Here is a 57001-nt window from a genome sequence, read left to right on the forward strand (position 1 = left end):
CAACCGCTCAAATCGAAGAAGCCGTGCGCAAGGTCGGTGCGGCCGCGAGCAAATTGATGGCCGAAGCGGTCGACTGACCTTTCCTGGGAAATAGCCGTCATATACCGACAACCGCCCTGATCTGGAAGCAACTCCCTTGATGATTCAACGGCTATTTCCGTTTTTCCTGTTGGGAGCCCTGGCCCTGGGCGGCTGCGCCACAGTGCACGCACCGCGAATCCCCAGCGACGCCCTGCCCGCCGGGCAATCGTCGTTCGGCCGCTCGATCCAGGCCCAGGCTGCGCCGTACCAGGGCCGCTCGGGTTTTCGCCTGCTGCCCAACAGCAGCGAGGCGTTCATGGCCCGCGCCGAGTTGATCCGCAACGCCCAGACCAGCCTCGACCTGCAGTATTACATCGTGCATGACGGTATCAGCACCCGCATGCTGGTGGACGAACTGCTCAAGGCTGCCGACCGTGGCGTGCGCGTGCGCATCCTGCTGGACGACACCACCAGCGACGGCCTCGACCAGGTCATCGCCACCCTCGCTACCCATCCCAGCATCGAGATCCGCCTGTTCAACCCCTTGCACCTGGGGCGCAGCACCGGCGTGACGCGGGCCATGGGCCGTCTGTTCAACCTGTCGCTGCAACATCGGCGCATGCACAATAAGTTGTGGCTGGCGGACAACAGCGTGGCCATCGTCGGCGGACGCAACCTGGGGGACGAATATTTCGATGCAGAGCCCAACCTGAACTTCACTGATATCGACATGCTCAGCGTGGGGCCGGTGGCCGAGCAACTGGGACACAGTTTCGACCAGTACTGGAACAGCGCGCTGAGCAAGCCGATTGATGACTTCGTCTCCATTACGCCGTCCAGAGGCGACCTGGCCGCTGCGCGCGTGCGCCTGGAAGCCTCCCTGGCCGAGTCGCGCCAGCAGAACCACGCGCTGTACAACCGCTTGCGCACCTACCAGACCCAACCGCGCATGGACACTTGGCGCCGGGAGCTGATCTGGGCCTGGAACCAGGCGCTGTGGGACGCACCGAGCAAAGTGCTGGCCAAGGCCGACCCGGATCCTCGGTTGTTACTCACCACGCAACTGGCGCCGGAACTGGACGGGGTCACGCATGAATTGATGATGATCTCGGCGTATTTCGTGCCGGGTCAACCGGGGCTGGTGTACCTGACCGGGCGCGCCGATGCCGGCGTGTCGGTCAGCCTGCTGACCAACTCCCTGGAAGCCACTGACGTACCGGCCGTGCACGGTGGTTATGCGCCCTATCGCAAGGCACTGCTGGAACACGGGGTCAAACTCTATGAACTGCGCCGCCAGCCGGGCGACCCCAGCGCGGGCAGCGGGCCGCACCTGTTTCGACGCGGCTCGTTTCGTGGCTCGGATTCCAGCCTGCACAGCAAGGCGATAATCTTCGATCGCACGAAGTCGTTTATCGGGTCGTTCAACTTCGATCCACGTTCAGTGCTGTGGAACACCGAAGTCGGCGTGCTGGTGGACAGTCCCGAGTTGGCGGAACACGTGCGCAACCTGGCGCTGCAAGGCATGGCGCCGGCGTTGAGCTATGAAGCGAAATTGCAGGATGGGCAAGTGGTGTGGGTGACCGAAGATAACGGCCAATTGCATACCCTGACCGATGAGCCAGGCAGTTGGTGGCGCAGGTTTAATGCCTGGTTCGCTACCTCTGTCGGGCTGGAACGCATGCTCTAAAGCCAAAAAAGGTCACTGTGGGAGCCGGGCTTGCCCGCGATAGCGCAGTGTCAGGCAACGGATGAGCTGGCTGAGCCACCGCTATCGCAGGCAAGCCCGCTCCCACATTCGGCCGCATTTCAAGTTGAGGCAGGCTGTGTTGCGCCAAATGCACCCTGACGCAATAACAGCAGCACCAACCCCAACGCACCGGCCGCCATCAACAGCGCCAGCGCATGCCCGTTGATCCACTGGCTGCCAGCACCGGCCACCAGCGGGCCGATCAGGCACCCGATCCCCCACAACTGCGCAATGTGGGCATTGGCGCGCACCAGTGCATCGTCGCGGTAACGCTCGCCAATCAGGATCAACGACAGGGTGAACAGCCCGCCGGCGCTGGCGCCGAACACCACCCATACCGGCCAGATCAGCGGTGTATGCATCAACAACGGGACGGCCAGGCTCGACACCAGCAACAGCACCGCACAACTGAGGAACAGCGTGCGCCGTGGCAGGTAGTCGGCCAGCGCGCCAATCGGCAGCTGCAGCAGCGCATCGCCGACCACCACGGTGCTGACCATCGCCAAGGCGACCTCGGCAGTGAAACCTTGTTGCAGGCAATACACCGGCAGCAACGTCAGAATCATCGCCTCAAATGCAGCGAACAAAGCTACCGCCCAGGCGATGGCCGGCAGGCTCAGACAGAAGCGCCACAAGTCGGCGAAGGTCACGCTGAAGGCCTCGGCGGTCGGCGCGCCGGAACGGCCCAGCAGCAGCAGGGGCGCCACCATCAACAGGCCGACGCCGACCCAGAACCCGTAGTCATGGTCGGTGCCGATCAGTCCCAGCAACAAGGGGCCCGACAGTTGGCTCAAGGCATAACTGCAGCCATACAGCGCCACCAGCCGGCCACGCCACTGCTCCACCACCAACTGGTTGATCCAGCTTTCGCCGAGGATAAACACGATGGTCAGGATCACCCCGATCATCAACCGCAGCACCAGCCACACCGGGTAGTTGGGCAGGATGGCCAGCAAGCCGATGGACATCGCCCCAGCCCACAGGCACAGGCGCATTAGGTTGGCGGTACCGAGCCATGACGCCATGCGACTGGACACCTTCGCGCCGAGCAGCACACCAAAGGCCGGCATCGCCGCCATCACCCCGATGGCGAAACTGCCGTAGCCCCAGCTTTCAAGGCGCAGGGACACCAGCGGCATGCTGACGCCCAGGGCCAGGCCAACGCTGAGTACCGAGGCCAGCACGGCGAAATAAGTCGCCCAACGCATTCCATGCTCCTGTCGGCAATGTTCAAGTTCACACAAAACAGTGTGGGAGCGGGCTTATGTGGGAGCCGGGCTTGCCCGCGATGGAGACACCTTGGTTTTCAGTTGCACCGAGGTAATGCTATCGCAGGCAAGCCAGCTCCCACACAAGCCCGCTCCCACATTTTTGAACTGCGGTGCTGCTTACAGCTTGATCCAGGTCGCCTTGAGTTCGGTGTACTTGTCGAACGCATGCAGCGACTTGTCGCGACCGTTGCCCGACTGCTTGAAGCCACCAAACGGCGCGGTCATGTCACCGCCATCGTATTGGTTGACCCATACGCTGCCGGCACGCAGCGCCTTGGCGGTGAGGTGCGCCTTAGAGATATCGGCGGTCCACACCGCTGCGGCCAGGCCATAGACCGTGTCGTTGGCGATCTTGATCGCCTCTTCGGCGCTGTCGAAGGTGATCACCGACAGGACCGGGCCAAAAATCTCTTCCTGGGCGATTTTCATCGCGTTGGTCACACCGTCGAAAATCGTCGGTTCCACATAGGTGCCACCGGTTTCTTCCAGGGTGCGCTTGCCACCGGCGACCAACTTGGCGCCATCGGCATGCCCGGCTTCAATGTACGAGAGCACGGTATTCATCTGCTGGGTGTCCACCAGCGCGCCCACGTTGGTGGCCGGATCAAGCGGGTTGCCGGGTTTCCAGCCCTTGAGGGCCTCGATCACCAGCGGCAGGAAGGTGTCCTTGATGGAGCGTTCCACCAGCAGGCGCGAACCGGCGGTGCAGACTTCGCCCTGGTTGAAGGCGATGGCACCGGCGGCGGATTCGGCGGCGGCTTGCAGGTCCGGCGCATCGGCAAACACGATGTTCGGGCTCTTGCCACCCGCTTCCAGCCACACGCGCTTCATGTTCGACTCGCCGGAGCGGATCAACAGTTGCTTGGCGATCTTGGTCGAACCGGTGAACACCAGGGTATCGACGTCCATGTGCAGCGCCAGCGCATTGCCCACGGTGTGACCGTAGCCCGGCAGCACGTTGAACACGCCTTTGGGAATACCGGCTTCAACCGCCAGGGCCGCGATGCGGATGGCCGTCAGCGGGGATTTCTCGGACGGCTTGAGGATCACCGAGTTACCGGTCGACAACGCAGGCCCCAGTTTCCAGCAGGCCATCATCAGCGGGAAGTTCCACGGCACGATAGCGCCGACAACACCGACAGGCTCGCGCGTCACCAGACCAAGCTGGTCATGCGGGGTCGCGGCGACTTCGTCGTAGATCTTGTCGATGGCCTCGCCGCTCCAGCTCAGGGCATTCGCCGCGCCGGGTACGTCGATGTTCAGGGAGTCACTGATCGGCTTGCCCATGTCCAGGGTTTCGAGCAGCGCCAGCTCTTCGGCATTGGCCTTGAGCAACGCGGCGAAACGGAGCATGGCGGATTTACGCTTGGCCGGCGCCAGGCGCGACCAGACGCCGGAATTGAAGGTGGCGCGGGCGTTTTCCACGGCGCGCTGGGCGTCGTCGGCGTCACAGCTGGCAATAGTGGCCAGCAGGCGGCCATCGACCGGGCTGATGCATTCGAACGTGTCACCGGAAACGGCGGCGGTGTACTCGCCATTGATGTAGGCGCGGCCTTCGATCTTCAGGTCCTTGGCGCGTTGTTCCCAGTCGGCACGGGTCAGGGTGGTCATGCGAGTGTCCTCCTCTTATTGAATGCGAGGGCCAGGCGATGTGCCCCGGCAGCCTCAAGAATGCTTTGCCCCGCCAGCCAGCTGTTAGGCTCAAGGCAGCTGCCACCCTAAACCAGCGGCTGGGGATGTTTCAATATATTTGACACAGCGCCGGCAAACGCTCTTGCGGTGTGCATTTTAATAAACATAGACTTTGGGCTCTCCAATCGCAGGCCAGACGGGACACGCACATGAGCATCCAGGATATCGTCGACTTCAGCCAAGCCAACACCGCCCCCGAACGCTACCGCCCTGATGCCGGAAAAATCCTCAAGGGCGATCCCGAGCAAACCGTCTACAACCACTACAACAGTCCGTGCGGTCAGATGAATGCCGGCGTCTGGGAAGGTGAGGTCGGGCAATGGACGGTCAACTACACCGAGCATGAGTACTGCGAGATTGTCCAAGGCGTGTCCGTGCTACGCGATGCCGACGGCAATGCCAAGACCTTGCGCGCCGGCGACCGCTTCGTGATCCCCGCCGGCTTCAGCGGCACCTGGGAAGTGCTGGAGCCCTGCCGCAAGATCTACGTAGTGTTCGAACAGAAAGGCTGAGGTTACAGCGGGACGCAGAGCGTCCGGGGCGGGGTTACCGCGCAGAGCGTGGGAACCATCAGACAAAAAAAAGCCCGGATCGTGAGAACCGGGCTTTTTTTCACAAGGAAGAAAATCAATTACTTGATTTTGCCTTCTTTGTAGATCACGTGCTTGCGAACGCGCGGGTCGAACATTTTCTTTTCGAGCTTGTCCGGGGTAGTACGCTTGTTCTTGTCGGTAGTGTAGAAGTGACCAGTACCGGCGCTAGAGATCATTCGAATCAATTCACGCATGATAGAGCTCCTTAGATCTTGCCAGCGGCACGAATTTCGGCCAGCACGACAGTGATGCCACGCTTGTCGATAATACGCATGCCTTTGGCAGATACACGCAGGCGAACAAAACGTTTCTCTTCTTCAACCCAGAAGCGGTGATGCTGCAGGTTCGGCAGGAAACGACGACGGGTTTTGTTATTTGCGTGGGAAATGTTATTCCCAGTCACCGGACCCTTACCGGTAACTTGACAGACTCTCGACATGCCTCAGCCCTCTAAAACCACATGCCCAACCCGGCATGGGTTGGCCGCTTAATCTCTCAGTCATTTGGCGCCAGGCGCCGCGTTTCTTTAGGGTCTTACCGGCTACACCTACAAGCGAAGGAACCGGGCCCCTAGAAAAGAGCGCTGCTTTATACCAGAAAGACCCAGGTGCAACAACAGCCCGTGTGTTTTTACTGGCGTAAATCTTGGCGATAGACGCCTGAGCCGTTGCCAGGAGGGGCCGCTGTCGCAGCCGACCGCTCGTCGCACAGAATGATTTACAGCGCCCGCGTGCACGGTGAAGTGCTCGACGAAACGCGCTGAGGCGCCATCAAAACAGCATTTGAGGCAAAAGCACAGGCAAAAATGGGCTAGTCATTTAGCAATCAGACCACTACGGTAGGACTTTTCCAGACTGCACTCGCAGATGGGCCTTCGATCTGCAAAGGAAACCGAATATGCGCCTCGCTGCCCTACCGCTCTTGCTTGCCCCTCTATTTATCGCTCCGGCGGCGTTTGCGGCCACCAACCTGAGCGTTTGCACCGAGGCCAGCCCGGAAGGGTTCGATGTGGTGCAATACAACTCGCTGACCACCACCAACGCCTCCGCCGATGTGCTGATGAATCGCCTGGTGGACTATGACGCAGCCAGCGGCAAGCTGGTGCCAAGCCTGGCCGACAGCTGGGAAGTCTCGCCGGATGGCCTGACCTATACCTTCAAGCTGCACGCGGATGTGAAATTCCACCGCACCGACTACTTCACGCCAAGCCGTACCCTCACCGCCGAAGACGTGCGCTTCAGCTTCGAACGCATGCTCGACCCCGCCAACCCGTGGCACAAAATCGCCCAGAGCGGTTTCCCTCACGCCCAGTCCCTGCAGCTGCCCACCCTGGTCAAGAAAATAGACGCCCTTGACCCGCTGACCGTGCGCTTCACCCTGGACCACGCCGACTCTACCTTCCTCGCGGCCCTGAGCATGGGCTTTGCCTCGATCTATCCCGCGGAATACGCCGACAAACTGCTCAAGGCCGACACACCGGAGAAGCTCAACAGCCAGCCGATCGGCACCGGGCCGTTCATTTTCAGTCGCTTTCAGAAAGATGCCGTGGTGCGCTACAAAGCCAACCCGGACTATTTCGCCGGCAAACCGGCTGTGGATAACTTAATCTTCGCCATCACTCCGGATGCCAACGTGCGCCTGCAGAAGTTGCACCGCAACGAATGCCAGATCGCCCTGTCGCCCAAGCCGCTGGATGTGGGCGCGGCCGAAAAGGACCCGGCGCTCAAGGTGGAAGAAACCGCCGCGTTCATGACGGCCTTCGTGGCCATCAACAGCCAGCACCCGCCCCTGGACAAGCCCGAAGTGCGCCAGGCGATCAACCTGGCCTTCGACAAAGGCAGCTACCTCAAGGCCGTATTCGAAGGGACTGCCGAAGCGGCCAACGGGCCGTTCCCGCCCAACACCTGGAGCTACGCCAAGGACCTGCCGGGTTACCCACAGGACATCGCCAAGGCCAAGGCACTGCTCGACCGTGCCGGCTTCAAGGAGGGATTCAAGACCACTATCTGGACCCGCCCCACCGGCAGCCTGCTGAACCCCAACCCGAACCTGGGCGCACAACTGCTGCAGGCTGACCTGGCCAAGGTCGGCATCCAGGCCGAGATTCGCGTGATCGAATGGGGCGAGCTGATCCGCCGCGCCAAGGCCGGCGAACACGACCTGCTGTTCATGGGCTGGGCCGGCGATAACGGCGACCCGGATAACTTCCTCACCCCGCAATTCTCGTGCGCGGCGGTGAAGTCCGGCACCAACTTTGCCCGTTACTGCGACCCGGCCCTGGACAAGCTGATCAGCGCCGGCAAGACCACTAGCGAGCAAGGGGTACGCAGCAAGCTGTATCAACAGGCCCAGGCACAGATCCAGCAGCAGGCGCTGTGGCTGCCGTTGGCGCACCCAACGGCGTTTGCCCTGGCGCGCAAGAGTGTCCAGGGCTATCAGGTGAGCCCGTTCGGGCGCCAGGACTTTTCGAAAGTCAGCGTCAAGCCCTGAGCACCAGGCCCGCCTTCGGGGCGGGCCTACATCCAGCCATATTCCGCCATCGACAACGGGTCGCCATCCCCTACGATAATGTGATCCAGCACCCGCACATCCACCACTTCCAAGGCCTTCTGCAGCACCTTGGTCAATTTTCGATCCGCTGCACTGGGCTCGGCGCTGCCGGAAGGATGGTTGTGGCACAGGATCAACGCCGCCGCGTTATACGCCAGGGCACGCTTGACCACCTGCCGGGGATAGACCACGGCGGCGTCGATGGTGCCTTGGGACAACGCCTCGAAACCCAGCACCCGATGCTTTGAATCAAGAAACAGGCAACCGAAGATCTCATGGGGCTCATGGCGCAGCAGTGCCTTGAGGTAATCGCGCACGGCCACCGGGCTTTCCAACACCGAATCGGTGCGCAGGCGTTCGGCCATATGGCGCCGGGACATTTCCAGCACCGCCTGCAACTGGGCAAACTTCGCCGGCCCCAGCCCCAATTGCTGGCTGAACAGCGTCTGGCTGGCCTCCAGCAGCGGGCGTAAACCGCCAAATTGCGCCAACAGGTGACGCGCCAGGTCCACCGCGCTCCTGCCAGAAACCCCCGTGCGCAGGAAAATCGCCAGCAACTCGGCATCCGACAGACTTGCCGCTCCCCACTCCAAAAGTTTCTCTCGCGGCCGCTCTGCCACCGGCCAATCGCGAATACTCATCCTGACTCCCTCTCCCTATGCGCCACGTGCAGCGCTGTTGCCTCACGGACGCTGTGTTATCGTAGGCCCTCTTTTTTGCATGTGATTTCCCCTGGGGAGGGGGCATCGCAGGCGTCACTGAACCGGCATCACTGAACTGGAAAGGCAAACCAATGCAGCGTCTGTATCGGAAACGCATCGTTCTCGGCGTTGGCGGCGGCATTGCCGCCTACAAGAGCGCAGAGCTGGTCCGCAGGCTCCTCGACCACGGCGCCGAGGTGCGCGTGGTCATGACTCGCGGCGGCAGTGAGTTCATCACGCCACTGACCATGCAGGCCTTGTCCGGGCACCCGGTTCACCTGGACCTGCTGGACCCGGCAGCCGAAGCCGCGATGGGCCATATCGAACTGGCCAAATGGGCCGACCTGGTGCTGATCGCACCGGCCACCGCCGACCTGATCGCGCGTCTGGCACAGGGCATCGCCGACGACCTGCTGACCACCCTGGTACTTGCCACCGACGCCACCGTCGCCATTGCCCCGGCCATGAACCAGGCCATGTGGCGCGATCCGGCCACCCAGGCCAACACGCAACTGCTGCAAAGTCGTGGCCTGAAGGTGTTCGGCCCGGCGTCCGGCAGCCAGGCCTGCGGCGATGTCGGCATGGGCCGCATGCTCGAAGCCACCGACCTGGCGCTGTGCGCCGCCGAATGCTTCCAGCACCTGGCCCTGACCGGCAAGCACGTGCTGATCACGGCGGGCCCGACCCAGGAGAACATCGACCCGGTGCGCTACATCACCAACCATAGCTCAGGGAAAATGGGCTTCGCCCTGGCCGAAGCGGCGGTCGAGGCAGGCGCACGCGTGACCCTGATCACCGGCCCGGTGCATTTGCCGACCCCGGACCGGGTCACGCGAATCGACGTAGTCAGCGCCCGCGACATGCTGGCGGCCTGTGAGGCGGCCATTCCGTGCGACCTCTTTATCGCCTCGGCAGCGGTTGCGGACTACCGACCTGAAGTTGTCGCCCCGCACAAACTCAAGAAAGACCCTACAAGCGGTGACGGCCTGCTCCTGCAAATGGTGCGCAACCCGGACATCCTGGCCACCATCGCCACGCGTCCGGACCGTCCGTTCAGTGTCGGTTTCGCTGCCGAGACCGAGCATTTGCTGGACTACGCGGCACGCAAATTGAAAGACAAAAACCTCGACCTGATCGTTGCCAATGATGTCGCCAACCCGAGCATCGGCTTCAACAGCGAGGAAAACGCCTGCAGCGTGATCGACCGCGAGCTGCACGCCACCCTTTTCGCCCAGACCAGCAAAGGCAAGATTGCCCGCCAACTGATCTCTTTTATCGCCCAACGGCTGAACCAGGTTTAATCTCCATGCACGCTTTGCAAGCCAAGATCCTCGACCCCCGCATCGGTACCGAATTCCCGCTGCCCGCCTACGCCACTCCAGGCTCCGCCGGCCTCGACCTGCGCGCCATGCTCAAGGCAGACACCGTCCTTGAACCGGGCCAGACCCTGCTGATTCCGACCGGCCTGTCGATCTACGTGGGCGACCCTGGCCTCGCGGCGCTGATTTTGCCGCGCTCCGGCCTGGGCCATAAGCATGGCATCGTGCTGGGCAACCTGGTGGGCCTGATCGACTCGGACTACCAGGGCGAGCTGATGGTGTCGTGCTGGAACCGTGGCCAGACCGCGTTCAACATCGCCGTGGGTGAACGTATCGCCCAGTTGGTGCTGGTGCCGGTGGTGCAGGCGCGCTTCGAATTGGTGCAGGAATTCGATGAAACCCAACGCGGCACCGGCGGCTTCGGGCATTCCGGCAGCCACTGACTAAGCTGAGTCAGGCCGGGCGACGTCGCCCGGCCTGACGCCACCTCCAGGCGTTTCAGGACGAAGAATGCGTGGATTTTATCAGTGATGTTTTCCGATAAAAATCAAAGCGTTACGCAATCAACAAGAAGAAGCCCGTGCTCCGATGGCATTTTTGCACCACGAACTCTCTGCCGAAAACACCGTCATACCCTTCAGTTTGAGCCTGCCGGTCAGTCATTAAGGCCAGCCTTGCCCCCTTCAGATGGAGTTTCCCCCCGCGATGAGTACCGCAGCCCGAGTAGCCCCGACATTCCCCGACAGCATCTTTCGCGCCTATGACATTCGTGGCGTGGTGCCCAAGACGCTGACCGCCGAAACCGCCTACTGGATTGGCCGCGCCATCGGCTCCCAGAGCCTGGCCCAGGGCGAGCCCAACGTCTCGGTCGGCCGTGACGGTCGCCTTTCCGGCCCCGAGCTGGTGGAACAACTGATCCAGGGCCTGGCCGACAGCGGCTGCCATGTCAGCGACGTGGGCCTGGTGCCTACCCCGGCGCTGTACTACGCCGCCAACGTACTGGCCGGCAAATCCGGGGTGATGCTCACCGGCAGCCATAACCCGTCGGACTACAACGGTTTCAAGATCGTCATCGCGGGCGACACCCTGGCCAATGAACAGATCCAGGCCCTGCACACGCGCCTCAAAACCAACGACCTGACCAGCGGCCAGGGCACCGTCACGAAAGTTGACATCCTGCAGCGTTACTCTGACGAAATCACCCGCGACGTCAAACTCGCGCGCCGCCTCAAGGTGGTGGTCGATTGCGGCAACGGGGCGGCCGGCGTAATCGCCCCGCAGTTGCTTGAGGCCCTGAACTGCGAAGTGATCCCCTTGTTCTGCGACGTCGACGGCAATTTCCCCAACCACCACCCGGACCCGGGCAAGCCTGAAAACCTGGTGGACCTGATCGCCAAGGTCAAGGAAACCGGGGCTGACGTCGGCCTGGCCTTCGACGGCGACGGCGACCGCGTGGGCGTGGTGACCGAGACCGGCGAGATCGTGTTCCCGGACCGCCTGCTGATGCTGTTCGCCCGTGACGTGGTGGCGCGCAATCCCAACGCCGAGATCATCTTCGACGTGAAATGCACCCGCCGCCTGACGCCTCTGATCAAGGAGTATGGCGGTCGTCCGCTGATGTGGAAGACCGGTCACTCGTTGATCAAAAAGAAAATGAAGGAAACCGGCGCCCTGTTGGCCGGCGAAATGAGCGGCCACGTGTTCTTCAAGGAGCGCTGGTTCGGCTTTGATGACGGTATTTACAGCGCCGCGCGCCTGCTGGAGATCCTCAGCAAGGAAAAGTCGACGTGCGAGGAGCTGTTCCAGACCTTCCCGAACGATATTTCCACGCCAGAGATCAATATCCATGTGACCGAAGAGAGCAAATTCAGCATCATTGACGCACTGCACGATGCGCAATGGGGCGAAGGCGCCGAGCTGACTTCCATTGATGGTGTGCGAGTCGATTACGCCAAAGGCTGGGGCCTGGTTCGCGCGTCCAACACCACACCGGTGCTGGTCCTGCGTTTCGAGGCGGATACCGAGGCCGAGTTGCAGCGCATCAAGGACGTGTTCCACGCCCAGTTGAAACGTGTTGCCCCTGATCTCCAATTACCGTTCTGATTTTCTACCGGAGCCCTGAATGACCCTCGAACGCGAAGCCGCTGCCAACACCGCCAAGGTCCTGTCCGAAGCGTTGCCTTACATTCGACGCTACGTCGGCAAGACGCTGGTGATCAAGTACGGCGGCAATGCCATGGAAAGCGAGGAGCTGAAAACCGGCTTCGCACGCGACATCGTGATGATGAAAGCCGTGGGCATCAACCCGGTCGTCGTGCATGGCGGCGGCCCGCAGATCGGCGACTTGCTCAAGCGATTGTCGATCGAGAGTCATTTCATCGATGGCATGCGCGTCACCGACGCGCAGACCATGGACGTGGTGGAGATGGTCCTCGGCGGCCAAGTCAACAAGGACATCGTCAACCTGATCAACCGCCACGGCGGCAGCGCCATCGGCCTGACCGGTAAAGACGCCGAGCTGATTCGCGCGAAAAAAATGACTGTGACCCGCCAGACGCCGGAGATGACACAGCCGGAAATCATTGACATCGGCCAAGTGGGTGAAGTGATCGGCATCAACACCGACCTGCTGAACCTGCTGGTCAAGGGCGACTTCATCCCGGTGATCGCGCCGATCGGCGTGGGCGCCAACGGCGAGTCCTATAACATCAACGCCGACCTGGTGGCGGGCAAAGTGGCCGAGGCACTGAAAGCTGAAAAGCTGATGCTGCTGACCAACATCGCCGGCCTGATGGACAAGGAAGGCAAGGTACTGACGGGCTTGACCACTCAACAGGTGGACGATCTGATCGCCGACGGCACCATCTACGGCGGCATGCTGCCGAAGATCCGTTGCGCGCTCGAAGCGGTGCAAGGCGGCGTCGGCAGCTCGCTGATCATCGACGGCCGGGTACCGAACGCGGTACTGCTGGAAATCTTCACGGATACCGGCATGGGCACGCTGATCAGTAACCGCAAGCGTCCTTAACCGCTGCAATCGAAAAGCCCCGCTCAATCAGATTGAGCGGGGCTTTTTTTTGCGTACGCTGATTTTTTCAGAAAAGTGGAGATCCCCTGTGGGAGCGGGCTTGCTCGCGAAAGCGAGTGTCAGTTAGCGCATATATCACTGAATGGAAGCCTTCGCGAGCAAGCCCGCTCCCACACAAGCCCACTCCTGCAAAAGTTGTTGTATCAGACGCCGAATTGCTCGCGGTACGCACGCACAGCCGGCAGATGCTGCTTGAGCTGTGGATCATCTTCCAGGAACTGCAGCACCTGGTTCAGCGAGACGATGCTCACCACCGGAATGCCGAAATCGCGCTCCACTTCCTGGATGGCCGACAACTCACCATTGCCGCGCTCCTGGCGGTTCAGGGCGATCAGCACACCGGCGGCCTTGGCACCGTCCTGGGAGGCGATGATCTGCATCACTTCGCGAATGGCGGTGCCGGCGGTGATCACGTCGTCGATGATCAGCACGTCGCCAGTGAGCGGCGCGCCCACCAGGCTGCCGCCTTCGCCATGGGCCTTGGCTTCCTTGCGGTTGAAGCACCACGGCAGGTCCTTCCCGTGGTGCTCGGCCAGGGCCACGGCAGTCGCGGCGGCCAGGGGAATGCCCTTGTAGGCCGGGCCGAACAGAACGTCGAAGGAAATACCGCTTTCAACAATGGCGGCCGCGTAGAAACGACCCAGCTGAGCCAGGGCCGAACCCGAGTTGAACAAGCCTGCATTGAAGAAGTACGGGCTGGTGCGCCCGGACTTGAGGGTGAACTCACCGAAGCGCAAAACCCCGCGATCGATGGCGAAACGAATGAAATCGCGTTGATACGCCTGCATGAAAAAAGCCTCAGATACCACGGATTTAGCTAATTAGGTGGACGGCGTGTATCATACACGCACGCGATTTTTGGGGCCATTTATGCGGATCATCAGTGTGAACGTTAATGGTATTCAGGCTGCAGTCGAGCGTGGTTTGCTCAGTTGGCTGCAAGCCCAGAATGCCGACGTCATCTGCCTGCAGGATACCCGCGCCTCCGCCTTTGAACTGGACGACCCAGCCTTCCAACTGGATGGCTACTTCCTTTATGCCTGCGATGCCGAAGTACCCGCCCAAGGTGGCGTGGCTTTGTATTCGCGGTTGCAACCCAAGGCGGTCATCAGCGGCCTCGGCTTCGAGACAGCCGACCGCTACGGGCGCTACCTGCAAGCCGATTTCGACAAGGTCAGCATCGCGACCTTGCTGCTTCCTTCGGGGCAGAACGGCGATGAAGACTTGAACCAGAAGTTCAAGCTAATGGACGATTTCGCCCGTTACCTGGATAAACAGCGACGCAAACGTCGCGAGTACATTTATTGTGGCTCGCTGTACGTGGCGCAACAGAAGCTGGATATCAAGAACTGGCGCGACAGCCAACAATCCCCGGGCTTCCTGGCGCCTGAACGGGCCTGGATGGACGAGATTGTCGGCAACATGGGTTATGTGGATGCCCTGCGCGAAGTCAGCCGCGAAGGCGACCAGTACAGCTGGTGGCCGGACAACGAACAGGCGGAGATGCTCAACCTGGGCTGGCGTTTCGACTACCAGTTGCTGACCCCCGGGCTGCGCCGGTTCGTTCGCAGCGCACGCCTGCCGCGCCAGCCGCGCTTCTCGCAGCACGCGCCGCTGATCGTGGACTACGACTGGACACTGACCATCTGAGGTCTTTTTCCAGGCACAAAAAAACCGACATCGCTGTCGGTTTTTTTGTGGGTGCTCTTTACTTGATCACTCGCCAGGTCAAGGGATAGCGATAGGCGATTCCCTTGTTGGCCTTGATGCTGCCAATGATGGTCAGCACCACCGTGGCGATCGCCAGGGCAAACATCAGGAAAAACCCGACCACCGCAAACGCCAGCACGATGCAAACGATCCAGGCGATGGCCACGGTGATCTGGAAATTCACCGCCTCCTTGCCCTGATCATCAATGAACGCATCCTTTTCCTTCTTCATCTGCCACAGGATCAACGGCCCTACGACGCTGCCGAAGGGAAATACAAAGCCCAGGAACGCCGCGAGATGGCACAACATCGCCCCCTGGCGCACTTCGTAGGAAGGCGTAGGCACCGGCATCTGGCTGTCATTCATGGCGTTTCTCCTTGGGTGGGGCTCAGTCAGCCAGAGCGGCGTTCTGCAGTGCGAAGATTTCGGTCATGCCCTTCTGGGCCAGGGCGAGCATGGCGTTGAGCTCGGCCGGCTGGAACGGCGCACCTTCGGCGGTGCCCTGCACTTCGATGAAGCCGCCGGTGCTGGTCATGACCACGTTCAGGTCGGTCTCGGCGGCAGAGTCTTCCAGATAGTCCAGGTCCAGCACGGGCTCGCCCTGGTACATGCCGACCGAGACGGCGGCGATCATTTGCTTGAGCGGGTCACCACCCTTGAGGCCGCCGCGTTTCTTGATCACCTTGAGCGCGTCAACCAGGGCCACCATGGCGCCAGTGATGGACGCGGTGCGGGTGCCGCCGTCGGCCTGGATCACGTCGCAGTCGACATACAGGGTTACGTCGCCCAGCTTGGACATGTCCAGCGCCGCGCGCAGGGAGCGGCCGATCAGGCGCTGGATTTCCAGGGTGCGGCCGCCTTGCTTGCCACGGCTGGCTTCACGCTGGTTACGCTCGCCGGTGGCGCGCGGCAGCATGCCGTACTCGGCGGTCAGCCAACCCTGGCCCTGGCCCTTGAGGAAGCGCGGTACGCCGTTTTCGACGCTGACGGTGCAGATCACCTTGGTATCGCCAAACTCGACCAGTACAGACCCCTCGGCGTGTTTGGTGTAGTTGCGGGTGATGCGGATCGAGCGGAGCTGATCGGCAGCGCGACCACTTGGACGTTTCATAGGGAGACACCTGTACTGAGGACGAAAAACTGCCGAGCATTATAGAGCCGTGGACCGATTCGGGGCACTGCTAAAAAATTCGGTTACGAATGCTCCCGTTTGGGCGTGCTCGCCCCACTGCGCTACAATCGCGCGCCTTCTTAACCATCAGCCCGTGATTGACGGGCTGCAACGCGAGGTACCTCCATGGTGCACAGCATGACCGCCTTCGCCCGCGTCGAAAAAGCCGGCGTACAAGGCACCCTGAGCTGGGAATTGCGCTCGGTCAACAGCCGCTACCTGGAGCCGCATCTGCGCCTGCCGGAGTCGTTCCGCGACCTTGAAGGCGCCGTGCGTGAAGCGCTGCGCCAGGGCATCTCCCGGGGCAAACTGGAGTGCACCCTGCGCTTTACCGAAGAAACCACCGGCAAACCGCTGCAGGTCGATCGCGACCGTGCGGCGCAACTGGTCGCCGCCGCCGAGACCATCGCCGGGCTCATCAAACAGCCTGCCGCGCTCAACCCGTTGGAAGTGCTGGCCTGGCCTGGCGTGCTGGTGGCCGACGCCACCGACCCGCAGGCCCTCAACGCGCAAGCCCTCGCCTTGTTCAACCAGGGCTTGAAGGAACTCAAGGCCGGCCGCGAGCGCGAAGGCGCCGAACTGGCGCGCCTTATCAGCGAGCGCCTGACCTCCATTGAAGAAGACGTGGTCACCCTGCGCGAGCTGGTGCCGCAGATGCTCGCCACCCAGCGCCAGAAGGTGCTCGACCGCTTCACCGACATGAAAGCCGACCTCGACCCCACGCGCCTGGAACAGGAAATGGTGTTGCTGGCGCAGAAGAGCGACGTTGCCGAAGAGCTCGACCGCCTGAGCACGCACATCCTTGAAGTACGCCGCGTGCTCAAGTCGGGCGGTGCCGCCGGTCGGCGCCTGGACTTCCTGATGCAGGAACTCAACCGCGAAGCCAATACACTCGGCTCCAAAGCGTTCGATCCGCGCAGCACCACGGCGGCGGTCAACCTCAAAGTGTTGATCGAGCAGATGCGCGAACAAGTACAGAATATTGAGTAAGGCAACCTCCATGACCCATAGCACCGGCACCCTTTACATCATTTCCGCCCCTTCGGGCGCGGGCAAGAGCAGCCTGGTCAAGGCCCTCACCGACGCTGACGAGCACATCCGCATCTCGGTCTCCCACACCACCCGTGCCATGCGTCCGGGTGAGGTGGACGGCGTGCACTACCACTTCGTCGAGCGCACCGAGTTCGTCAAGATGATCGAGCACGGTGACTTCCTCGAACGCGCCGAAGTGTTCGGCAACCTCTATGGCACCTCGCAAAGCCACCTGCAGCAGACCCTGGATGAAGGCCACGACCTGATCCTGGAAATCGACTGGCAGGGCGCCGAGCAAGTGCGCCAATTGATGCCCAAGGCGCGCTCGATCTTCATCCTGCCGCCCTCCCTGGAAGCCTTGCACCAGCGCCTGACCAACCGTGGCCAGGACAGTGACGAGATCATCGAAGGCCGTATGCGCGAAGCCGTCAGCGAAATGAGCCACTACGTCGACTACGACTACCTGATCATCAATGACGACTTTGCCCACGCACTGGATGATTTGAAGGCGATTTTCCGCGCCAACCAGCTTCAGCAGAAGCGCCAGCAGCAGCGTTTCGGCAAATTATTGGCCGAACTGCTCGGCTGATTGGCTCTTCCCAAAACCGCTGCAAGCGCTTTACATTGGCACTTGCAGCGCTTTTGCCAGGGCCCGCGCAAAATCAGCGCTTCCCTTAACGCTGGTGTTTTTTTAAACTGCTCAGTCCGCTCGCCCAACCGGGCAGCGCGCATCTTGCATTCGCTCCGAGGAATACCATGGCCCGCGTAACCGTTGAAGACTGCCTAGAACACGTGGATAACCGCTTTGAGCTGGTCATGCTCTCTACCAAGCGTGCCCGTCAACTGGCCACTGGCGGCAAAGAGCCCCTGGTCCAGTGGGAAAACGACAAGCCTACCGTTGTGGCCCTGCGTGAAATCGCCGAAGGCCTGATGAGCTACGAGTTCATCGCCAACGCTGAAATCGTTGAAGACGAACCGCTGTTTGCAGCGTTCGAGGACGAGTCCAACGAGGCCGTCTAAGCCTATGCCTGGTCGACGTAGCACGGCGCGGGGTCACAGCCAACGGCAGGAGTTCATCCTTTGCCGAGCATAGACGCCCTCGCCGATCGCTTATCGGCCTACCTCGGCCCAGACCAGGTCAACCTGGTCCGCCGAGCGTATTTCTACGCCGAACAAGCCCACGACGGCCAACGCCGCCGCAGTGGCGAGGCGTATGTCACCCATCCTCTTGCGGTGGCAAACATTCTTGCCGACATGCACATGGACCATCAGAGCCTGATGGCCGCGATGCTGCATGACGTGATCGAAGACACCGGCATCGCCAAGGAAGCGCTCAGCGCGCAATTTGGCGAAACCGTGGCCGAGCTGGTCGACGGGGTCAGCAAACTGACCCAGATGAATTTCGAGACCAAGGCCGAGGCCCAGGCGGAAAATTTCCAGAAAATGGCCATGGCCATGGCGCGCGATATTCGCGTGATCCTGGTCAAGCTCGCCGACCGGCTGCACAACATGCGTACGCTGGAAGTGCTCTCCGGCGAAAAGCGCCGGCGCATCGCCAAGGAAACCCTGGAAATCTACGCGCCCATCGCCAACCGGCTGGGCATGCACGCCATTCGTATCGAATTCGAAGACCTCGGCTTCAAGGCCATGCACCCGATGCGTTCGGCGCGCATCTACCAGGCGGTCAAGCGCGCCCGGGGCAATCGCAAGGAAATCGTCAACAAGATTGAAGAGTCGCTGAGCCATTGCCTGGCGATCGACGAGATCGAGGGCGAAGTCAGCGGCCGGCAAAAGCACATCTACGGCATCTACAAGAAGATGCGCGGCAAGCGTCGGGCCTTCAACGAAATCATGGACGTGTACGCGTTCCGGATCATCGTCGACAAGGTCGATACCTGCTACCGCGTGCTAGGCGCTGTACATAATTTGTACAAACCCTTGCCTGGGCGCTTCAAGGATTACATTGCCATTCCCAAGGCCAACGGCTATCAGTCGCTGCATACCACGCTGTTCGGTATGCATGGCGTGCCGATCGAGATCCAGATCCGTACCCAGGAAATGGAAGAGATGGCCAACAATGGCATCGCCGCCCATTGGCTGTACAAATCCAGCGGCGACGAGCAGCCCAAGGGCACCCATGCCCGCGCCCGCCAGTGGGTCAAGGGCGTGCTGGAAATGCAGCAACGTGCGGGTAACTCCCTCGAATTCATCGAAAGCGTAAAGATCGACCTGTTCCCCGACGAGGTCTACGTGTTCACGCCCAAGGGCCGGATCATGGAGCTGCCCAAGGGCTCCACGGCCGTCGACTTTGCCTACGCGGTGCATACCGACGTGGGCAACAGCTGCATTGCCTGTCGGATCAATCGTCGTCTCGCGCCGCTGTCCGAACCGCTGCAGAGCGGCTCCACGGTCGAGATCGTCAGCGCTCCGGGCGCGCGCCCCAACCCGGCCTGGCTCAACTTCGTGGTCACTGGCAAGGCGCGCACGCACATCCGTCACGCCCTGAAATTGCAGCGCCGCTCCGAGTCCATCAGCCTCGGCGAACGCTTGCTCAATAAAGTGCTCAATGGTTTCGACAGTGCCCTGGACAAGGTTCCCACAGAGCGCGTGCAGGCGATGCTCCACGAGTATCGCCAGGAAACCATCGAAGATCTGCTGGAAGACATCGGCCTGGGCAACCGCATGGCCTACGTGGTCGCCCGCCGCCTGTTGGGCGAAGGCGAACAGCTGCCAAGCCCGGAAGGCCCCCTGGCGATTCGCGGTACCGAGGGCTTGGTGCTGAGCTACGCCAAATGTTGCACGCCAATCCCGGGCGATCCGATTGTCGGCCACCTGTCCGCCGGCAAGGGCATGGTCGTGCACTTGGACAACTGCCGCAACATCACCGAAATCCGTCACAACCCGGAAAAATGCATCCAGCTTTCATGGGCCAAGGATGTCACCGGCGAATTCAACGTCGAGCTGCGGGTGGAGCTCGAGCACCAGCGAGGCCTGATCGCCCTGCTCGCCAGCAGCGTCAACGCGGCCGACGGCAATATCGAGAAAATCAGCATGGACGAGCGCGATGGTCGCATCAGCGTGGTCCAACTGGTAGTCAGTGTGCACGACCGCGTGCACCTGGCCCGTGTGATCAAGAAGCTACGCGCCTTGACCGGTGTGATCCGCATCACCCGCATGCGGGCATAGCCCTTCAAATACGTCATCACCTCTTACAAGGAGTCATAAATGACCAAGACCGTTATCACCAGCGACAAAGCCCCGGCCGCCATCGGCACTTACTCCCAGGCGATCAAGGCGGGCAACACCGTCTACATGTCCGGCCAGATCCCGCTGGACCCAAAGACCATGGAACTGGTTGAAGGCTTTGAAGCACAGACCGTCCAGGTCTTCGAAAACCTCAAGTCGGTTGCCGAGGCCGCCGGCGGTTCGTTCAAAGACATCGTCAAGCTAAACATCTTCCTCACCGACCTGAGCCACTTCGCCAAGGTCAACGAGATCATGGGCAAGTACTTCGAACAGCCGTACCCGGCCCGCGCCGCCATCGGCGTTGCTGCCCTGCCAAAGGGCGCACAGGTTGAAATGGACGCGATTCTGGTCATCGAGTAAAACACCCGGCGCAGCCCCCCATAGGCTGCGCCGAATTCGTTTTAAAAGGATTTCATGATGCGCAAAGCGCTTGTAGCCTCATCCATGCTCGCCCTGTTGCTCGGCGGCTGCGCCAGCAACCCTGCCGACCTGGATGTGAGCGGCACCTGGATCAACCAGGTCGCCATCGATGCGGCAGCCAAGGGCGGCCCTTTGCGCGAAGCCCTGCAGAGCTATGGCCCGAACCTCGAGTGGGAGGTCAATACCAAGGCCTCGCAGGCGCGCTACTACAACGGCTTTGAAGTAGCGGAAGGCAAGTTGCTGGGTGGAAAATCCGACGCCTGGAGCGTGGATTTCTACGGCAGCTCCGCCACCGAACTCAAGCGCAAAGGCAAACAACTGCTGCAAGTGGCCAACGACAACGAGCCTGAGCAGCTGTTTGCCCGTTCCAAAGACCCGGCTCCGGAAGGCGCGCCATTGGGTGCCAACTTCGAGCGGGCGCTTTATGCGGCTTACATGGGCGGCGACTGGAAGATCACCGACGGCTTTGGTAACGGCGCCATCGTGCAGTTCCAGGCCGACGGCAAAGTGGTCGGCCTGCCCAGGGTTGATCGGTATTCCCTATGCCTGGCGGGCGATTGCGCCTCCATGAGCGGCGGCTATGACAGCATCTGGCTGCAACTGAATGGCCAGGGCAACCCTTGGATTTTTACGCGCAAGGGCAAGCAGCTGGAAATCTTCCAGGCGATCAATACGGCGCAGACGGATGAGGTGCCTCAGTTCACCCCAGGCCCGCGCCAATGGCTGCTTGAAAAGCAATAACCAGCCTCGCCCAAATCCAAATGTGGGAGCTGGCTTGCCTGCGATAGCCATAGGTATCTACACAACTTTCAAAGGCTGACAAATCTCCGTGTAGTGAGCGGGCTTGTCCCGCGCTGGGCTGCGAAGCGGCCCCAACCCAGGCGACCTTGTTCTATCTGAAACTCTGCGGTGTCTTTATTGGGGCGGCTTCGCCACCCAGCGCGGGACAAGCCCGCTCACTACAAAAATGTGTAGATACCTATGCTGCGATAGCGGTTTATCCGTCACCATCCTTGCTCGATGTGACGCCACCATCGCAGGCAAGCCAGCTCCCACATTTTTTAACCGCGTTTCAGCCTTTGAGAATAGCGGCATATCCTTCGCGGTAAGTCGGATAGGTCGGTGCCCAGCCCAGCGCCTTGATGCGCGCGTTGCTGCACTGTTTACTGCCGGCACGCCGCACGCTGGCATCCTCGGCCCACTCTGTTACACCCAGGTACTCACGCAACCACGCCACCACTTCTGCCAGCGGCGCGGGCGCATCGTCGACGCCGATGTAGACCTTGTCCAGCGAACCGCCCTTTTCCACATGCCGCAACAAAAAGGCCAGCAAGCCCGCTGCGTCGTCCGCATGAATCCGGTTGCCATATAAAGGTGGATCGACTGCTACACGGTAGCCTTGGCGCACTTGAGTCAGCAGCCATTCGCGGCCCGGTCCATAAATACCGGTCAGGCGCGCGATGCTGGCCGGGATGCCGCTATTGAGGGCCACTTGCTCAGCCTCCAGCATCACCTGCCCGGAATACCCCTTCGCCTGAGTCGGCGACGTTTCGTCGACCCATTCGCCATTCTGCTGCCCGTAGACGCTGCTGCTGGACACAAACAGCAGGTGTTTCGGCTCCTGGCCATAGTCGCCGAGCCATTCCAGCACATGTTTCAACCCTTGGACGTAAGCCGCGCGATAGCCGGCCTCGTCGTGGTCTGTCGCGGCGGCGCAGTACACCAGGTAATCCACCCCGCCGATGGGCCAGGTGTCGGGGCAATCCTTGCTGAACAGGTCGCCGGCAATGCCGATCACCCCGTCGGGCAGCCGTGAAATATCACGCCGCAGGCCATGAACCTCCCATCCAGAGACGAGCAATTGGCTAGCCAGCCGGCTACCCACATCGCCACAACCGGCAATCACAACAGAAGGCGCTGACATCACAAAACTCCGTACTGAAAGGTCTAGATTAGCGGTCACAGCAGACCGGCGGCCATAAAAAGCACAAATAAAGTTACTGTATTACTTTAGTTAACAAGAATTACTTGCAATAATAACCGCCCATTTGTCCTCGACCCCCAGGGTCTGGAAGGACGATCACTCATTTTTTTACTCAGGTCCGGCCAGCATGACACGTATGACAAACCCCGCTTCGCCAACCAAGCTTCACAGCCCATCCCGCGCCTGGCGCGCGATTGCTGCGCTGCTGTTCAGCGTTTTGCTGGCACCGACCGCCGCCTTCGCGGATGCCACGGCACCCGCCGCTCCGGCCGCCGCCGAGCAGAATGCAGCCACACCTGCCGCGCCCGCCGCCACCCCGGCCGCGCCTGCCACTGCCGATGACACCGGCGTAGTGCTGGAAGAAGACAACACACTGGGCATGGCCCATGACCTGTCGCCATGGGGCATGTATCAGAACGCTGACGTAGTGGTAAAAGCCGTCATGATCGGCCTGGCCATCGCCTCGATCATCACCTGGACCATCTGGATCGCCAAGGGCTTCGAGCTGCTGGGCGCCAAGCGCCGCCTGCGTAACGAAATCGTCCACCTGAAAAAAGCCACCACCCTCAAGGAAGCCAGCGAGAGCGCGACCAAGAAAGGCACCCTGGCCAATACCCTGGTGCACGACGCGCTGGAAGAAATGCGCCTATCGGCCAACGCCCGCGAAAAAGAAGGCATCAAGGAACGTGTTGCCTTCCGCCTGGAGCGCCTGGTAGCGGCCTGCGGTCGCAACATGAGCAGCGGCACCGGCGTGCTAGCGACCATTGGTTCAACTGCGCCGTTCGTCGGCCTGTTCGGTACCGTGTGGGGCATCATGAACAGCTTCATCGGCATCGCCAAAACCCAGACCACCAACCTCGCCGTCGTTGCCCCAGGCATCGCCGAAGCCCTGCTGGCGACAGCCTTGGGCCTGGTTGCGGCGATTCCTGCGGTGGTGATCTACAACGTCTTCGCCCGTTCGATCGCCGGCTACAAGGCCCAGGTATCGGACGCGTCGGCGGAAGTCCTGCTGCTGGTCAGCCGCGACCTCGATCACCTGCCTACCGAGCGCAGCTCGCAACCGCACATGGTGAAAGTGGGGTAATCGGCCATGGGCCTGCATTTGAATCAAGGCGACGACGAACTCGTCGAGAACCACGAAATCAACGTCACGCCGTTTATCGACGTGATGCTGGTGCTGCTGATCATCTTCATGGTGGCGGCGCCGCTGGCGACCGTGGACATCAAGGTCGACCTGCCCGCGTCCAGCGCCAAGCCGGCGCCGCGGCCGGAGAAACCGATCTTCCTCAGCGTCAAGGCGGATCAACGCCTGTTCTTGGGCGAAGAAGAAGTCAAGGCTGAAACCCTGGGCCCGGTGCTGGACGCCAAGACCCAAGGCAAGAAAGACACGACGATCTTCTTCCAGGCCGACAAGGGCGTGGACTACGGCGACCTGATGAGCGTAATGGATGCCCTGCGGGCAGCCGGCTACCTCAAGGTAGGCCTGGTCGGACTTGAGACGGCAGCCAAGAAATGATCACGACGCGCCACAAACTGACGCGTTATGGCACCAGCCTCGCCGTCGTGCTGGGCGTGCATGCCGTCGCGATCGCGATCGCGCTTCATTGGTCGGCGCCGCGCACGGTGCAGTTGCCCCCGGCTGCCATGGTCATCGACCTGGCACCGATGCCAGCACCACCGCCGCCGGCACCGCCCAAGGTCGTAACGCCGCCGCAACCGCCTGCACCGGTGGAAGAGCTGCCCCTGCCGAAACTGGCCGAGGCACCCAAGCCGACTATCCAGGTGCCCAAGCCGGTCAAGCCAAAGCCCAAACCGCAGCCGCCCAAGCCTGTGGAGAAAAAGATCGAGCCGCCCAAGGAGAAGCCGTCCGAGGACCCGCCGAGCGAAACACCACCGACCCAGGCGCCTGCTGAAAAATCGGCCCAGCCCGTTCCTGGCCCGTCGCCACAACAAATCGCCGCCAAGGCGTCCTGGGAAGGCACGCTGCTGGCGCACTTGCAGAAGTACAAGAAGTACCCGCCAGGTGCCCAGGCCCGTGGCAAGGAAGGGTTGAACCGCCTGAAGTTCGTGGTGGATGCCGACGGCAACGTGCTGTCCTACGAGTTGGTGGGCCGTTCCGGCAACGCCGACCTGGACCGCGCCACACTGGACATGATCCGTCGTGCCCAGCCGCTGCCCAAGCCTCCGGCCGACATGCTCAAAGGTGGCAGCATCGAAATCGTTGCACCGTTCGTGTACAACATCGAGAAGCGCCGCCGCTAACCACTGTGGGAGCTGGCTTGCCTGCGATAGCATCACCTCGAACTGCCTGATACACCGAGGTGTCTGCATCGCAGGCAAGCCAGCTCCCACAACATCGCTTCAGTAAAATCCCCGGAATTCGCCGCTCAATCCCCACCCAACTTCTGATAACGTGCGTCTATCGATTGCAGCCGGTATGCTTGGCCCGCAACCTCATGGACGCCCGCTATGACTCTTACAGAATTACGCTACATCGTTACCCTCGCCCAAGAGCAGCACTTCGGCCACGCGGCCGAGCGTTGCCACGTCAGTCAGCCGACGCTGTCGGTGGGCGTGAAGAAACTTGAAGACGAACTCGGTGTGCTGATTTTCGAGCGCAGCAAGAGCGCCGTGCGCCTGACCCCGGTGGGCGAAGGCATCGTGGCCCAGGCCCAAAAGGTGCTGGAGCAAGCGCAGAGCATTCGCGAACTGGCCCAGGCCGGCAAGAACCAACTGACCGCACCGCTGAAGGTCGGCGCCATCTACACCGTCGGGCCGTACCTGTTCCCGCACTTGATCCCGCAACTGCACCGCGTCGCGCCGCAGATGCCGCTGTATATCGAAGAAAACTTCACCCACGTGCTGCGCGACAAACTGCGCAACGGCGAGCTGGACGCGATCATCATCGCCCTGCCGTTCAATGAGGCAGACGTACTGACCCTGCCGCTCTATGACGAGCCTTTCTACGTACTGATGCCCGCTTCCCACCCCTGGACGCAAAAAGCCACCATCGACGCCGGCCTGCTCAACGACAAGAGCCTGCTGCTGCTCGGCGAAGGCCACTGCTTCCGCGACCAGGTGCTGGAAGCCTGCCCGACCCTGACCAAGGGCAACGACGGCGCCAAGCACACCACCGTGGAGTCCAGCTCTCTGGAAACCATTCGTCACATGGTCGCTTCGGGCCTGGGCATATCGATCCTGCCGTTGTCGGCTGTAGACAGCCATCACTACGCCCCCGGCGTGATCGAAGTGCGCCCACTGACGCCACCGGTGCCGTTCCGCACCGTCGCGATCGCCTGGCGCGCCAGCTTCCCACGGCCCAAAGCGATTGAAATCCTCGCCGACTCGATCCGACTCTGCTCGGTGGCCAAGCCGACTGCTGCGAGCTGAGCCAGGGTATGACTGAGCTGTCGCAGGTGTCGGTAACGGCACTCAAGGGTGTCGGTGAAGCCATGGCCGAGAAACTGGCCAAGGTCGGGTTGGAGAACCTCCAGGACGTGCTGTTCCACCTGCCCCTGCGCTACCAGGACCGAACCCGCGTGGTGCCCATCGGCCAGTTGCGCCCAGGGCAGGACGCGGTGGTCGAGGGCACCGTCAGTGGCGCCGATGTGGTGATGGGCAAGCGCCGCAGCCTGGTGGTGCGCCTGCAGGACGGCACCGGCGGCCTGAGCCTGCGCTTCTATCACTTCAGCAACGCGCAAAAGGAAGGCCTCAAACGTGGCACCCGCGTGCGCTGCTACGGCGAAGCGCGGCCCGGTGCATCGGGCCTGGAGATCTATCACCCGGAATACCGCGCCATCACTGGCGACGAACCGCCGCCGGTCGACACCACGCTCACACCGATCTACCCGCTCACCGAAGGCCTGACCCAGCAACGCCTGCGCCAACTGTGCATGCAGACCCTGGCCCTGCTGGGCCCGAAAAGCCTGCCCGACTGGTTGCCCCTGGAACTAGCCCGCGACTATCAATTGGCGCCGCTGGACGATGCGATTCGCTACCTGCATCACCCGCCGGCCGATGCCGATGTCGACGAACTGGCACTGGGTCATCACTGGGCCCAGCACCGCCTGGCCTTTGAAGAACTGCTGACTCACCAACTGTCCCAGCAACGCCTGCGCGAAAGCATGCGTTCCCTGCGTGCGCCGGCGATGCCCAAGGCCACGCGCTTGCCTGCTCAATACCTGGCCAACCTGGGCTTTGCGCCGACAGGCGCCCAGCAGCGCGTCGGCAATGAAATCGCCTACGACCTCAGCCAGAACGAACCGATGCTGCGGCTGATCCAGGGCGACGTCGGCGCAGGCAAAACCGTGGTCGCCGCCCTCGCCGCCCTGCAGGCCTTGGAAGCCGGTTACCAGGTGGCGCTGATGGCGCCCACCGAAATCCTTGCCGAGCAGCATTTCATCACCTTCAAGCGCTGGCTCGAACCGCTGGGCCTGGAGGTCGCGTGGCTGGCCGGCAAACTCAAGGGCAAGGTCCGCGCGGCGGCACTGGAACAGATCGCCGGCGGTGCACCGATGGTGGTGGGCACCCACGCGCTGTTCCAGGATGAAGTACAGTTCAAGAACCTCGCCCTGGTGATCATCGACGAACAGCACCGCTTCGGCGTGCAACAGCGCCTGGCCCTGCGCCAGAAAGGGGTGGGCGGACGCATGAACCCGCACCAACTGATCATGACGGCCACGCCGATCCCACGGACCCTGGCGATGAGTGCCTACGCCGACCTCGACACCTCGATTCTCGACGAACTGCCGCCAGGCCGCACGCCGGTCAACACCGTGCTGGTCACCGACACCCGGCGTGTCGAGGTGATCGAGCGCGTGCGCGGCGCCTGCGCCGAAGGCCGCCAGGCGTACTGGGTGTGCACGCTGATCGAGGAATCCGAAGAACTGACCTGCCAGGCGGCCGAAACCACCTTTGAAGACCTCACCAGCGCCCTCGGTGAACTCAAGGTCGGGCTGATCCACGGCCGCATGAAACCTGCGGAAAAGGCGGCGGTGATGGCCGAATTCAAGGCGGGTAACCTGCAATTACTCGTGGCCACCACGGTGATCGAGGTGGGGGTGGACGTGCCCAACGCCAGCCTGATGATCATCGAAAACCCGGAGCGCCTGGGCCTCGCGCAACTGCACCAGTTGCGCGGTCGTGTCGGCCGGGGCAGCGCGGCCAGCCATTGCGTGCTGCTCTACCACCCGCCGTTGTCACAGATCGGCCGTCAGCGCCTGGGCATCATGCGTGAAACCAACGACGGTTTTGTCATCGCCGAAAAAGACCTCGAGCTGCGCGGCCCCGGCGAAATGCTCGGCACTCGCCAGACCGGCCTGCTGCAATTCAAGGTGGCCGACCTGATGCGCGACGCCGACTTGCTCCCCGCCGTGCGCGATGCGGCGCAAGCGTTGATGGAGCGCTGGCCGGAACATGTCAGCCCGTTGCTGGATCGCTGGCTCAGGCACGGGCAGCAATACGGTCAAGTGTGACGCCCCGACGCACTTAACCGACCTACAGGTGTGTCAAGCTGGTTATACTTCGACGACTGTACGAAATTGGATCAGGCCATGTCAGAAGTCGCCCTCGCCACAGCCCCACTGACCGCCCCGCCGGTCATTCGGGCTCTGCTCGCAAAACTCGCCGTCCCCTACGCGGAAGTCGCCGATCTACCGGGCCTGAATCCTGCACGAAAGGTCCAGGCCGTTTTGCTGGAAGACGCGGTGGGTGCGCTGATGGTGCTATTTCCGCAGAGCCAGTTGCTCGACCTCAACCGCCTCACCGAGCTCACCGGGCGCCGCCTCACGGCCGTGTCGCCGGATCGCGTCAGGCGCATGTTGGACAAGCATGACCTGAGCCTGCTGCCGGGCCTGCCGCCCCTCACCAGTTCGCCGTGCCTGTACGAAGGCAGCCTGCTCGACGAGCCGAGCCTGCTGGTGCACTCGGGCGAAGCCGGGTTACTGCTGGACATCCCCAGCGACGCCTTCAAGACCATGCTCACCAAGGCCAGCGCCGCGCATTTTGGCGAGCCGCTGAGCAACATTCGTCCCAACCTCGACCGTCCGAACGACGACCGCGAGGAAATCACCCAGGCGATGCAGGCGTTCACCGCGCGCCGTATCCAGCAGCGCCTGGAAGCGACGATCGAGATCCCACCGCTGGCGGACACTGCGCAAAAGATCATCAAGCTGCGCGTCGACCCCAACGCCACCATCGATGACATCACCAGCGTGGTGGAAACCGACCCCGCGCTGGCCGCGCAGGTCGTGAGCTGGGCGGCGTCGCCGTACTACGCGTCGCCGGGCAAGATCCGCTCGGTGGAAGACGCGATCGTGCGCGTGCTGGGTTTTGACCTGGTGATCAACCTGGCGCTGGGCCTGGCCTTGGGCAAGACCCTGAGCCTGCCCAAGGACCACCCGCACCAGGCCACGCCGTACTGGCACCAATCCATCTACACCGCCGCCGTGATCGAAGGCCTGACCCGCGCCATGCCCCGCGCCCAGCGCCCGGAAGCCGGCCTGACCTACCTGGCCGGCTTGCTGCACAACTTCGGTTATCTGCTGCTGGCCCACGTGTTCCCGCCGCACTTCTCGCTGATCTGCCGGCACCTGGAGGTCAACCCGCACCTGTGCCACAGCTACGTCGAGCAACACTTGCTGGGCATCAGCCGCGAACAGATCGGTGCCTGGCTGATGCGTTACTGGGACATGCCGGACGAACTGTCCACCGCCCTGCGCTTCCAGCACGACCCGACGTACGACGGCCAATATGCCGAGTACCCGAACCTGGTGTGCCTGGCCGTGCGCCTGTTGCGCAGCCGCGGCATCGGCTCGGGGCCGGATGAAGCGATTCCGGATGCATTGCTGGAGCGGTTGGGGTTGAGCCGTGACAAGGCTGAGGAAGTGGTGGGCAAGGTGTTGGATGCAGAGGTGTTGTTGCGGGAGTTGGCGTCCCAGTTCAGCCAGGGCTGAATCCGTCGCCTGTCGGACCGCTATCGCAGGCAAGCCAGCTCCCACAATTAACCGCATTCCAAAGTTGGAACTCGGTCACCTGTGGGAGCTGGCTTGCCTGCGATGAATTCAACTCGGTCTGACTGAAGCCCCTCAGCCCTATTTACTGCGCAGCTGGTTTACCTGGCTCTACCGCCAGAAGCAGATCATCAAGAATCGCTTTGCCCATTTCGCACAGATAATGCGCGGCGAACGCGAACCTCTCCGCCCGGGGATCCATGGCGGCCTCAAGCGAGAGCATCTGCGCCAGGCCAAGCACATGCGCGGCGTGTTCGACAGCTTCCCGAAGCGGGACGCCTGCGTTTACACGGAAGAGCTTTAAATCGCTTTTGTTCTCGCCACAGTCTGCGAAGGTGGCGGCGCCAATGGTTTTTGTTGAGGTGAGGGTAAAAGGTGTTTCGTAAGGCATAACTAACTCCCTTTGCATGAACAAAAAGAGCTGCCCCGAACGTTTCCAGGCGAAAGGTGGCAGCTGTACGCGGGCTGGAAACCGAGGCAAAAGGAACCCGGCAGACCCGAGGGTCTCCCACGCACAGCCGCCAAAAAGCACAAACATCAGGCATAAAAAAAGCGCCTGCTGATTGTTTGACGACGCTGTAGCGTCCTTAAGCATCGGGTTTCCAGGCCCGGTCGCTGATGAGCAGCGACGCGAGGGAGGTTAGCGCGATGGGCTTTGGGCTGCAACTTGTAGAGTGAGTAGGATCTTTCTGGTTGATGCGAAGGCGGTGAGCCAGGGACAACTCTGTTGCTTGTTACACCGCTATCGCAGGCAAGCCAGCTCCCACAATTGACCGCATTCCAAAGTTGGAACACCGCCACCTGTGGGAGCTGGCTTGCCTGCGATGAAGTCACCTCGGCCTGACTGAAGCCCTACTTCTTTTTCTTCGGCTTCAAATACTTGGTCAACCCCTGGAACCAGATCACCAGCGCCGGGTTGCCCTTGATCTGGATCGATTTGTCCTGGATTCCCGTCATGAACGCCAGTTGCTTGTTCTTCGCCTGCAGCGTGGCGAAGCCATAGGCGGCATCCTTGAAGGCAATAGCAAACGCCGGCGCAGGGTGGACACCCGAGCGGCTGGTGATGCGCTGGTCTTTGACGATGAAGTGGCGGGCAACCTTGCCGTCGAGGGTCTGCAGCTGGAAGGCCAGGTCTTTGTCACCCAGTTGCTGCTGGAAGGCAGGATTGGTGCGGCTGGCTTTGCCCATCATCAGGCCCAGCACCCACAACAGAAGACGAAATTTCATGCACACGGCCTCGGTGTAATTATTGAGTGGCCGCAGCAGTTTAACGATTTGCTAAAAGAACGCCACCGATCTTGCGCATTAGCGGAAGATCGGCTGGCGTTTGACGCTTATAGCAGCATGTTACTTAAACGTTAGGGCACGGCACTGGCGCCCAGTCGGCCAGGTTTGGATTGGTGCAGTTGAGTTTGAGCTGCGAATCACCCGCGCTGGCAACCTGTTTGCTTTCAGCTTGCTTGGCCTGCACGGTCTGGAGGCTCTTCTCGGTGGTCACTGCTTCTTGTGGCACCACTGGCAATTCTTTCTTTTTCGCCGGTTTGACGATTTTCTTGCCTTTGGCCGGCGGAGTCACCGATGTGGTGTCGGCGGTGGCGACGGTGACCACGTCGGCACGTTGTACGCCGACCTGCTGCAGGTCTTTCTCGTATGCCTGGGTGTAGTTGTTGAGGTCTTCGGCGGCTTTGCCGTTGACCGCGACGATCAGGTCATTGGACTCTTTCAGGCCCGAAACGATTTCCGCCAGGCGCTTGCGGCCTTCGCTGTCGTTGACAGTCTTGGCCTTGCGGTCGGCCACCAGCTTGGTGAACGCGTTCTGATAGCACTGCTGCGACGCCTTGGCGTAAGCGGTGCTGCGGTCGATGTCGGAGGCGCGTTTGTTGACGTCAGTCGCGTAGGACGCAATGCGTTGATTGTCATCGGCGATCTGCTTCTGACGCTCGGTGTAGTAACCCGCAGCGCCGCCCGCCAGGGCGCCGCCGGCGGCACCGATGGCCGCGTTACGACCGCGTTTTTCTTTGTCGCCGGTCAATGCACCGAGCAATGCACCGCCCGCCGCGCCGATGGCCGCGCCGGTCACGACCGACTGGGTCATGTTCGAATCGGTCGCACGCAAGTGCTGCACCGGCTCGTAGCAGTTGGGGTAGTACTCGACCTTGGTGCTCGACGCGACCTTGGAGGCCGGCGACGTGGCGCAACCGGTCAGCACAGTGCTGAAACCGGCCGCGATCAGCAGCAAGTGACGCTTGGAAACCGCCTTACGGGAAAAAAGCATAGGTGTGTTCTCGTTTAAGTTTGACTTGCCCAGCACGGCCCACCGCCGCCTGAGTCCCTTCCAAGCTCGCCATACAGCCAGCGATCATCGCTGACCGCTCGCTGCGAGCAATTCCTTCAAGATCGTTGCCGGGTCGGCCCGCTGTTGCTTGCGGTAGTCGCCGACATGGCGAACGAACAGTGTTGCGCGCGTTACCAGGCTCTTGCCGAGCACAGGCTTGCGATCCAACTCTTCCTTGATCCGTTGAAACTGCGCCTGGATCACCGCATCGGTGTAGCGCGTGCCGGTGGCCAGGTTGTCGATATAGATCGCCACCGCGCCGTCGAGGGCGCTGCGGCCATTGGCAAGGGCTATGTCAAACAGCTTCGCGCTGGGCTCATCCTTGGCGTCGATGGCCTGCTGTCGGCTCTTTTGCAGGTTGGCCAGGCGGATGTTGTAGTTGGCGATGGTCTCCGCCACCAGGGCGGCCGACTGAATCAGGTTGCCCGCCGCTTCCTCGCGTTGCTGGGCGATCAGCGAGACGTTGCGCTTGAGCTCTTCGTTGACCAGCCCCAACTCGGCTTGCAGCTTGGGGTCGACGCTGGCGGCGATAATGCTGTCCAGGCGCTTGGTCGGGTCCTGGGCGTCATCGATGGCATCGGTCAGCGACGCCAGGCGGCCCTCTTTCTGCCACTGGGCGAACAGCTCCTTGTAGCGCGAACGCGGCGCCGACAGCGCGCCAATCGCCACCCGGAAGCCGGTGGTCTCGTTGCTTTGCTCGGTGCCGTCGGCAGCGAACAATGGGTATTCGCGGCGCATGCCGGTGAACAACGTGCCCTCGCCTTCCAGGTAATTGCCGCCCTTGACCACAAAGCCGCCATAGGTGCCCTGGCGACGCCCGGCGTGCACCAGTTGGAACGACTCCTGGACCATTTCCGCCGCGTTGCCGATCACATCGAACAGGCCGATCGGGTTGGGCAATTTGGTGCCGATGGGCATCAGGCGCGCGGCCTGGCCGGTGCCGCCGGCGACCTGATTGAACACGGCGTAATCGCCGAGCGGGCCGTCGCTTTCGCTGCCTTCGACGCGGCGCGGGAACAGCCGCCCTTCCAGGTCCTGACGGCTCACGGCCTGGCCACCGCGTGCGGCGAATTCCCATTCCACTTCGGTAGGCAGGCGCACGAAACCCAGGCCGCCGTCTTCGGCCGACGAACCGCGTCCACTCACCGGCAACAGCTCGCGGTGGTATTTCATCAACCAGGCGCTGTATACCGCCGAGAAACGCTCGGCTTCAAAGCGCGACAGCTTCACCTTGGGTAAACGCCCAGCCATGCCAGTGGGTGCATCGCACGCCGGCGCCGGCTCGCCGCTGGCCAGGGACTGCGCCTGGGACATGACCTGGGCGTACTGGCGCGCAGTCACTTCGTACTTGCCGATGAAGTACAGCATGGGCTTGAGCGGGGTCTTGGCGTCGGTCTTCGGCATCAGCGGCGCGACGACTTTATTCCAGTCCTTGGGCAAGTCCTTGAGGGTGAACTGGCCGTTGATGAAATCGCGGCGGTAACCGGAAATAAACGACTGCTGATAGCCCGCCTCACCTTCGGAAAACGGGTAGCCGAGGCTGATCTCGCGGTCGTCCAGGGTGCCCTGGGCCAATACGTAGGCATAGCGGAACACCATATTGCCTTCGCACGGCAGCGGCAGGCTCACGTCATCCGGCAACGGCTTGGGGTTGTCGAGCTTGTCGCTCGCTTCATCGGCCCAGGCCATCGAAGCCAGGGTCAGCGCCACACAGGCGCCCAGTAACTTATACATCTCTGATTCCTTCAGAAGCCTGGATACGCGCCACTCGCCAACCGCCACAGGCCGCCGCCACGGCGCTGACGCCGAGGACTGCAACCAGGGCCAGGCCGTAATGATGCGCCAGCAGGCGGCTGGCGTGTTCGCCCGGCACCTGCACGAATAATTTATTCAAACCCGCCTCGGCCAGGCCATACAGCCCGGCGCTGAGCACGGCGGCAAAGCCTGCGCTATAGAGCGCCTGCAGCACCACAAACAACAACAGCCCACCGGTGGAAAACCCCAACAGGCGCAACACCGACAATTCCCGCCGCTTGCGCGCCACCGCTGCCAGCGCGCCAGCAAAGATCGCCGCGAATGCCCCGGCCAGCGCCAGCCCACAGATTACCCAAAACACAATCGACAGATTGCGGCTCAACGACTGCACCTGCGCGATGGTCTGCGCCTGGGTCGACACCAGCAGATTCTGCCCGGCGAAAAACACGCGCAGCGGCTCCACGTCGGTGAGGCTGCGCGCATACAGGCGAAACGCCGGATACACACGCTGCTCGCTCACACCCACCTCATCGCCGGCCCACCCCAATGTCGGTACTGCACGGCCATCGCGGTAATCTTCAACGGCTTCCAGCAGCCGCAAATCGGCAAACAACCCGTCACGGGCAAAGGCTTCCAACGGCAGTACCGCCAGCACCTGCACGCCTGTGCGCTGGGCCTCCACGCGCCCCGCCACTTGCCGCGCAAAGCTGGCTTGCAGCCAATCCCCAGGCCGCGCGGCCAGCTTCTCGGCGGCGGTGTGGCTCAATACGATCTGGTCCAGGCCCCTTGGCACCGGTAGGCCGGCGAGCAATGGGTCACCGGTCGCGGTCGGCAGCATTTCCAGGGCCAACGTCCCCACCTGCGCCGTCGCCGCAATCTGCCGCGTACGCGGTAACGCAAACGCCACATCAGTGCGCTGGCCGAGTTGCTCGATAAAGACGCTGCTGAATCGACCACCGCCCAGCGGAATAATTTCACGGGTGGCGGGGTCGGTCTGCAAACGTTCGGTCAAACTGCTAACCAGTCCAAACTTCAGGCCGAATAACACCAGCAACGGCGCGATGACGGCGACCAGCGCCAGTACCGAACAGGCGGACAGCCAGGCATCGTTGCGATAGTCCTGCCAGGCCAGCGACGTCACCAGACCGATGCGCATCAGCACGCCTCCCCGAGGGTGGCGGTGACGCCGCCGTCGGTGTCGCGACGGCAACTGATGCGCCGCACCTGCAAGCCACTGGCGCGGGCGAGCGGCTCGTCATGGGTGGCGATCACACAGGCGGCACGGTGCTCGCGGGCCTGGGCCAGCAAGGCGTGCATCACACGCTCGGCGTTCAAGGGGTCGAGTGAGGCCGTCGGTTCGTCCGCCAGCACCAGTTGCGGCGCATGGGCCAACGCACGGGCACAGCTGACCCGCTGGCGTTGGCCCACCGAAAGCGCAGCCGGCTTCTTGGCCAACTGATCGCCGATCTCCAATTGCTCGGCCAGGCGCGCCACGCTGCCATCGTCCGTCAAGCCCAGCAGTTGCCGGGACAGCGCGATATTGCCGCGCACATCGAGAAAACCCAGCAAGCCGCCGGTTTGCAGCACATAGCCCAAATGCTCGCTGCGCAGCGCGGCTAAGTTGGATTGCTTATCCGCCCGCCACAACCCGGCGATGTCCTGCCGGTTGAATTCAAATTGCCCGACCTGATCCGGCGCCAGTACCAACGCCAACAGGTCCAGCAAGGTGCTCTTGCCACAGCCGCTCGGCCCGACAATCGCCACTTGCTCACCCGCGCGCAGCGCCAGCGCCGGGATCACCAGGCTGTAGCGCTGGCTACCGACGCCCCGGCTCTTGTGCACCGCGCTCAGGTTCAACATCACGGCAGCGTCGACAACGGCACGCGGTACAACGCATCGCCCGGTTCGGCGTCGCCGAAACGGACCCAGTTGGCCAGGTCGTTATGGAAGGTTTCATACAGGCGGATTTTCGAATCCAGCTCGTCGATGAAGTCTTCCTGCTCGGCCACGCTCAACGACAACCACAGGTCCTGGGTCATGTTCAACGACTTGCTGCGGTACGGCAGGCCTTCCAGGTATTCGCCAAGAATGCCGCCGTCGGCCAGGTTGCCGCCCTTGCGCAGGGCTTGTGGATCGCGGCTCATGTAGGCCGAAGCGCTGGCGATTTCCTGGAAGAAACCCTTGGGTGACGTCTGGGTCTTGCGCGCGGCATCGACGATCAGCTTCAGCGACTGCTGCAGGTCGTTGAGCTGCAATTTGGTCAGCATCACGCACACCTGGAACGCCGGCAGCGCCGGGTTGGTCAGGTCGCGGTCGGCGGTCCAGGCGCTGACCAGTTGCGGCGCCTGGCTCGCGCTTTTGCGACCGAGAAAGTCCATGTGCATGGCATAACCGACCGCCGCGGATTTATCCGCAAGGCTAGGCGCGCTGTTCAGCAACGGCACCGGCTGCGGCGTATTGCTGCGCACCTGGTGCACGAGGTTGGCGAATACCGTGCCGACTTCATCCACGCGTTCCCCCAACTTGCGTACATCGCCACCGGGCACCGGCGTGTAGAGGTCGCCGATCTGCGGGTTGGCGTCGGCGGTGAGGATGCGGTATTGGCTCTCGGCACCGGCATGGGTTTTCTTGCCGGCGTCGGTGCGCAGATGCAGGGCATAGATCTTGATCTGCTTGCCCAGCGCAGCCTGGCGCACTTCGGCTTCGTTCATTTGGGTCGTGGCAAACGGGTCGTTCTTGCGCAGTGCACCGGCATCAGTGACCAGCAGGATGATGCGCCCGCCGTAACCGGACCAATCCATGCCGTTCACCGCTTGCATCACCCCGGCGAACGCGTCTTCGTTGAACGAATGGCTCGACACGCTGGACGCTTTGACCTGGCGCGCCATGTCAAGGAAGCGTTGCGGGTCGCGGCCCTGGTCGAGGGTGATCAGGGTCTTGGCCACGTACTCCAGGCCTGGGGTCTTCTTGATGCTGTTGCGAAAACCCACCATGCCGAAGCTGACGCTGTCCAACTCGCCGCGCTCGCCGATGCGGGTTTGCAGCTCGTGCACCACGTCGCGGATCTGGTCGATGTAAGGTTGCATCGACACGGTGGTGTCGACCACCAAAACAACGGCCGTGCGGAACGCATCGGCATTTGCATTGATCACCGGCGTGGACGGTTTGGCGGCGCTGCTGCCAGGATCGATGGAGGCCACATTGAGCAACTGGACCGGCTGGCCGTTCTCGTCGAAGCTCTCTTTGGAATCGAAAATCGGCAGCAGGTAGAACTGGTTCTGCGGCACCGCGCTGGCGGTCGGTTCCAGGGCGAGGATCTGGCTATTGTCTTCGCTGTTCTTCTGCGCCTTGGCCAATGCACCTTTGGCCGCCGCAGGATCGGCCAGCAGTTTTTCCACCTCGCTGGGTTGGCGCAGGAACATCACCGGCGCCCGGCCCGAGCGTTCGGTGAACTTCAGTACCAGGCTCTGTTTCCAGTCGCTGACCTGGGCCGCCGGCAGCCAACCATCGCTGCGCCCGTCGGTGGCAGCACCGACACGCACCCACGGGCTGCCGTCGACGTCTTTGCGCTGGTAAACGTAGAGCACCGAGAACGCCGGCAGGGCTTTGCCGGCGGCGCTGCCCGCTTCATTCGAGAGCTTGGCCCCCGGTTTGCTGAGGACGCGTTGAAACAGGGTTTTCTTGCCCGCCATCAACAGCGGGCGCTGACCGCCGTCGACTTCAGCGACCGCAGGCGGTGGTGGCGTCACCTTCGGCAGCACCGCAGCGGGCGGCTTGGCAGGCTCATCGCCGGCGCTCAACCACCAATAACTGGCGCCACCAATGGCCAACGCCACCGCCACTGCAACGGCGGCCAACGCCAACACCGGTCCACGGCGCTGCTCGGACACTGCAGGGTGCTGCGTCGGCGTCACCACCTGCTGGCGCGCCGCCTGGGGTTTGTCGGTGGGTATCTCGATGGATTGCGGGGTGATGCCGGCCAAATCAAAACTCATCGGGATCGGCAGCGGTCGTACCAGCGTGGCCTCCGGCGACTCCCCCGGCAGGTTATCCAGAGCCCGCAGCAACGCCGCCGCATCCGCGAAACGCTCCGCCGGGTCCTTGGCCAGCAACTTGCGCAGCACCTCCTGGTAGCGGCCGTGGTGCACCGGCAATTCCGGCAACGGCTCAGTCAGGTGCGCGAGTGCCGTCGAAAGCGCATCGGTGCCACGGTAAGGCAGCTCGCCGACCAGAATCTCGTAGAGCACCACGCCCAGCGCATACAGGTCCGCGCGGCCATCGATCTCCTGGCCGCGCGCCTGTTCAGGGCTCATATAACTCGGCGTGCCCACGGCGAACCCGGCCTGGGTAAATTGGGTGCGATCATCCAGCGACTTGGCGATGCCGAAGTCCGACAGCACTGCCGTGCCATCGGCGCGGAACAGAATGTTCGCCGGTTTCACATCGCGGTGCACCAGGCCTTGGGCATGGGCATAGCCCAGCGCCGAGGCAATCTGGCGGATCAGCGTCACACCCTGTTCCGGCGTCAGGCCGGCGGCAATGCGCTCCTTGAGCGTGCCGTTGGGCAGGTATTCCATGGCCATGTAATACAGCTCACCGACGTTGCCGATGTCATGGATGGTCACGGTGTGCGGGTGCGACAGGCGCGCGAGGGTCTTGCCCTCGCGCAGGAAACGCTCGCAAAAGGTCGGGTCGGCGGCCAGTGCCGCCGCCATGATCTTGAGCGCCACTTTGCGCTCCAGCGAACGCTGGGTCGCCAGGTAGACGCTGGCCATGGCGCCTTCGCCGATCTCGCCTTCGATGTCATAACCAGGGATGACAATGTTCATGACGATACCTTCACGACGATGGCGGTGATGTTGTCCGGCGCGCCTCGGTTGAGCCCCAGGTGCACCAGGCTGCGCACGATTTCATCCGGCGCATCATGGCTGAGGACTTCGCGGATCTCATGGTCTTCAATGGTCTTGTTCAGGCCGTCGCTGCACAGCAGGTAACTGTCACCGGGGGCGATCAACAGGTCGAGCACCGCCACTTCAAGCTGGGCTTCCACACCGACGGCGCGGGTGACGATATTGGCGCGCGGATGGCTGCGGGCGTCGGCCTCGCTGAGTAGGCCGCTGTCTTGCAGGTCCTGCACATAACTGTGATCGCGCGAAAGGCTCTCCAACACCCCGTCGCGCAGGCGGTACAGGCGACTATCACCTGCCCACAGGCACACGCCGCGCAAGCCCCGGGCGGCCAGCAGCACCACGGTGCTGCCCATCATGGTCACGCCACGGTTGGCGGTTTCTTCGCGCACGGCGGCGTTGATGCGGATCAGGTCATTGCGCAACGCCGCCGAGTATTCCTCCAAAGAACGCCCCAGCGGCACACTGCGCAGGCTGTCGACGATCAGGCTGCTGACGTAATCGCCCGCCGCGTGTCCGCCCATGCCGTCAGCCACCACCCACAGGCGGTTCTCCGGCAGGTCCAGGCAAGCGTCTTCATTCACCTGGCGCACCATGCCCACATGGCTTTTGCTCGCCGATTTGTACGTCGCGCCCATCTACACCACACCTTCTTGTCCGAGCAAAAACTGCGCAAAATCGCCGGCGGCAGGCAGGCCCTGACACCGCAATAAACCGGGGGAAATACGCTGCGAACCACGGCCCCACCACAAGCTCGCACCCTCGCAGGCCTGCTCCGCCAGCGCGGCCAGGCGCTGATGCGGCTCGGTAGCGGCCATGCGTTGCAGGCCGGCGAAGCGGCTGTCTACCGCACGTGGTTCAGTGGCCGGCAGGCCCAAGTGATCGAGGCCGTCATTGAACCGTTCGAAGGTCGCGCCAGCATCCAACGTACTGAGCAGCAACGCTTCGGCCTGTTCGAACCAAGTATCGGGCCCGCCCACCAAGGATGCCGGGTTGGTGTCGTGATCGAGCAACGCCACCACCGCCAGCGGGAAGTAGCGTCCGACCCGGTCGATGCTCGGCATCACCACGCCCGCCGCCGCGTCCGGCCCGCACACGCCCGGCGCCAGCACGAAGCGCCACAACGGGCTGACCAGATACACGTTAAGCCACTCGCCGCCCAGGCTGTCCTGGCTGGCGAGCAACCCCGCCGCCAGCCAGTTGTCCCACGGGCCGACGAAACTCTGGGGCAAGGCACGGCTGACGAAATCCCCACGACTGGCCAACTTGCCGTAGAAACCCAGCGTCGTCATAGCCGCTCCGGCAGGCTGAAGCCGCTGAGCACGCGGCTCTTGAACGGGTTGAAGGCGCTGTTGGCGCGCAGCTCGTAGGCGATGCTCGCACCGTCGACGCGCAGGCGCAGGTTGAAGCGGTCCGGCGAATTACCGGCGGTGAGGTCCGATTGCTCCAGCAGGCGGAACCAGGCCCACGGCCCGTCCAGGGTCACGCCGGAGCGGCCGCTGGCCGAGGGCGGCATGATCGAAATGCGCACCACGCCAATGCTGCCGGGGTTCGGCCACTGCATCGCCACCGGGCGACTCGGGCCGTGGTCGTAGCTCAATTGCTGGCCGTCCAGGTCCAGCAGGAACTGGGTGATGGTCGGGTCCATCGACACGGGCTTGAGTTCGAAACGCACGATGGGCTGGGTGCCCCCCGACCTGAAGAACGCGTCACGAATCGTCGCGGCACGCTGGAAGGTTTGCAGCACACCCGGTGCAATCCCCAGCTTCTGCGCCGCGCCCGGTTGCCAGCGCCAGGTCTGCGCCGAAGTATCCACGTAGGGCTGCAGGTACTTGCGGAAGTAATTGTCCATCACCCCGCCGACTCCGAAGAACTGGCCGAAGTCATCCAGGGTGGCGTCACGGGCACTGCCCGGCGACATCGGGTAACGCCCCGCCAGGGACTGGCGATACACGTTGACCACTTCGCTGACCCAGGCTGCGTTCAGCTGGTTGCGTACCCCGCCCATCATGCTGTTGGTGGTGGAGTTGACCACTGACTTGACCAGGCCCTGTACCAGCGGCGGCTGGCGTTCGGCATTCAGGCTGACCCGTGTCGCCGCAGCCGCCGCCTGGTTCTTCGCCTCGCCGAGCAAGGCATCGCCGCTGGCACCGACCATGGCGCTGACCTGCACATACAGCGCGTTCATATCGGTGAGCAGACCGTCGATGGCCGCCGGTTCGCCTTCGTTCTTGCTGACAATGCTGTTGAGTTCGGCAAAGTGCGCCGTCACCGGGTCATCCGTGGCGGCAGGTGCGTTGGCGCTCGGTTGTTCCTGGCCGAGCAGGCTGCCGAGGCGCTCCTTGAGCTTGTCGACGCCGCCTTCCACCGGCACGCCTTTGGCGACCAATTGGCGTTCTTCAGCTTGCAGGTCGGTTTCCTTCGCCACGGCCACCAGCAGTTTTTTCAGCGGGGACGTGGGGCCGGAAATCACCCGCAGCACATCGGCCGCCTGGGCCACGCTGGTGATCGGCACAAAGTCGATATCCGCCAGCAAGGCATCCCACTGGCGCTGGTAATCCTGGAAATACAAACGACGCACATCGGCGGCCAGGCTGGCTACGTTCTGCTGGTCGGCCTGCTCGTGGCCAAGTACCCATTGCTCTTCAGCCAGGGTGCCGGTCTGGTTCAGGCTGCTCAACAGGAACGCCTGGCGATAGCCCTTGGCGGTGAAGAACCCACTCAGCGGTTCGCCCAACGGCTTGCCGCTCTTGCGGCTGAACACCAGTGCCGCATCACGGCCGGCGGCTTCGTTGATGCGAAAATCCGGAATGCCTTCCGGCAGTTTCTGGCGTTTGACCCGGTCGTAGACGCGTTGCGCCACCGGCAGCTGTTGCAGCTGGCGGCGCAGATCGTCGATCAGGCGCGGGTCGAGGCGCGCACTCGGCGGGTGGCGTTCGAACAGGGCTTGCAGGTGCCCGGCCAAGGCTTGGCGCTGATCGGCCGGTAGGTCGCGCGGCAGGTTGCGGTCCCAGTCGAGGGCGATCCAGGCCTTGATGAAGTCCGGGTCATAATGCTCGGTGTCGGCGAGCATCAAGTAGGCTTTGAGGCCTTCATAGAGGAAGTCGGAATTGCCGCCGCCGTGCAGTTGTTCTTCGATGCGGGTCACCAGGCGTGGCGCAAACACGGCAATCAACAGCTTGCGGTAGACACTGGCCGACTCGGCTTCAAGCATGTCGCCCTGATACAGGCCGAGGCCTTCGGACCAGCTTGGCGAGTCGCCCGCCAGGTTCTTCACCGCGTTGAGCAATGGCAGCACCGCGAGCACTTCACGCTGCGCCGGGCTCAGGTTCTGCACGGCCTGGCCCAGCGGCGCGACCTTCTGGTCGACTTGCGCGATATACGCCTGGTTGGCGCGGTAACTCACCCACCACAGGCCGCTGACCACCACGACCAATGCCACGGTGGCGGCCAGCACACCGCGCGCAATCCATTTGCGGCGCCGTTCGACCTTGGGGTTCACCCCCACCAAGCCGCGTTCGGCAAACGCCACGGCGGTGAACAGCTTTTCGATGAAATAGCTGCGCCCGGTGCCGCTCTGGCGCGCCAGATGCTGACGGTCCAGGTTCATGCTCTGGGCCATGGCGCCGATCAGGCGGTCGATCGGGCTGCCTTCCTGGGTGCCGCTGGTGAAGTACACACCGCGCAGCAACACGCGCTCTTCAAAGGCATTGGGCTTGAACACGCCTTCAAGGAAGCTTTGCAGGCAATCCTTCAATGCGCCGAACTGCTGCGGGAAGCCGTAGATCAGGTCGCGCCGCGCCGGGTCGCGCTCCTGTTGCAGGCGTTCCACCAGGCGTTCGTTGAGGCGCTGTTCCAGGCCGGCGAATTCGCTTTGCAGGTGCGCCAACGGGCTGTCGCTGTTTTTGCCGTCGTCCAGGGCAAAGGTCATGCCCCACACCTGGGCGCGGTCTTCCTTGCTCAGGTTGTCGAAGAACTCCATGAAGCCCGGCACCAGGTCGAGCTTGGTCAGCATCAGGTAGATCGGGAAACGCACGCCCAGTTGGGTGTACAGCTCCTGGATGCGCAGGCGGATCGCCGCGGCGTGGGCGGCGCGCTCGGCGTCGGTGCCGAGCAGCAAGTCCGAGAGGCTGATAGCAATGAATGCACCGTCGATGGGCCGTCGCGAGCGCTGCTTTTTCAGCAGGTCGAGAAAGCCCAGCCACGCGGCTTTATCCACCGTGGAGTTGCTGTCCTGGGTGGTATAGCGGCCTGCCGTGTCGAGCAATACGGCTTGATCGGTAAACCACCAGTCGCAGTTGCGCGTACCACCCACGCCACGCACGGCGCCTGCGCCCAATTGCGCGGCCAGCGGGAAATGCAGCCCCGAATTGACCAGCGCCGTGGTCTTGCCCGAGCCCGGTGGGCCGATGATTACGTACCACGGCAGCTCATAAAGGTTGCGGCGCTCATCGCCACCGAGCTTGGCCTTTTTCAGCAGCGCCAGAGCCTCGTCCATACGCTGGCGCAGCGTGGTGAGTTCTTCGGCCGTGGCGACGCTGTTCGGGTCTGCGGGGGTTTCGGCGGCCAGGCTGCGCATCACTTCGGCGGCCTGACGCTGCGCCTGGACGATGCGCAACACCCGGTAGGCGATCCACAGCGCAAACACCAGGACGATCAGCGCCCAGCGGCGTCCTTCCGGCACCAGCACATCGAGCAACGGCCCGACGAACCAGATGATCAGGCTCAGGGCGATCAGGCCCAGCACGGGGATCACCCAGCGAATCATGAAACTGAACAACGCCTTCACTCGACGCCCTCCGCCAATACGGTGATTTCAACCCGACGATTGCGGGCACGGCCTTCGGCTGTTGCGTTGGTCGCCAATGGCTCGGTGTCGCTGCGGCCCTCGGCACTGAAGCGATCGGCCTGGCCGGTCTTGGCCGCCAGAATCTCCAGCACCGACTTGGCCCGTGCTTCGGACAAGGCCCAGTTGGACGGAAAGCGCAGCGTGGCAATCGGGCGGTTGTCGCTGTGCCCGGTAACGCGCACCTGGCCCTTGACCTTGCGGATAGCGTCGGCAATGCGCAGCATCAGTGGCTGATAATCGTCGACGATGCTGGCGCTGGCGGAGGCGAACAGTTCATCGCCACGAATGGTCACCACCGAGCGGTCGACCTTATCTTCCACGGCGACGCGGCCGGCCTTGATTTCTTCAGCAAGGAAGCCCGCCAGGCGCGGCCGTTCGATGACTTTGGGCTGCGCCACCGGGCGGTCGATGGCCTGCACCGGGATTTCGCCCAGCGCATGGATATTCTTGAACACCGGCTCGGCGTCAGCCGCCAGCAACATGCGCAAGACGAACAACAGCGCCAACAGCAGCGCCAAGCCGATGGCCACGGCGATCCAGGGCGGCATGAACTGCGCCAGGCGATCGCGCGCCACGGTCACGCCGCCCCAGTGCGGCGACAGTTCGCGCTCGTGTTCGCCACGGGCGCTGCGAATGGCCGCGGCGGTGCGTTCGCGCAGGGCCTCCAGCTGGCTGCGACCGTCGTTCATCACGCGATAGCGGCCTTCGAAACCCAGGCACATGCACAGGTACAACAGCTCCAGCAGGTAGAGGCGTTCGCGCGGGCTTTGCAGGCAGTGCTCAAGCAGCTGGAAGACCTTTTCGCCGCCCCAGGCTTCGTTGTGCACGGTGATCAGCAGGCTTTGCTTACCCCAATCACTGGTGCTGCCCCAGGGTGTGCTCAACACGGCTTCATCCAGCGCGGTGCACAGCGCGTAGCGCGCCAGCAGCACTTCGTTGCGGGCGATGCCGGCGGCTTCGGCGCGCTCTTCGAACTGGCGCAGGTAGGCCAGCAACTGCGCACGCAGGCTGGCCGGCGCCGGATGGGCGATGGTGTTGCGCAGGCGCGTCAGCAAGGCAAGCAGCGGGCCGGCGGCGCTTTCCAGCGGGTTCAGGCCGTGGCTCTTGCCGGTGAGCATTGGCGCGGCCGGCATCGCCAAAGGCGCAGGCTCGGCACGCGCAGGTTCCGGCGCCCGGCCACCCGGACGCGGCATGAACTGGGTGCGGTCATCATCGTTGGGGTGCATCGCGGATTATCCTCGGATCGCCCAGAAGGCCAGGTTCAAGCCCGGGAACTGCCCGGCGATGTGGAAAGCGAAACCGCCGGAATTGCTCAGCTGTTGCCAGTGCTCGCTGCCACGATCGAGCTCGTAATAGGTCGAGCCCGCGTGGTACGGCAGTTGGCGTGGCGCCACCGGCAACGGCAACAGGCTGATGCCCGGCAGTTGCAGGTTGACCAGGTCGCGGATGTGCTCCACCGAGCCGACTTTGCTCTGCTGGCCGAAACGCGCGCGCAGGGTTTCGCCGGGCACATCGGCACGCACCACCAGAATGAAGCTGGCGCTGTCGAGCAAGGTTTTGTCGGCCAACATTGCCACGTGGACACCGTAGGCTTTCTCGACAATCGGGATCGGCGTGGCCTTGCTGTCGATCAGCATCGACAGCGCTTCGCGCAATGCCGCCATCACCGGGGCGAAGCTCAGGGCCAGGTCGTCGTGCTGGTACTGCGGGTATTCCTGGGGGCGGCGGCCCGAGGTCGAAAAGGTCGAGAACTCGCCGGCCAGGCTGACCAGTTCGCTGTAGAAGCGCTCGGGGTGCAACGGGCTCAGTTGGCTCAAATGCTGGACTAGCGGTTGCGCACGGTTGACCAATTGCAGCAGCATGAAATCGGCAATCTCCGACGCACCACCGGCGCCCGACGCAACCACGCGGCCGGCCAGGGCTTCGCCGCGCTGGTGCAGCAGGCCGAGCAATTCACTGCGAAACGCGGTAAGCGGCTTGCTCGCGGCCACGTCGAGTACGGGCGCAATGTAAGTGTCGTCGAGCACCAGCGCGCGGTCGGCGCGTTTTTCCTTGATGCGCACCAGGCCCACGGCGGCGTAGTCGCTGATGCCATCCTGGGCGGTCAGCAAGCGCAGGGCACGTGAACCGACGGCCACTGGGGCGCGGTTTTCGAACGGCGCGTTATCGTCACGCACTTCGCGTACCTGGCTCACGTAACGCGCGGCTTCCAGGGCTTCGCCTTGCTCCACGGTATCGCGGGCGCCAGCGCGCTTGAGCGGCAGGGCCAGGTACACCAGGCCGTCGCGCAGGTTGTCGTCGATATTCAGCGGGCTCGGCGCCAGGTCATCCTGGGGAATATTGAACGGCGTGCCGTCGGGCAAAAGGCCGCGTGCCGAGACAATTGCCAGCTTGCCCTGGGCCAGCAGGCCCTGGTCGATCAGCAACTCGGAAAAACCCCAGGCGCCTGCGCACAGCGGACGGCTGCGGGCGTCGATCAGGTTTTCCAGGTAACGGTCATGCTGCTGGAAGTGCTGCGTTCCGATGAACATGCCTTCCGACCAGACCACGCGATTGTTCCAGGACATGGGAGCTCCGATTGCTTCTTATTGGGCAGGGCTGGATGGGGAGGCCACGACGTCGGCGCGCACGGCACGCACATCGAGGCTGATCTGGTATTCGGTGTATTGGCGCGCGGGCACGTTGATGACCGTGCGCCATTGCGCGCGGTCCAACTCTCGATAACCCACCAACAGCCCGATCTGGCGCGTGGACGGGTCGAGGTCGCGCTGGATGCTCAGTTGCGCGCCGGGCTGCACCACCACTTCGTCCTGGTCCAGCAGGTCCAGGCCCAGGGTCGATTGCGCGCGGTCCGCCAGGGCGAAGTAATCGGAACGGGCGAACGTGGCGGCGTTTTTCAGCTCGAAAATGCGCACCCGCACCGGCGCGGCCTGGCCGTCGGCACCGGGGTTAAGCCCGCTGATCGCGTGGAAATGCAGCTCGACGGCGGCCGTGTCTGCTTCAGCTTCTGCTTCGGCAGGCGCTTCGGGTTTGGCGGCGTCTTTGGCACACGCCGTCAGCAGAAGCAGTGTGGCAACTGCGAGTAAAAACCTGGGAATCATCCTGCGTCCTCAATGACGTACTTGGCTATCCGTTAATCCATGTATTGCGGCGCGGTTTACCGACGCTGTCGGGCGCTGTGTTCTTCGTAGGCCCGGCTGAATTCGCGGCCGAACAGGTCCTGGAAATCTTCCTGGGCCTCACGGGAAATATTGCTGTAGAGCTCGGTGAACTGCTGCCAGTACTGGGCCTGGCGCGAGCCGTTGAAGAGGCTCGACAGCCCGCCGGGCTTGCCCATGCGCTCTTCCAGTTGCGCCGGTTCGAAGCGGCTGAGCAGGTGTTTGATCGCCGCTTCCACGCCGGCCATCACCGCCAACTGGTGCGCGCGCAGGTCGTTGAAACTGTCGCGCACGGCGAGGTCCGGCGCCATAAACGCCTGGTTGCCGTGGCGTAGTAGCAGCAGTAACGCTTCGTCGGCATTCGGGGCGAATTTCAACGGATTGTTTTCGGCAGGCTGGATCATCGTCTGCTGCATGCGGAACTCACCCTTGAGGCTGGCGCGGGCACGCAACACGTCGATCAGGCCTTCGACCATCAAGCGGTAGCTGCGGCCGATGCTCTCCATCTGGGCCTCAGCCTGAGCCTTGTCCAGGCGCAGTTGATCAAGGCCCGCGCCGCGCAGGAAGGCTTGCAGAAGGTCGGGTTGCTGGTTGTCCGCCACGGGGAGCACGGGCTCGACCACGGGTGGCGGCAGGATGACTGGCGCTGATGGTATTGGTGGTGGTGCACTGGTCACCGGAGCAGGCGCGTCGCCAAACAGGTCCCAATCCTCGGGGATCACCGCGCCTGACGCCACAGGCGCCTGTTCCACCGGCACGCTGACCGGCGTTGGCGGGCGGAAATCGTGTTGCTCGCTGGGCACGTGGTCCGCCACGGTGGGTGGCGGCACGGTGGTGGGGCTGAGGAATTCAAACAGATCCGGCAGCGTATCCATCGAGGACGCACCCTGGAACTGCGGCGCTATCACCGGCACAGGCGTGGGCGGGCTCACCACGGCGCCCATCAGCGCTTCAAAGCTGTTGGGTGATTCGCCGGCAAACGGCTGGCTTGCAACAGCCTGTACGTTGAAATCGATACGCGCCTGGATCTCGTAATCGCCGATACGGATCAACTCGCCATCCTGCAACGGCTCGCTGTTGCCCCGACGCATACGAACACCGGCTTTTACCAACTCCACACCATTAGTACTGTTATCGGTCAGGTAATAACGACCGTCTTTGTATTGAATAACGCAATGTTGCGAGGAGACCAGGCGCTCTGGGTCAGGCAGTACCCAATCATTATCCGAGCTGCGGCCGATAGCCATCGAGCCCTGATTGATGGACTTTTCGGAGCACTGCCCAGGGGTAATCTTGTGATAACTAGTGATAGTCAAACACAGCGACATCTTGCCTCCTTGCTGATACTTCGCGCGCGGTCGATTCCCGGGACAGCGCTTCCCGGGATATCCCCATCCGGTCGAGCAGTCGACCGTCCAAACCTGCCAATGCCAGCATGATCGCTGATCTTAACTGGCCTCTATGACAAAAATCCTGTCCCGGTGCGTCGTTCGACCCGTCAGTCGCACAGGTTGTTAAGCACCGCACATCTGTCACACAGGGCGAATAGCTTACCTTGACAAGGCGTAAGTACTACACCAAAAATGCACAACTTCTTGCATTCCAATGATGGCACATTAATGGCGCCTTGTTTATATGACCAAGAAAACATGCAAAGTTCCTCACGCAACTAATGCATGAACCGCCCGCCATCTAACGGGCCGATAGGGAGATCGATTTCAGTGGATGTGCCGTTGCTGCTCAGCCCCGTTTCCGCGAGTTCGCCCTGTGGCGAAGACATGGAATATGACGCGCAATTTCTGCAATTGGAGCGGGACGCCAAGGGCCAGCCCGAACGCAGCATGGGCGACTCCATCCTGCCCGCCGAACCGCCGGAATGGCGCAGCATCCAGCAGCAAAGCCTGGACTTGCTGGCGCGCAGCAAAGACCTGCGCATCACCCATTTCCTGCTGCAAAGCTCCCTCGCACTCCAAGGCGTGGCCGGCCTGGCCGAAGTCCTCACGTTGATCAATGCGTTGCTGCGCGACTACTGGGCCGACCTGCACCCGCGCCTGGACGCCGACGACGATAACGACCCCACCGTGCGTATCAACGCGCTCACGGGTATGACCTGCGATACCAATATTCGCCTGCTGCGCGAGAGCATCCTCACGCGCTCGCGCACCTTCGGCCCCGTGAGCCTGCGCGCGGCGCTCAATGCCAGTGGCCTGCTGAGTTTCCCCGATGAGCAACTCGGCGCCCAGCAACTCAACGCCGCGTTCCTCGACAGCGACCCCGAGCAACTGCAAGCCACCCGCGACGCCTTGAGTGCAGCGCGTGCGGCGTGCGAAGCCATCGAGCAACAGGTCAACGAGCAGGTCGGTTCCGCCCAGGGCGTAGACCTCAGTGCCTTGAAGCAACCGCTCAAGCAGGCATTGCACATCCTCAACCAGGCGGTGCCGGGCAGCGACAGCAGCGGCGAACCCGAGGCGGTCAGTGACGACCATGCCCCCTCGGCCGATTTCGCCGCCGCCGCCGCCGCACCACGCCCGGCCGGTGATATCGCCAGCCGCGATGACGTGCTGCGCAGCCTCGACAAGATCCTTGCGTACTACACCCGGCACGAGCCCTCGAGCCCGCTGCCGGTGCTGTTGAACCGGGCGAAAAATCTGGTGCACGCCGACTTCGCGGCCATCGTGCGCAATCTGATTCCCGACGGCATGTCCCAATTTGAAAACCTGCGCGGCCCGGACGGCGAGTAAACCGCCCGACCGTGCAGTAACAACACCGTCGCTCAAGCGACCAGGAGCAGCAACGTGGCGAAGCAAAGTTCTCAGAAATTCATCGCGCGCAACCGCGCGCCTCGAGTGCAGATCGAGTACGACGTCGAGCTTTACGGCGCCGAAAAAAAGGTCCAGCTGCCCTTCGTGATGGGTGTGATGGCCGACCTCGCCGGCAAGCCTGCCGAGCCGTTGGCGCCGGTGGCCGACCGCAAGTTCCTTGAAGTGGACGTCGACAACTTCGACTCGCGCCTCAAGGCCATGCAGCCACGCGTGGCGTTCCACGTACCCAACGAGCTGACCGGCGAAGGCAACCTGAGCCTGGACATCACCTTCGAAAGCATGGACGACTTCAGCCCGGCCGCCGTGGCTCGCAAAGTCGACTCGCTGAACCAGTTGCTCGAAGCCCGCACCCAGTTGGCCAACCTGCTGACCTACATGGACGGCAAGACCGGCGCTGAAGAAATCATCATGAAGGCGATCAAGGACCCGGCACTGCTTCAGGCACTTGCCAGCGCGCCCAAGCCTGCAGGGGACCAGTAATCATGACCGACAATACCGTTCGCGAAGGCGCGCTGAACCTGGGCGCCACCGAAGAAACCAGTGAGTTCGCATCCTTGCTGATGCAAGAATTCAAACCCAAGACCGAGCGTGCCCGCGAAGCCGTGGAAACCGCTGTGCGCACCCTGGCCGAACAGGCTCTGGCGCAGACCGACCTGGTGTCCAATGACGCGATCAAGTCGATCGAATCGATCATCGCCGCCATCGACGCCAAGCTGACCGCCCAGGTCAACCAGATCATCCATCACCCGGATTTCCAGCAACTGGAAAGCGCCTGGCGTGGCCTGCACTACTTGGTCAACAACACCGAGAGCGATGAGCAACTCAAGATCCGCGTGCTCAACATCGCCAAGCCGGAGCTGCACAAGACCCTGAAGAAATTCAAGGGCACCGCGTGGGACCAGAGCCCGATCTTCAAGAAGATGTACGAAGAAGAATACGGCCAGTTCGGCGGCGAACCCTACGGCTGCCTGGTAGGCGACTACTACTTCGACCAGTCGCCACCCGACGTGGAACTGCTGGGCGAGCTGTCGAAAGTCTGCGCCGCCATGCACTCCCCGTTCATCGCCGCGGCCTCGCCGACCGTGATGGGCATGGGCTCGTGGCAGGAACTGTCGAACCCGCGCGACCTGACCAAGATCTTCACCACCCCGGAATACGCCGGCTGGCGTTCGCTGCGTGAATCGGAAGACGCGCGCTACATCGGCCTGACCATGCCGCGCTTCCTGGCGCGCCTGCCGTACGGCGCCAAGACTGACCCGGTGGAAGCCTTCGCCTTCGAAGAAAACACCGACGGCGCCGACAGCTCCAAGTACACCTGGGCCAACGCCGCGTACGCGATGGCGGTGAACATCAACCGCTCGTTCAAGCACTACGGCTGGTGCTCGCGCATCCGCGGCATCGAGTCCGGCGGCGAAGTGGAAAACCTGCCGGCGCACACGTTCCCTACCGACGACGGTGGCGTGGACATGAAGTGCCCGACCGAAATCGCCATCAGCGACCGCCGTGAAGCGGAACTGGCGAAAAACGGTTTCATGCCGCTGCTGCACAAGAAAAACACCGACTTCGCCGCGTTCATCGGTGCGCAGTCGTTGCAGAAGCCAGCCGAATACGACGACCCGGACGCCACCGCCAACGCCAACCTGGCCGCGCGCCTGCCGTACCTGTTCGCCACGTGCCGTTTCGCGCACTACTTGAAGTGCATCGTGCGCGACAAGATCGGTTCTTTCAAAGAGAAGGACGAGATGCAGCGCTGGTTGCAGGACTGGATCCTCAACTATGTCGATGGCGACCCTGCGCACTCCACCGAGACCACCAAGGCCCAGCATCCATTGGCGGCTGCCGAGGTGATCGTGGAAGAAGTGGAAGGCAACCCGGGTTACTACAACTCCAAGTTCTACCTGCGCCCGCACTACCAGCTTGAAGGGCTGACGGTGTCGCTGCGCCTGGTATCGAAGTTGCCTTCCGCCAAAGGCGCATAAATAACGTTTGAACCGGCTCTTTGCTCGCTCGTTCCCACGCTCCGCGTGGGAATGCCGCCCGGGACGCTCCGCGTCCCAATGACGCAGAGCGTCACAGGATGCGTTACCACGCAGAGCGTGGGAACGATCACCAAATTTCGTGGCCCGTGCCACACAGGGAGAAATCATGGCTGTTGATATTTTCATCAAGATCGGCGACATCAAGGGCGAGTCCATGGACAAGGCCCACAAGGACGAAATCGACGTACTGAGCTGGAGCTGGGGCATGGCCCAGTCCGGCAACATGCACGTCGGCGGTGGCGGTGGCGCGGGCAAGGTGAATATCCAGGACCTGTCGCTGACCAAGTACGTCGACAAGGCTTCGCCCAACCTGATGATGCACTGCGCCAGCGGCAAGCACATCGACAAGGTCAAGCTGACCGTGCGCAAGGCCGGTGGCGAAAGCCAGGTCGAATACATGGTGATCAACCTGGAAGAAGTACTGGTCACGTCCCTGAGCACCGGCGGTTCGGGCGGCGAAGATCGCCTGACCGAGAACGTCACCCTGAACTTTGCCCAAGTGATGGTCGACTACCAGCCGCAAAAAGCCGACGGCACCAAAGACGGCGGCCCGATCAAGTTTGGCTGGAACATCCGTTCCAACACCAAGCGCTGATAACTCTGGTGGCCGTGGCTGCGCGCCACGGCCCCAGGGATTCTGTTCCTCTCGCAACCCGTCCGTGGAGCTGCTTTGGTGGTAACTGAAATCGCTTCCCGCGACCGTCTGCAACCGTCCCTGCTGGACCGGTTGACCGACGACGACCCAACCAATCCCAAGGAAAGCGCCGACAAACGCGTGCTGTCCCTGACCCAATTGAAAGCCTCGGTCCTGCGCGACCTGGCGTGGCTGCTCAACACCACGTCATTGCTCGATGCCGATACGACGCTGCACACCCCGGCCGGCACCTCGGTGGTCAATTACGGCCTGCCGGCGCTGGCGGGCAACAGCGTTTCCAGTGTGGATATCAAGGCGCTTGAAGCGCTGATCTACCAGGCTATCGCCACCTTCGAACCGCGCATCCTGCGCCATACCCTGCGGGTCAAGGCCCGTGTCGGCCAAGGCGAGATGAACCACAACGCCTTGAGTTTCGAGATTGAAGGCGACCTGTGGGCGCAGCCGGTGCCGTTGCGCCTGTTGCTGCAAACCGACCTGGACCTGGAGTCCGGCCACGTACGCGTGGTGAATGCCGACCAGCGGAGGCGCCCATGAACCCGCGCCTGCTGGAGCTGTACAACCAGGAACTGCACCATGTGCGCGAAAGCGCCGCCGAGTTCGCCAAGGAATACCCGAAGATCGCCAGTCGGCTGACCCTGTCCGGCATGGACTGCGCCGACCCCTACGTCGAACGTTTGCTTGAGGGCTTTGCCTACCTGACGGCCCGCGTGCAGCTCAAGCTCGACGCCGAGTACCCGACCTTCACCCACAACTTGCTGGAAATCGCCTACCCGCACTACCTGGCGCCCACCCCGTCGATGACGGTGGTGCAATTGCAGACCGATCCGGACGAAGGCTCGCTGAGCAGCGGCTTTCCCCTGCCCCGCGACACGGTATTGCGTGCTGCATTGGTCCGCGAAACCCAGACCTGCTGCGAGTACCGCACCGCGCACCCGGTGACGTTGTGGCCGTTGCAGGTCAGCAATGCCGACTACTTCGGCAACCCCGCCGCCGTGCTCGGCCGCCTGGCCGCCAGCGAGCCAAAAGCCAAGGCCGGCCTGCGCCTGACCCTGCGCACCGGCGCCGAACTGCCGTTCAACAGCCTCGACCTGGACAACCTGCCGCTGTACCTCAGCGGCGCGGACGAACAACCGTTTCGCCTCTACGAACAATTGCTCGGCAATGCCTGCGCGGTGTTTGCGCGCAAGCCCGGCGGTGATTGGGTTGAGCGCTTGCCGCCGGACGCGCTGCGCTCGCGCGGTTTCGACGACGCGGATGCAGCCATGCCGGTGGTAGCGCGGGCGTTCCAGGGCTATCGCCTGTTGCAGGAATACTTCGCCCTGCCCCACCGCTTCCTGTTCGTGGAGTTCGCCGAGCTGAGCCGCGCGGTCAAACGCTGCGACGGCCAGGAGCTGGAATTGATCGTGCTGTTCGACCGCCACGAGCCGAGCCTGGAGGGAAGCGTTGGCGCGGCGCAGTTCTTGCCGTTCTGCACCCCGGCGATCAACCTGTTCCCCAAGCGCGTGGACCGCATCCATTTGTCCGACCGGGTCAACGAACACCACGTGATCGCCGACCGCACGCGGCCGATGGATTTCGAGATCCATTCCCTGACCGGCCTCACCGGCCACGGCACCGGGCCCGAGCAGCCGTTTTTGCCGTTCTATGCGGTGCGCGATCCGTCGCGCTACGGCCGCGACCGCGCCTATTACACGGTGCGCCGCGAACCACGTGTGCTGTCCAGCGACCAGCGCCGCAACGGGCCGCGCTCGACGTATGTGGGCAGCGAGACCTTTGTCAGCCTGGTGGACAGCGCGCAAGCACCGTACCGCCATGACCTGCGCCAGCTCGGCGCGACCGCGCTGTGCACCAACCGCGACTTGCCGTTGTTCATGACCGTGGGCAATGGCAAGACCGATTTCACCCTGGCCGACAGTGCGCCAGTATTGGCCGTGCGCTGTGTGGCAGGCCCAAGCCGTCCGCGCCCCAGCCATGCCCATGATGCCAAGGCCTGGCGCCTGATCAGCCAGCTTTCGCTTAATTACCTGTCCCTGAGCGAACAGGGCCAGGGCGCCGGCGCCTTGCGCGAACTGCTGCGCCTGTACGGCGACAGCAACGACGCCGCCCTGCAATTGCAGATCGAAGGCCTGCGCGAAGTCAGCAGCAAGGCCGTGACCCGGCGCCTGCCGATGCCCGGCCCGATCGTGTTTGGACGCGGCCTGGAGATCACCCTGGAATTCGATGAAAACGCGTTTCGCGGCACCGGCGTGTTCCTGCTCGGTGCCGTACTGGAACGCTTCCTGGCACGCTACGTGTCGATCAACAGTTTTACCGAGACGGTGATCCGTACCACCGAACGCGGCGAGATCAAGCGATGGAAAGCCAAGCCCGGACGTCGTCCGACCCTGTGAGTACCCTGGATGCGATGCACCAGGCGCCCTGGGAATACGATTTCTTCCAGGCGCTGCGGCGTATCGAATGCGAAGCGCCGCTACTGCCGCGCCTGGGCCATTCCCTGCGCCTGGCGGATGACCCGCTGCGCCTGGGCCAGCAGGCCGATTGCACCTTCGCGCCGGCCACCCTGGCCTCGGTCGCCCCCGGCGGCGACGGCAAGCCGGCGCGGCTGGAACAATTCTTTTTCGGCCTCGGCGGCCCCAACGGCCCGCTGCCGCTGCATATCACCGAGTACGTGCGCGAGCGCCAGCGCAACCATGCCGACAGCACCAGCAAACAGTTCCTGGACGTGTTCCATCATCGCCTGCTCAGCCTGTTCTACCGGGCCTGGGCCGAAGCGCGGCCGACGGTCAGCCATGACCGCCCGGACGATGACTACTGGTCCGCACGCCTCGCCGCCTTGAGTGGCCGCGGGATGCCGAGCCTGCTCAACCAGGGGCTCATCCCGGACACGGCGAAGCTGCATTACAGCGGCCACCTGTCGGCGCAAACCCGCTACCCGGACGGTTTGAAGGCCATCCTCAGCGAGTACTTCGGCCTGCCGGTGGAGATCGAAGAGTACGTCGGCCAATGGCTGGAGCTGCCCGAGCGCAGCCGCGTCGGCGTGAGCGCCAACCGCCTGGGCATGGACTTTTGCCTGGGCAGCTTCGTGTGGGACCGCCAGCACAAATTCCGCATCCGCCTGGGGCCGCTCAAGCTGGATGACTACATGAGCATGCTGCCCGGCCACCAGCCGTTCAACGAGCTGGTGGCGTGGGTGGCGGAGTACCTGGGCCATGAATTGGACTGGGACCTGAACCTGGTCCTGCAACAACCCGAAGTCCCGGCGCTGCAACTCAACGGCCAGTTCCGCCTGGGCTTCAACACCTGGCTCGGCCAACCCGCGCATGACGCCAACGACCTAATCCTGGCCCGGCACTACGCCGATCAAGCCACCACCTCAAGGAATCCAGAGCATGGGTGAAATCAGTCGCGCCGCACTGTTCGGCAAACTCAACAGCGTGGCCTACAAGGCCATCGAAGCCGCCACCGTGTTCTGCAAACTGCGGGGCAACCCGTATGTGGAACTGGCTCACTGGTTCCACCAGTTGCTGCAACTGCAGGACTCGGACCTGCACCGCCTGATCCGCCAGTTCAACCTGGAACCGGCGCGCCTGGCTCGCGATTTGACCGAAGCCCTGGACCGCCTGCCGCGCGGCTCGACCTCGATCACCGACCTGTCCTCCCACGTGGAAGAAGCGGTGGAGCGCGGCTGGGTGTATGGCAGCCTGATGTTTGGCGAAAGCCAGGTGCGAACCGGTTACCTGGTGCTCGGTATCCTCAAGACGCCGAGCCTGCGCCATGCGCTGCTGGGCTTGTCTTCAGAGTTCGACAAGATCAAGGCCGAAGCCCTGAGCGAGCGGTTTGACGAATATGTCGGCGACTCGCCGGAAAACGCCCTGAGCGCCAGCGATGGTTTCAATGCCGGTGCGGTGCCGGGTGAAGCCAGTGGTGCGATGGCGCCGAGTGCGATGGGCAAGCAGGAAGCGCTCAAGCGTTTTACCGTCGACCTGACCGAGCAAGCCCGCAGCGGCAAGCTCGACCCGATCGTGGGCCGTGACGAAGAGATCCGCCAACTGGTGGATATCCTCATGCGTCGTCGCCAGAACAACCCGATCCTCACCGGTGAAGCCGGCGTGGGCAAGACCGCCGTGGTCGAAGGTTTTGCCTTGCGCATCGTCGCCGGTGACGTGCCGCCCGCGCTCAAAGACGTGGAATTGCGCAGCCTTGACGTAGGCCTGCTGCAAGCCGGCGCCAGCATGAAGGGCGAGTTCGAACAACGCCTGCGCCAGGTGATTGAAGACGTGCAGGCCTCGCCCAAGCCGATCATCCTGTTTATCGACGAAGCCCACACACTGGTGGGTGCCGGCGGTGCCGCCGGCACGGGCGATGCGGCCAACCTGCTCAAGCCCGCCCTCGCCCGTGGCACCTTGCGAACCGTGGCCGCCACCACCTGGGCCGAGTACAAGAAGCACATCGAAAAAGACCCGGCGCTGACCCGCCGTTTCCAGGTGGTGCAGGTTGCCGAGCCGTCGGAGGACAAGGCGCTGCTGATGATGCGCGGCGTGGCCTCGACCATGGAAAAACACCACCAGGTGCAGATTCTCGACGAAGCGCTGGAAGCCTCGGTGAAGCTGTCCCACCGCTACATTCCGGCGCGCCAGTTGCCGGACAAATCCGTAAGCCTGCTGGACACCGCCTGCGCCCGCGTCGCCATCAGCCTGCACGCGGTGCCGGCTGAAGTGGACGACAGCCGTCGCCGTATCGAAGCGCTGGAAACCGAGCTGCAGATCATCGCCCGCGAACATGCCATCGGCATTGCGATTGGCGCGCGTCAAACCAACAGCGAAGCATTGCTGACGGCCGAGCGCGAGCGTCTGGCCACGTTGGAAAGCCGTTGGGCTGAAGAAAAAGCCCTGGTGGATGAGCTGCTCGCCACCCGTGCGACCTTG

51 protein-coding genes and 1 pseudogene (2 of these 52 cut by a window edge) are annotated in these 57001 nt (G+C 62.7%); 29 read left to right on the plus strand and 23 right to left on the minus strand.

The genetic code is table 11. The features are described 5' to 3' along the window. Window positions 1-77, plus strand: the 3' portion of a protein-coding gene (locus BLL36_RS14110) for an aminotransferase-like domain-containing protein (RefSeq protein WP_076952030.1). Its footprint begins 1348 nt before the window's first position; 77 of the gene's 1425 nt are visible here — the last part of the coding sequence; its start codon lies beyond the left edge, outside the window; it ends in the stop codon at window positions 75-77. Between the two features lie 62 nt (window positions 78-139). Further along, window positions 140-1708, plus strand: coding sequence for a phospholipase D family protein (locus BLL36_RS14115; RefSeq protein WP_076952031.1), 1569 nt, complete (start codon window positions 140-142; stop codon window positions 1706-1708). Between the two features lie 119 nt (window positions 1709-1827). On the opposite strand, the gene BLL36_RS14120 is transcribed toward BLL36_RS14115, so the two are convergent. Together BLL36_RS14120 and BLL36_RS14125 are read right to left on the minus strand one after the other, a co-directional pair. Further along, window positions 1828-2976: an MFS transporter gene (locus BLL36_RS14120; RefSeq protein ID WP_076952032.1), complete on the minus strand. Its 1149-nt coding sequence runs from the start codon at window positions 2974-2976 to the stop codon at window positions 1828-1830. A gap of 180 nt (window positions 2977-3156) precedes the next feature. Next, entirely contained in the window at window positions 3157-4650 is a 1494-nt protein-coding gene (locus tag BLL36_RS14125; RefSeq protein ID WP_076952033.1) for an aldehyde dehydrogenase, read from the minus strand. Between the two features lie 230 nt (window positions 4651-4880). Here BLL36_RS14125 and BLL36_RS14130 point away from each other — a divergent pair, with 230 nt between their 5' ends. Next, on the plus strand, window positions 4881-5243 hold the full coding sequence (locus BLL36_RS14130; RefSeq protein ID WP_076952034.1) for a cupin domain-containing protein: 363 nt from the start codon (window positions 4881-4883) through the stop codon (window positions 5241-5243). Window positions 5244-5362: 119 nt separating this feature from the next. On the opposite strand, the gene rpmG is transcribed toward BLL36_RS14130, so the two are convergent. Continuing rightward, on the minus strand, window positions 5363-5518 hold the full coding sequence (rpmG, locus tag BLL36_RS14135) for a 50S ribosomal protein L33 (RefSeq protein ID WP_003176906.1): 156 nt from the start codon (window positions 5516-5518) through the stop codon (window positions 5363-5365). An 11-nt stretch (window positions 5519-5529) separates the two neighbouring features. Beyond that, complete coding sequence (rpmB, locus tag BLL36_RS14140) at window positions 5530-5763, minus strand: 50S ribosomal protein L28 (protein WP_003176907.1); 234 nt, start codon at window positions 5761-5763, stop codon at window positions 5530-5532. 458 nt (window positions 5764-6221) lie between these two features. Between rpmB and BLL36_RS14145 the strand changes: the two genes are divergently transcribed. Then, on the plus strand, window positions 6222-7814 hold the full coding sequence (locus tag BLL36_RS14145) for an ABC transporter substrate-binding protein (protein ID WP_076952035.1): 1593 nt from the start codon (window positions 6222-6224) through the stop codon (window positions 7812-7814). Window positions 7815-7840: 26 nt separating this feature from the next. On the opposite strand, the gene radC is transcribed toward BLL36_RS14145, so the two are convergent. Next, window positions 7841-8515 carry a RadC family protein gene (gene radC / locus BLL36_RS14150; RefSeq protein WP_076952036.1) on the minus strand — a complete coding sequence of 225 codons (675 nt, stop codon included), beginning with the start codon at window positions 8513-8515 and terminating at the stop codon, window positions 7841-7843. A 152-nt stretch (window positions 8516-8667) separates the two neighbouring features. Here radC and coaBC point away from each other — a divergent pair, with 152 nt between their 5' ends. The 4 genes and pseudogenes from coaBC to argB all read left to right on the plus strand — a co-directional run bounded on the left by coaBC (window position 8668) and on the right by argB (window position 12922). Next, a complete protein-coding gene (coaBC, locus tag BLL36_RS14155) occupies window positions 8668-9876 on the plus strand; it encodes a bifunctional phosphopantothenoylcysteine decarboxylase/phosphopantothenate--cysteine ligase CoaBC (RefSeq protein WP_076952037.1) in 1209 nt (402 codons plus the stop codon). Window positions 9877-9881: 5 nt separating this feature from the next. Then, complete coding sequence (gene dut, locus BLL36_RS14160; RefSeq protein ID WP_076952038.1) at window positions 9882-10337, plus strand: dUTP diphosphatase; 456 nt, start codon at window positions 9882-9884, stop codon at window positions 10335-10337. A gap of 238 nt (window positions 10338-10575) precedes the next feature. After that, window positions 10576-11997, plus strand: a pseudogene (locus BLL36_RS14165) (phosphomannomutase/phosphoglucomutase); the annotation flags it as partial. A gap of 19 nt (window positions 11998-12016) precedes the next feature. Then, window positions 12017-12922 (plus strand): acetylglutamate kinase, encoded by a 906-nt coding sequence (argB, locus tag BLL36_RS14170; RefSeq protein ID WP_076952040.1) that lies wholly within the window; start codon window positions 12017-12019, stop codon window positions 12920-12922. Between the two features lie 203 nt (window positions 12923-13125). On the opposite strand, the gene pyrE is transcribed toward argB, so the two are convergent. Next, window positions 13126-13770, minus strand: a complete 645-nt coding sequence (gene pyrE / locus BLL36_RS14175) for an orotate phosphoribosyltransferase (RefSeq protein WP_071485192.1) — start codon at window positions 13768-13770, stop codon at window positions 13126-13128. A gap of 82 nt (window positions 13771-13852) precedes the next feature. Between pyrE and BLL36_RS14180 the strand changes: the two genes are divergently transcribed. Next, window positions 13853-14632, plus strand: coding sequence for an exodeoxyribonuclease III (locus BLL36_RS14180; protein ID WP_003176915.1), 780 nt, complete (start codon window positions 13853-13855; stop codon window positions 14630-14632). A 58-nt stretch (window positions 14633-14690) separates the two neighbouring features. Here BLL36_RS14180 and BLL36_RS14185 read toward each other — a convergent pair whose 3' ends face one another. Together BLL36_RS14185 and rph are read right to left on the minus strand one after the other, a co-directional pair. Then, the gene (locus BLL36_RS14185; protein ID WP_076952041.1) at window positions 14691-15059 is read right to left on the minus strand and encodes a DUF4870 domain-containing protein; all 369 of its coding nucleotides are present in this window, start codon (window positions 15057-15059) and stop codon (window positions 14691-14693) included. A gap of 22 nt (window positions 15060-15081) precedes the next feature. After that, window positions 15082-15804: a ribonuclease PH gene (gene rph / locus BLL36_RS14190; RefSeq protein WP_003176917.1), complete on the minus strand. Its 723-nt coding sequence runs from the start codon at window positions 15802-15804 to the stop codon at window positions 15082-15084. A gap of 186 nt (window positions 15805-15990) precedes the next feature. Between rph and BLL36_RS14195 the strand changes: the two genes are divergently transcribed. The 6 genes from BLL36_RS14195 to BLL36_RS14220 all read left to right on the plus strand — a co-directional run bounded on the left by BLL36_RS14195 (window position 15991) and on the right by BLL36_RS14220 (window position 21303). Then, window positions 15991-16854: a YicC/YloC family endoribonuclease gene (locus tag BLL36_RS14195; RefSeq protein ID WP_076952042.1), complete on the plus strand. Its 864-nt coding sequence runs from the start codon at window positions 15991-15993 to the stop codon at window positions 16852-16854. A 10-nt stretch (window positions 16855-16864) separates the two neighbouring features. Continuing rightward, window positions 16865-17485, plus strand: coding sequence for a guanylate kinase (gene gmk / locus BLL36_RS14200; protein WP_076952043.1), 621 nt, complete (start codon window positions 16865-16867; stop codon window positions 17483-17485). A 167-nt stretch (window positions 17486-17652) separates the two neighbouring features. Beyond that, window positions 17653-17916 carry a DNA-directed RNA polymerase subunit omega gene (rpoZ, locus tag BLL36_RS14205; RefSeq protein WP_003176920.1) on the plus strand — a complete coding sequence of 88 codons (264 nt, stop codon included), beginning with the start codon at window positions 17653-17655 and terminating at the stop codon, window positions 17914-17916. Window positions 17917-17976: 60 nt separating this feature from the next. After that, window positions 17977-20082: a bifunctional GTP diphosphokinase/guanosine-3',5'-bis pyrophosphate 3'-pyrophosphohydrolase gene (gene spoT / locus BLL36_RS14210; RefSeq protein WP_076952044.1), complete on the plus strand. Its 2106-nt coding sequence runs from the start codon at window positions 17977-17979 to the stop codon at window positions 20080-20082. 39 nt (window positions 20083-20121) lie between these two features. Beyond that, window positions 20122-20502: a RidA family protein gene (locus BLL36_RS14215; RefSeq protein WP_003176922.1), complete on the plus strand. Its 381-nt coding sequence runs from the start codon at window positions 20122-20124 to the stop codon at window positions 20500-20502. Between the two features lie 57 nt (window positions 20503-20559). Beyond that, window positions 20560-21303 carry a hypothetical protein gene (locus BLL36_RS14220; protein ID WP_076952045.1) on the plus strand — a complete coding sequence of 248 codons (744 nt, stop codon included), beginning with the start codon at window positions 20560-20562 and terminating at the stop codon, window positions 21301-21303. A gap of 331 nt (window positions 21304-21634) precedes the next feature. Here BLL36_RS14220 and BLL36_RS14225 read toward each other — a convergent pair whose 3' ends face one another. Continuing rightward, a complete protein-coding gene (locus BLL36_RS14225) occupies window positions 21635-22486 on the minus strand; it encodes an SDR family oxidoreductase (protein ID WP_076952046.1) in 852 nt (283 codons plus the stop codon). A gap of 187 nt (window positions 22487-22673) precedes the next feature. Here BLL36_RS14225 and exbB point away from each other — a divergent pair, with 187 nt between their 5' ends. The 6 genes from exbB to BLL36_RS14255 all read left to right on the plus strand — a co-directional run bounded on the left by exbB (window position 22674) and on the right by BLL36_RS14255 (window position 29499). Next, a complete protein-coding gene (gene exbB / locus BLL36_RS14230; protein WP_076952047.1) occupies window positions 22674-23630 on the plus strand; it encodes a tonB-system energizer ExbB in 957 nt (318 codons plus the stop codon). 6 nt (window positions 23631-23636) lie between these two features. After that, window positions 23637-24062: a TonB system transport protein ExbD gene (gene exbD / locus BLL36_RS14235; RefSeq protein WP_003195519.1), complete on the plus strand. Its 426-nt coding sequence runs from the start codon at window positions 23637-23639 to the stop codon at window positions 24060-24062. Next, complete coding sequence (locus BLL36_RS14240; RefSeq protein WP_076952048.1) at window positions 24059-24808, plus strand: TonB family protein; 750 nt, start codon at window positions 24059-24061, stop codon at window positions 24806-24808. Before exbD ends, BLL36_RS14240 begins: the two co-directional genes overlap by 4 nt. A 207-nt stretch (window positions 24809-25015) precedes the next feature. Further along, window positions 25016-25936 (plus strand): hydrogen peroxide-inducible genes activator, encoded by a 921-nt coding sequence (locus BLL36_RS14245; protein WP_076952049.1) that lies wholly within the window; start codon window positions 25016-25018, stop codon window positions 25934-25936. A gap of 8 nt (window positions 25937-25944) precedes the next feature. Continuing rightward, the gene (gene recG, locus BLL36_RS14250; RefSeq protein ID WP_076952050.1) at window positions 25945-28020 is read left to right on the plus strand and encodes an ATP-dependent DNA helicase RecG; all 2076 of its coding nucleotides are present in this window, start codon (window positions 25945-25947) and stop codon (window positions 28018-28020) included. Window positions 28021-28098: 78 nt separating this feature from the next. After that, a complete protein-coding gene (locus tag BLL36_RS14255; protein WP_076952051.1) occupies window positions 28099-29499 on the plus strand; it encodes an aminoacyl-tRNA deacylase and HDOD domain-containing protein in 1401 nt (466 codons plus the stop codon). A gap of 142 nt (window positions 29500-29641) precedes the next feature. On the opposite strand, the gene BLL36_RS14260 is transcribed toward BLL36_RS14255, so the two are convergent. From BLL36_RS14260 to tagH, 14 genes are all read right to left on the minus strand, one after another. Next, window positions 29642-29947 (minus strand): DUF3077 domain-containing protein, encoded by a 306-nt coding sequence (locus tag BLL36_RS14260; RefSeq protein WP_076952268.1) that lies wholly within the window; start codon window positions 29945-29947, stop codon window positions 29642-29644. A 461-nt stretch (window positions 29948-30408) separates the two neighbouring features. Beyond that, window positions 30409-30783, minus strand: coding sequence for a helicase (locus BLL36_RS14265; protein ID WP_069077358.1), 375 nt, complete (start codon window positions 30781-30783; stop codon window positions 30409-30411). Window positions 30784-30907: 124 nt separating this feature from the next. Then, entirely contained in the window at window positions 30908-31831 is a 924-nt protein-coding gene (gene tagQ, locus BLL36_RS14270; protein ID WP_076952052.1) for a type VI secretion system-associated lipoprotein TagQ, read from the minus strand. An 84-nt stretch (window positions 31832-31915) separates the two neighbouring features. Then, window positions 31916-33625, minus strand: a complete 1710-nt coding sequence (locus tag BLL36_RS14275; RefSeq protein ID WP_076952053.1) for a formylglycine-generating enzyme family protein — start codon at window positions 33623-33625, stop codon at window positions 31916-31918. After that, window positions 33618-34802 carry an ABC transporter permease family protein gene (locus tag BLL36_RS14280; protein WP_076952054.1) on the minus strand — a complete coding sequence of 395 codons (1185 nt, stop codon included), beginning with the start codon at window positions 34800-34802 and terminating at the stop codon, window positions 33618-33620. The genes BLL36_RS14275 and BLL36_RS14280 overlap by 8 nt, the downstream gene beginning before the upstream one ends. Continuing rightward, the gene (locus BLL36_RS14285; RefSeq protein WP_076952055.1) at window positions 34802-35506 is read right to left on the minus strand and encodes an ABC transporter ATP-binding protein; all 705 of its coding nucleotides are present in this window, start codon (window positions 35504-35506) and stop codon (window positions 34802-34804) included. Before BLL36_RS14285 ends, BLL36_RS14280 begins: the two co-directional genes overlap by 1 nt. Beyond that, window positions 35506-38475, minus strand: a complete 2970-nt coding sequence (locus BLL36_RS14290) for a serine/threonine-protein kinase (protein WP_076952056.1) — start codon at window positions 38473-38475, stop codon at window positions 35506-35508. Before BLL36_RS14290 ends, BLL36_RS14285 begins: the two co-directional genes overlap by 1 nt. After that, complete coding sequence (locus tag BLL36_RS14295) at window positions 38472-39191, minus strand: PP2C family protein-serine/threonine phosphatase (protein ID WP_076952057.1); 720 nt, start codon at window positions 39189-39191, stop codon at window positions 38472-38474. The genes BLL36_RS14290 and BLL36_RS14295 overlap by 4 nt, the downstream gene beginning before the upstream one ends. After that, window positions 39192-39845: a type VI secretion system-associated protein TagF gene (gene tagF, locus BLL36_RS14300; protein ID WP_076952058.1), complete on the minus strand. Its 654-nt coding sequence runs from the start codon at window positions 39843-39845 to the stop codon at window positions 39192-39194. Further along, the gene (tssM, locus tag BLL36_RS14305) at window positions 39842-43342 is read right to left on the minus strand and encodes a type VI secretion system membrane subunit TssM (protein WP_076952059.1); all 3501 of its coding nucleotides are present in this window, start codon (window positions 43340-43342) and stop codon (window positions 39842-39844) included. The genes tagF and tssM overlap by 4 nt, the downstream gene beginning before the upstream one ends. Continuing rightward, window positions 43339-44628: a DotU family type VI secretion system protein gene (locus BLL36_RS14310; protein ID WP_076952060.1), complete on the minus strand. Its 1290-nt coding sequence runs from the start codon at window positions 44626-44628 to the stop codon at window positions 43339-43341. Before BLL36_RS14310 ends, tssM begins: the two co-directional genes overlap by 4 nt. Window positions 44629-44634: 6 nt before the next feature. Next, window positions 44635-45969, minus strand: a complete 1335-nt coding sequence (gene tssK, locus BLL36_RS14315) for a type VI secretion system baseplate subunit TssK (RefSeq protein WP_076952061.1) — start codon at window positions 45967-45969, stop codon at window positions 44635-44637. Between the two features lie 18 nt (window positions 45970-45987). Then, window positions 45988-46503 (minus strand): type VI secretion system lipoprotein TssJ, encoded by a 516-nt coding sequence (tssJ, locus tag BLL36_RS14320; protein ID WP_076952062.1) that lies wholly within the window; start codon window positions 46501-46503, stop codon window positions 45988-45990. A gap of 56 nt (window positions 46504-46559) precedes the next feature. Then, window positions 46560-47888, minus strand: coding sequence for a type VI secretion system-associated FHA domain protein TagH (tagH, locus tag BLL36_RS14325; protein WP_076952063.1), 1329 nt, complete (start codon window positions 47886-47888; stop codon window positions 46560-46562). A 393-nt stretch (window positions 47889-48281) separates the two neighbouring features. Here tagH and tssA point away from each other — a divergent pair, with 393 nt between their 5' ends. The 8 genes from tssA to tssH all read left to right on the plus strand — a co-directional run. Continuing rightward, window positions 48282-49301, plus strand: coding sequence for a type VI secretion system protein TssA (tssA, locus tag BLL36_RS14330; protein WP_076952064.1), 1020 nt, complete (start codon window positions 48282-48284; stop codon window positions 49299-49301). A gap of 54 nt (window positions 49302-49355) precedes the next feature. After that, on the plus strand, window positions 49356-49862 hold the full coding sequence (gene tssB, locus BLL36_RS14335; RefSeq protein ID WP_010207547.1) for a type VI secretion system contractile sheath small subunit: 507 nt from the start codon (window positions 49356-49358) through the stop codon (window positions 49860-49862). 2 nt (window positions 49863-49864) lie between these two features. Further along, window positions 49865-51361, plus strand: a complete 1497-nt coding sequence (gene tssC / locus BLL36_RS14340) for a type VI secretion system contractile sheath large subunit (protein ID WP_076952065.1) — start codon at window positions 49865-49867, stop codon at window positions 51359-51361. 166 nt (window positions 51362-51527) lie between these two features. Continuing rightward, window positions 51528-52016: an Hcp family type VI secretion system effector gene (locus tag BLL36_RS14345; protein ID WP_076952066.1), complete on the plus strand. Its 489-nt coding sequence runs from the start codon at window positions 51528-51530 to the stop codon at window positions 52014-52016. A gap of 78 nt (window positions 52017-52094) precedes the next feature. Next, window positions 52095-52610, plus strand: coding sequence for a type VI secretion system baseplate subunit TssE (tssE, locus tag BLL36_RS14350; RefSeq protein ID WP_076952269.1), 516 nt, complete (start codon window positions 52095-52097; stop codon window positions 52608-52610). Continuing rightward, window positions 52607-54466 (plus strand): type VI secretion system baseplate subunit TssF, encoded by a 1860-nt coding sequence (gene tssF, locus BLL36_RS14355; protein WP_076952067.1) that lies wholly within the window; start codon window positions 52607-52609, stop codon window positions 54464-54466. Before tssE ends, tssF begins: the two co-directional genes overlap by 4 nt. Continuing rightward, window positions 54430-55473, plus strand: coding sequence for a type VI secretion system baseplate subunit TssG (gene tssG, locus BLL36_RS14360; RefSeq protein WP_076952068.1), 1044 nt, complete (start codon window positions 54430-54432; stop codon window positions 55471-55473). The genes tssF and tssG overlap by 37 nt, the downstream gene beginning before the upstream one ends. After that, window positions 55466-57001: the 5' portion of a type VI secretion system ATPase TssH gene (gene tssH, locus BLL36_RS14365; protein WP_076952069.1), read on the plus strand. Its footprint extends 1122 nt past the window's final position; only the first 1536 of its 2658 coding nucleotides appear in the window; the start codon lies at window positions 55466-55468; the stop codon falls past the right edge of the window. The genes tssG and tssH overlap by 8 nt, the downstream gene beginning before the upstream one ends.

The sequence above is a fragment of the Pseudomonas cedrina subsp. cedrina genome (assembly GCF_001983175.1).
Lineage (GTDB): Bacteria > Pseudomonadota > Gammaproteobacteria > Pseudomonadales > Pseudomonadaceae > Aquipseudomonas > Aquipseudomonas cedrina.

What these genes read in the sequence shown, in the direction of transcription:
- BLL36_RS14115 (WP_076952031.1), top strand. Translation starts at nt 140, where the DNA reads ATGATTCAACGGCTATTTCCGTTTTTCCTGTTGGGAGCCCTGGCCCTG.
- BLL36_RS14120 (WP_076952032.1), bottom strand. Translation starts at nt 2,976, where the DNA reads ATGCGTTGGGCGACTTATTTCGCCGTGCTGGCCTCGGTACTCAGCGTT.
- BLL36_RS14125 (WP_076952033.1), bottom strand. Translation starts at nt 4,650, where the DNA reads ATGACCACCCTGACCCGTGCCGACTGGGAACAACGCGCCAAGGACCTG.
- BLL36_RS14130 (WP_076952034.1), top strand. Translation starts at nt 4,881, where the DNA reads ATGAGCATCCAGGATATCGTCGACTTCAGCCAAGCCAACACCGCCCCC.
- rpmG (WP_003176906.1), bottom strand. Translation starts at nt 5,518, where the DNA reads ATGCGTGAATTGATTCGAATGATCTCTAGCGCCGGTACTGGTCACTTC.
- rpmB (WP_003176907.1), bottom strand. Translation starts at nt 5,763, where the DNA reads ATGTCGAGAGTCTGTCAAGTTACCGGTAAGGGTCCGGTGACTGGGAAT.
- BLL36_RS14145 (WP_076952035.1), top strand. Translation starts at nt 6,222, where the DNA reads ATGCGCCTCGCTGCCCTACCGCTCTTGCTTGCCCCTCTATTTATCGCT.
- radC (WP_076952036.1), bottom strand. Translation starts at nt 8,515, where the DNA reads ATGAGTATTCGCGATTGGCCGGTGGCAGAGCGGCCGCGAGAGAAACTT.
- coaBC (WP_076952037.1), top strand. Translation starts at nt 8,668, where the DNA reads ATGCAGCGTCTGTATCGGAAACGCATCGTTCTCGGCGTTGGCGGCGGC.
- dut (WP_076952038.1), top strand. Translation starts at nt 9,882, where the DNA reads ATGCACGCTTTGCAAGCCAAGATCCTCGACCCCCGCATCGGTACCGAA.
- argB (WP_076952040.1), top strand. Translation starts at nt 12,017, where the DNA reads ATGACCCTCGAACGCGAAGCCGCTGCCAACACCGCCAAGGTCCTGTCC.
- pyrE (WP_071485192.1), bottom strand. Translation starts at nt 13,770, where the DNA reads ATGCAGGCGTATCAACGCGATTTCATTCGTTTCGCCATCGATCGCGGG.
- BLL36_RS14180 (WP_003176915.1), top strand. Translation starts at nt 13,853, where the DNA reads ATGCGGATCATCAGTGTGAACGTTAATGGTATTCAGGCTGCAGTCGAG.
- BLL36_RS14185 (WP_076952041.1), bottom strand. Translation starts at nt 15,059, where the DNA reads ATGAATGACAGCCAGATGCCGGTGCCTACGCCTTCCTACGAAGTGCGC.
- rph (WP_003176917.1), bottom strand. Translation starts at nt 15,804, where the DNA reads ATGAAACGTCCAAGTGGTCGCGCTGCCGATCAGCTCCGCTCGATCCGC.
- BLL36_RS14195 (WP_076952042.1), top strand. Translation starts at nt 15,991, where the DNA reads ATGGTGCACAGCATGACCGCCTTCGCCCGCGTCGAAAAAGCCGGCGTA.
- gmk (WP_076952043.1), top strand. Translation starts at nt 16,865, where the DNA reads ATGACCCATAGCACCGGCACCCTTTACATCATTTCCGCCCCTTCGGGC.
- rpoZ (WP_003176920.1), top strand. Translation starts at nt 17,653, where the DNA reads ATGGCCCGCGTAACCGTTGAAGACTGCCTAGAACACGTGGATAACCGC.
- BLL36_RS14215 (WP_003176922.1), top strand. Translation starts at nt 20,122, where the DNA reads ATGACCAAGACCGTTATCACCAGCGACAAAGCCCCGGCCGCCATCGGC.
- BLL36_RS14220 (WP_076952045.1), top strand. Translation starts at nt 20,560, where the DNA reads ATGCGCAAAGCGCTTGTAGCCTCATCCATGCTCGCCCTGTTGCTCGGC.
- BLL36_RS14225 (WP_076952046.1), bottom strand. Translation starts at nt 22,486, where the DNA reads ATGTCAGCGCCTTCTGTTGTGATTGCCGGTTGTGGCGATGTGGGTAGC.
- exbB (WP_076952047.1), top strand. Translation starts at nt 22,674, where the DNA reads ATGACACGTATGACAAACCCCGCTTCGCCAACCAAGCTTCACAGCCCA.
- exbD (WP_003195519.1), top strand. Translation starts at nt 23,637, where the DNA reads ATGGGCCTGCATTTGAATCAAGGCGACGACGAACTCGTCGAGAACCAC.
- BLL36_RS14240 (WP_076952048.1), top strand. Translation starts at nt 24,059, where the DNA reads ATGATCACGACGCGCCACAAACTGACGCGTTATGGCACCAGCCTCGCC.
- BLL36_RS14245 (WP_076952049.1), top strand. Translation starts at nt 25,016, where the DNA reads ATGACTCTTACAGAATTACGCTACATCGTTACCCTCGCCCAAGAGCAG.
- recG (WP_076952050.1), top strand. Translation starts at nt 25,945, where the DNA reads ATGACTGAGCTGTCGCAGGTGTCGGTAACGGCACTCAAGGGTGTCGGT.
- BLL36_RS14255 (WP_076952051.1), top strand. Translation starts at nt 28,099, where the DNA reads ATGTCAGAAGTCGCCCTCGCCACAGCCCCACTGACCGCCCCGCCGGTC.
- BLL36_RS14260 (WP_076952268.1), bottom strand. Translation starts at nt 29,947, where the DNA reads ATGCCTTACGAAACACCTTTTACCCTCACCTCAACAAAAACCATTGGC.
- BLL36_RS14265 (WP_069077358.1), bottom strand. Translation starts at nt 30,783, where the DNA reads ATGAAATTTCGTCTTCTGTTGTGGGTGCTGGGCCTGATGATGGGCAAA.
- tagQ (WP_076952052.1), bottom strand. Translation starts at nt 31,831, where the DNA reads ATGCTTTTTTCCCGTAAGGCGGTTTCCAAGCGTCACTTGCTGCTGATC.
- BLL36_RS14275 (WP_076952053.1), bottom strand. Translation starts at nt 33,625, where the DNA reads ATGTATAAGTTACTGGGCGCCTGTGTGGCGCTGACCCTGGCTTCGATG.
- BLL36_RS14280 (WP_076952054.1), bottom strand. Translation starts at nt 34,802, where the DNA reads ATGCGCATCGGTCTGGTGACGTCGCTGGCCTGGCAGGACTATCGCAAC.
- BLL36_RS14285 (WP_076952055.1), bottom strand. Translation starts at nt 35,506, where the DNA reads ATGTTGAACCTGAGCGCGGTGCACAAGAGCCGGGGCGTCGGTAGCCAG.
- BLL36_RS14290 (WP_076952056.1), bottom strand. Translation starts at nt 38,475, where the DNA reads ATGAACATTGTCATCCCTGGTTATGACATCGAAGGCGAGATCGGCGAA.
- BLL36_RS14295 (WP_076952057.1), bottom strand. Translation starts at nt 39,191, where the DNA reads ATGGGCGCGACGTACAAATCGGCGAGCAAAAGCCATGTGGGCATGGTG.
- tagF (WP_076952058.1), bottom strand. Translation starts at nt 39,845, where the DNA reads ATGACGACGCTGGGTTTCTACGGCAAGTTGGCCAGTCGTGGGGATTTC.
- BLL36_RS14310 (WP_076952060.1), bottom strand. Translation starts at nt 44,628, where the DNA reads ATGCACCCCAACGATGATGACCGCACCCAGTTCATGCCGCGTCCGGGT.
- tssK (WP_076952061.1), bottom strand. Translation starts at nt 45,969, where the DNA reads ATGTCCTGGAACAATCGCGTGGTCTGGTCGGAAGGCATGTTCATCGGA.
- tssJ (WP_076952062.1), bottom strand. Translation starts at nt 46,503, where the DNA reads ATGATTCCCAGGTTTTTACTCGCAGTTGCCACACTGCTTCTGCTGACG.
- tagH (WP_076952063.1), bottom strand. Translation starts at nt 47,888, where the DNA reads ATGTCGCTGTGTTTGACTATCACTAGTTATCACAAGATTACCCCTGGG.
- tssC (WP_076952065.1), top strand. Translation starts at nt 49,865, where the DNA reads ATGACCGACAATACCGTTCGCGAAGGCGCGCTGAACCTGGGCGCCACC.
- BLL36_RS14345 (WP_076952066.1), top strand. Translation starts at nt 51,528, where the DNA reads ATGGCTGTTGATATTTTCATCAAGATCGGCGACATCAAGGGCGAGTCC.
- tssF (WP_076952067.1), top strand. Translation starts at nt 52,607, where the DNA reads ATGAACCCGCGCCTGCTGGAGCTGTACAACCAGGAACTGCACCATGTG.
- tssG (WP_076952068.1), top strand. Translation starts at nt 54,430, where the DNA reads ATGGAAAGCCAAGCCCGGACGTCGTCCGACCCTGTGAGTACCCTGGAT.